Source organism: Candidatus Polarisedimenticolaceae bacterium, from assembly GCA_036376135.1.
Classification (GTDB): Bacteria; Acidobacteriota; Polarisedimenticolia; order Polarisedimenticolales; family DASRJG01; genus DASVAW01.
In genome coordinates this window covers 1-49977 of record DASVAW010000132.1, presented here as the reverse complement: position 1 = coordinate 49977, position 49977 = coordinate 1, and the positions used below count along the sequence as shown (strand labels likewise).

Below are 49977 nucleotides of genomic sequence, written 5' to 3'. Positions count from 1 at the left end.
GGGACCTCCTGACGGACTAACGAGCTTCGCGGGCTTGAGGGGTCAAACCACGGCGCGTGCGCGTCGCCGCCGTGCGAGGAGCGTCGAGCCGTGCGAGATCGACCCGGCACCCGTCCCCCTCTCGATGCGGGTCGTGAACCCGATGTCCTCGAAGTCCCTCAGGATGAAAGCGTCCGAAGTGACGTACCCGTACGCTTCGCCGGTGGAGATATTGAGCCCCAAGTTCGTCGCAGGCCCCCCGCCGCCGAGCACGGCGGAGCCGGACCCGCGCCACGCAAGCGAGCCGCCGGACCATTGCGTCGTCGAGTCGCCGGTGCCGAATTGGCAGAACGACTGCGGCGAGCAGTAGTCGACGGCCACGTTGAGCTGCGTGCGGACCTCGAAGGTCTTGCCGCCCGAGGTGATCGAACCGACCGTCGGAAGCGACCAGTACTGGTAGGCAGACCCCCAGTCATCACGGCGTGCGGGGGCTCTGGAGAGGAACCCACGGCGCGGCGGACTCGGCCGCCGCGCCGTGGGCGAGGGGGGACTCAGTCCGGGCAGACCGTCCGGTCTTCCGAGGTCGGGTCGACGAAGTCGATGACCGCGCAGCCGTTCTGCACCGAGATGTTGGCGACCACGACGCCGCCGACCGTGGCGGTTCCGGTCATGGTTTCGCGGTTGAAGGCGACGCCGACGAGGACGCCGCCGTTCGACGCCGAGAACGACATCCCGTTCGGCGTGAGGAGGAAGGTCCCGCTCACCGCCGACCGGCCGGTCTGGTCGACCGTCACCTGCACCGTCAGCGCCACCGTTCCGAGGCCGCCGCCGGAACCGGGGGTGATCGTGCCGTTCACCGCCACGGTGGCGGAGCCGCCGGACCACGTGGCGGTGGCGTCGAGGTCGATCGTGACCCCGGTCGCTCCCGACGTCGCCACCATCGTGCCGTCGACCGTCGTGCTGCGGCCGCCGACGTTCGTGGTGCCGGAGAAGGCGAAGTTGAAGGTCCCCTCCGGGGACTCGGAACAGGTCCCGGTGATCCCGTTCCCGAGGTCGAACGTCGCCTCGCAGGTCCCGAGGCCCGCACCGCCCTGGAGGATGAGGCCGGCAGCAAGGTCGCCGCCGAGGTCGGCCACCGGAGCCCCGGCCGCTGCCCGGGCCGCGGAGACCTCCACGGCCGTCGTGGACTGGCCGGCGGAGGGGTCCGTCACGTTGTCGGATGAGCTGCACCCGGAAAGAGTGAGCATCGCGGCGACGGCGAAAGTGACTGCGATCGAGAATTTCTTACTCATGGTGTTGCGGTCCCCCATGTTTCTGGTGACTTCCGCGGTCGTAGCATGCGAAAGCCGCGCCGCGCGGGATTGTCGAGAATTCGACGTTTTCTAGTGCCGGATTCGCGCGATGGGTACATCCCCATTACGGATCGGCGCCGCCGCTCACGAGACTCAGACCGAGAAGCGCTCCGCCTCCCAGGACAACCCGAGCTCGCTCGGGGGGGCCATGTAGCCCAGGATCGCGCTGGCGGCCACGACCGAGGGGCTCGCGAGGTACCCCTCGCCGCCCACTCCCATGCGGTTCTGCCAATTCCGGTTGAATGACGTGATCGCGCGTTGGCCCGGCCTGAGGGCGTCGGGTCCCTGGCCGAAACACGGGCCGCACCAGCTCTGGCGGATCGCCCCTCCCACCGACCGGAAGACCTCGGCGATGCTCTCGCCGCCCAGGCGCGCGTCGGGGCGCTCGATCTGATGCTTCACCCCGCCGGAGCCGGGGAAAACCACGAGCTCCGTCGCCGTCTTCTTCGCTCCCGACTGCCGCGCGGCGCGGATCACCAGCGCCGCGGACAGCAGGTCGTCGTACCCGCCGTTCGTGCACGAGCCGATCATCGCCTTGTCGAAGGTGAGCTTCTCCCTCGCGACCTCCTCCGCGGGGAAGGCGTTCCCCGGGCTGAACGGCTTCGCGATCATCGTGACGACGCCGTCGAGCGCGAGTGTCTCGTCGATCGCCCACGCGACGTCCGCTCCCGGGGCGATCGGCGGGTAAGGGAGGTCGGCCATCCCCTTCGCGCGGAACCACGAGTACGTGATCTCGTCGGGGGCGAAGATCCCGTTCCAGCTCTCCGCCTCGGCCATCATGTTGCAGATGGTGTTGCGGTAGGCGATCGGGAGCTGTCCCTTCGCGTCCACGAATTCGACGCTCATCCCCTCGGACTGCTTCGCCCCCCAGCGGCGCAGCAGCTCGAGGACGAGGTCCTTCCCGGTGACCCAGGGCTGCAGCGCGCCGGTGAAAACCACGCGCCGCGGCTTGGCGACCGTCGTGTAGATGTGCCCGGTCGACCAGCCGAATCCCAGCGTCGTCGAGCCGACGCCGATGCCGATCGCGCCGTAGGCGCCGTAGGCGCGCGAATGCGAGTCGGCGCCGGGGATCATCATCCCCGGGACGACGAGCCCCTGCTCGGGGAAATAGAAGTGGAAGATGCCGTCCCCGGGGGTCGCGTAATACGGTTTCTCCATCCCCTGCGCGGCCGCGAACGCGCGACCGATCGAGGTCTGCTTCTCGTCGGAGTCGACGCCGGTGAAGACGAAGTGATCGTTCGCGATCGCCGCCTGCCTCGGGAAGATCGAGGTCCCTCCGGTGATCTGGTTGAAGGTGTGGATCGCGAACGGGGCGGTGCCGTCGCTGGCGGGCAGGAGGTCCGCGTACACGCGTACGGTGGTTCCCGCCTTGACCTCGGCGTCCTTGTCCACGCGGTGCGCCCAGAGGATCTGCTCCGAGGTGGTGAGGCGCCGGGCGATTTCGGGGTCGGGCCACACGATCCGCGGCGCGTGCTTCACCGAGTCGCGGAACTCGCGGCGGCCGATCGCGAAGATCCCGCCGGAGCGGCGGATCTCGTCCTCCTTCGGCGTGAGCGGCACGGGGAGGTAACGTTTCCCCTGCGTCTCGTTGGCCAGCTCGCGGGAGGCGGTGTCGAAGGTCAGGACGTCGCCGTCGCGGGCGTCCTCGACCGCCTCGGGGCATTGCACGACGTGCAGGCCGAGGTTGAAGCTGTTGCGCCGAAAGATGTCTCCCATGTTGTGGGAGCAGACGATCACCAGTTCGAGGCCGGCCTCCTCGGCGACCCCCTTGAGCCCCGCGGGGCTCATCTCGCGCGAGGAGCCGATGGCGAAGCGCTCCCCCGCGATCACGAACGTCTGGCCGGCGTGCACGCGCTTGCGGAAGTCGGGCATGAGGTGCCGGAACGATCCGGCCTTCCAGCGTTCGTCGAGAGTCTCGAGGCTCTCCGACACGCAGTCGGCGGCCGGAGTGATCTGGTCGGTGTCGATCGCGTCGAGCTTTCTCCCGGGGCGCTTCGGGTCCCAGAAGATGAGCGCCGTCCCGCGGAGGACGTGGCCCGCCTGCGTGCCGGCGAGGTCGGAAGGGCGCGGCGCGGGGAGCGTGTCGCGCGTGGTCCCCGGGCGAAGGCGGGCGGGCTGGATCGTGTGGAGCGGTTTCGGCACCGTGGTTCCCCCTGAGCGCGGCGGCCCCGGATCGAGCTTCGGGTGGGGCCGGCCGAGCAGTATAAGAGAGCCCCGCGCGGCGGTCCCGGAACCCGACCTTCGACCACTTTTCGACTTCCCCGGAGCCGTTCCTCCGTGTACGTTCCGGCGTCATGCCGGAACCGGCCCCGAACCCGCTGTCCGGATTCGCCGAAGCCGTCGGGCGATGTCTCGACGCCGGCGATCCCGCCGCCATCGCCTCCGCGGTGCGCGAGGCGCTCGCCGCCCGCATCGCCGGTGCGCGGGTCACCCTGCCGCCGTCCGCCTCGCGCGCCTTCCCCGATCGCTACGCGCGCCGCCTCATCCACCGGGATCCCGAGGGCCGGTTCTCGATCGTGGCGATGGCATGGGGGCCGGGGCAGTTCGCGCCCGTGCACGACCACGACGGCTCCTGGTGCGTCGAGGGGGTGCTCTCGGGGGCGACGTTCTCCGAGCCGTATCGCGTGCTCGACTCGCGCGACGGCTCGTGGCGATTCGAGCCGCAGGCGCGCGAGCTGACGCGCATCGGGGACACCGGCGCGATCTTCCCTCCGTTCGAGCACCACGTCTACGGGAACGCGTCCGCCGACGCGCCCGCGCTCACGCTGCACGTGTACGGTCCCGAGCTGCTCAAGTGCGCGTGTTACACGCGCGAAGCCGACGGCACGTGGTCCCGACGGGAACGGACCCTGTGCTACGACCCCTGGTGAGCGCTTGAGGTTCGGAAAACACCCGCGGTTCGTGGTGCGCTCCGAGGCTCCGTTCAACGGCGGCGCGCCGCTCGATCTCCTCGGTGCGCAGGCCGTCACGCCGACGCCGCTTTTCTACGTGCGCAACCACGCCGACGTTCCCGACATCGATCGCGCCGCGTTCCGACTCGTCGTGGAGGGGCTCGTCGACCGCGAGCTCGTGCTCTCGCTCGACGACCTCGCGCGACTTCCTCGACGCGACGTCGAGGCGGTGTTGCCTTGCGCGGGAAACCGACGCCTCGAGCTGATGGCCGTCGCGCCGACCCCCGGCGAGCTCCCGTGGGGCCCGGAGGCGGCGAGCAATGCGGCCTGGAGCGGTTTCGCGCTCGCGGACGTGCTCGCGGTCGCGGGGTTGCGCGACGGCGCCGCGCACGTCGCCTTCGAAGGGCTCGACCTCTGCGAGCGGCACGGGGACACCTTCGGCTTCGGAGGGTCGATCCCCCTCGAGAAGGCGGTCGGGGGCGAGGTGCTCCTCGCCGACCGGATGAACGGCGCGCCCCTGGAGGCGGTGCACGGCGCTCCGCTGCGGGCCCTCGTGCCGGGGTACATCGGCGCGCGCAGCGTCAAGTGGCTCTCGCGGATCCGCGTTCAGGCGCAGCCGAGCGACAACTACTTCCAGCGCAGGGCCTACCGGCTGCTGCCTGCGGACGCGGCACCGGGCGCGGAGGCGGGGCCGATGCTCGGCGCGTTCCCCGTCAACGCGATCGTGACGTCGCCGTCGCCCGACGCGGAACTCGCTGCGGGGCGCGTCGAAGTTTCGGGGGTCGCGCTCGTGGGCGGAGGACGCACGATCGCGCGCGTCGAGATCTCCGGCGACGCGGGCGGAAGCTGGGTGGAGGCGACGCTGGAGCGTCGCGCCTCGAGGTGGTCGTGGACGCGCTTCCGCGCCGGCGTGCGCCTCGCGCCGGGTGCGGGGACGATCGTCGCCCGCGCGTGGGACGACGCAGGGTCCGGGCAGCCGGAGCATCCCGCGGGAATCTGGAACGCGAAGGGGTACCAGAACAACGCGTGGTACCGGGTCGCGGTCCTCGCAACCTAGCGCGAGGCCGCGTCCAGCAGTCGCCAGATCGAACGCCACGGCCATCCGGTCGCGCGCTCGAGGCCGATCTCGCACGTTCGGCTGGTCGCGTAGTAGCCGTCGAACTCGCGGTGGGCGAGCTCGCGCGCTTCCTCCGCGGTCGCGGAGGCGGTCAACTCGGGGTGCAGGTACCCGCGATCCCCGGCGAAGCCGCAGCAACCGGCGCTGGGCGGAACGAACACGTTCCTCGCACACGCGCTCGCGATCGCGCGGAACTTCGCGTCGAGCCCGAGCTTTTGCGCCGAGCAGACGGCGTGCAGCGCCACCGACGGCAGGCGGCGCCGGATCGGCAGTCGCGGCAGGACCACGTCGTGCGCGAAGGCGATGCCGTCGAGGACCGAGCCGCCCCATTGGTGGGCGCAGGGGCTCGTGTCGGTGAAGGCCGGGAGCTTCCCCCCTTGGGTCCAGCGATCGATCCGTGCGTGGGACGCGCGTTCGAGCGCCGCCGCCTCGCGGGGGAATCCCTTCGATGCGAACGGCATCCCGCAACAGCTCCCGGCGACGTCGCCGGGGATCCAGACCGCGATCCCAGCGCGCGCGGCGACGGCCACGATCGTCGCCGCGAGGGACTCCTGCTCGCCGTCCCCGGCGATGCGGCTGACGCACGACGGGACGTACACGGCGGCCGCCCCCTCGCGCGTGGTCCGCGGGAGCGGCGGCGCCGGTGGGGGCGAATCGGGAAGCCACTCCGGAAATCCCAGCGCGGAGGTCGCCCCGGAGATCGCGGCGTCGCCGAAGGTGGAGGCGGCGGAACGCCCGAGTCGCAAGGCCATTCGCGCCGCGGGCTCGACCACGCGGAAGCCCGACGCCAGCGCGGCTGCGGTCGTCCGCGCGATCGGGCCGTGCCCCTCGGCTCGAAGCCGTTTCACGAGCTTGCCGGTGTCGATCGCGACCGGGCAGGCGGTCGCGCACAACCCGTCGGTCGCGCAGGTGTCGAGCACGTCGTACGCCGACTCCGACTCGAGCGCGACGGCCTGGTCCTCGAGGCCGTCCTCGAGCAGGCGCGCGCGTTCGCGCCGCACGAGGATCCGGTGCCGCGGCGAGAGGGTGAGGTCTCGGCTCGGGCAGCGCGGCTCGCAGAACCCGCACTCGATGCATGCGTCGGCCTCCTCCTCGATCGGGGGAAGCGTCTTGAGCGAGGAGACGTGCACGCGGCGGTCGTCGTTGAGGAGCACGCCCGGGTTGAGGATCCCGTCCGGGTCGATCAGCCGCTTCACCTCGCGCATGACCGCGTAGGCGTCGGCTCCCCATTCGGTCTCGACGAACGGGGCCATGTTCCGCCCGGTCCCGTGCTCGGCCTTCAGCGCGCCCGCGTGACGCACGATCACGAGGTCGGCGAGGTCGGCCGTGAAGGACTCCAGCTGACGGGCGCCGTCGGCATCCATTCCCTGCGCGAGCAGGAAGTGGAGGTTCCCGTCCTTCGCGTGGCCGAAGACGACGGCGTCCTCGTAGCGGTGCTTCCGGAAGAGCTCCTGCAGCCCGAGCACGCCGTCGGCGAGATGCTCGGGAGGGAACACGACGTCCTCGGTCACGAGCGTGGTGCCGCGGCGCCGGCGCGCGCCGACGGAGGGGATGATCCCCTTCCGGACCGTCCACAACGCGCCCTGCTCGGCGGCGTCGCGTGTGAGCGAGGCCGACACCGAATCCAGCTCCGCGGCGTCCGCCGCCTGGTATTCGACCAGGATCGCCGCGGCGTCGTTCCCGAGCTGCGAGACGGACGCCGGAACGCCCGGCCTCCCCTCGACCGCGCGGAGGGAGGCGCGGTCCATCAGCTCGAGCGCCGCGGCCCCGGACTCCCGGAGCGGCTCGATCGCGCGGCAGGCCGCGTGGACGGTTTCGTAGAACTGGAGCCCCGTCGCCTTGTGGGGGAGGTCGGGAACGGTCCGGAAGGTCGCCTCCGCGACGAACGCGAGCGTGCCTTCCGAGCCGACGACCAGGTGCCAGAGGATGTCGAGCGGGTCGTGGAAGTCCACGAACGCGTTGAGCTGGTACCCCATCGTGTTCTTGAGGCGGTATTTTCTCGCGATCTTCGCGGCGAGGGGGGCGTCGCCGCGCACCCGATCGCGCAGCCGGGCGAGCCCGTTCCAGATCGCCGGCTCCGACTCCCGCAGGCGCTCGCCGGCGTGGGGGAGGCCGCTGTCCACCACGGACCCCGAGGGGAGCACGAATTGCAGCGACTCGAGGGTGCGATAGGCGTTGCGCTCGATCCCGCAGCACATCCCCGACGAGTTGTTTGCGACGATGCCGCCGATCATGCACGCGTCGATGGAAGCGGGATCGGGTCCGAGCTTGGTTCCGTACCGGGCGAGCGCCCGGTTCGCGAACCCGCCGATCACCCCCGGCGCCACGCGGATCCGCCGGCCGTCGTCGAGGACGTCCAGGCGGCGCCAGTGACGCGAGACGTCGACGACGATTCCCGTGCCGAGCGCCTGCCCCGAGAGGCTCGTGCCGGCGGCGCGAAAGGTGAGCGGGATCTTCTGCCGGCGCGCGAAGGCGAACAGGCCGCGGATCTCCTCCACGTCCTTCGGGCGCACGACGGCCGAGGGCGGGATGCGGTAGAGGCTCGCATCGGTGGCGTAGACCGCGAGGTCGAGCGGGCGCGTGAGGACGCGATCGGGGGCGAGGAGCGCTTCGAGGCTCAGTCGGAGTTCCACGCGCGACAGCGTAGCGTTCGCTGCCACATGCGGTACAGTCCTTTCCATGGACACGCTCCTGAGCGTTTGCGTCGGGATCGGTCTCTCCGCCGCGTGCGGATTCCGCGTCTTTCTGCCGCTGCTCGGTCTCGGGCTGGCCGCCCGCGGCGGCTACCTCGAGATCGCGCCGACGTTCGGCTGGGTCGCGAACGACGCCGCGCTCCTCGCGCTCGCCGTCGCGACGATCCTCGAGATCGGCGCCTATTACGTCCCGTGGCTCGACCACCTGCTCGACGCGGCCGCGAGCCCGATGGCGGTCGCGGCGGGCGTGATCGCCTCGGCGTCGGTCCTCACCGACGTCGATCCGTGGCTGCGCTGGACCCTCGCGGCGATCGCCGGGGGCGGCACGGCGGGGGCGGTCCAGGCCCTGACGGTCGGAACGCGCAAGCTCTCGTTGTTCACGACCGCGGGGATCGCGAACCCGCTGGTCTCCACGCTCGAACTGGGAGGGTCCCTACTCATGACGCTGCTCGCCGTTCTCGTCCCCCTGCTCGCCTTGTTCGTGATCGGCATCTTCGCCGGGATCTTCCTGCTCGTGTTCCGCGCCAGGCGAGCGAGGAGCCGCGCTTGAGCCGTCCCCTCCTCATGATCCCGGGACCGATCGAGATCTCCCCCGCGGTTCTCGAGGCGTTCTCGCAGCCTCCGCCGGGGCACCTCGAGGCGCGCGTCGTCGAGGCGTTCGGGAGCGCGCTCGAGCGGATGCGCCGCGTGTGGCTCGCCGGCGGCTCCGCGCAGCCGTTCGTGGTCGCCGGGTCGGGGACGACGGCGATGGACATGGCCGCCGCCAACCTCGTCGGCCGCGGCGATCGCGTGGTCGTCGTGAAGACCGGGTACTTCTCGGACCGGATGGAGGAGATGCTCCGGCGACTCGGGGCGACGATCGACGCGATCGACGCGGAGCCGGGCGACGCGCCGTCCCCCGAGGCGGTCGCGGAGCGCCTCGACGCCGGGCCGAAGGCGAAGGCCCTGTTCGCGACCCACGTCGACACGTCGACCGGGGTGCGCGTCGACCCCGCGCCGCTCGCCGCCCTCGCCCGCGCGCGCGAGGTGCTGTCGGTCTTCGACGGCGTGTGCGCGACCGGGGCGGAGCGGTTCGAGATGGAGGCCTGGGGGGCGGACGTCTACCTCACCGCCTCCCAGAAGGCGATCGGGCTTCCGCCGGGGCTCGCGCTGCTCGTCGCATCCGAGCGGGCGCTCGCCGCCCGGGAGGGGCTCGCGGCGGCGCCGCCGATGAGCCTCGACTGGCTCCAGTGGCGGCCGATCATGCAGGCCTACGAGGCACGCAGGCCGTCGTATTTCGCCACCCCGGCGACGAATCTCGTGATGGCGCTGGACACCGGCCTCGGCGAAATGCTCGCCGGGGGGATCGAGGAGCGGTTCGCGGCGCACGAGCGGGCGGCCGAGCGCATGCGGCGTGCATGGGACGACCTGGGTCTCCGGCCGGTCCCGGTCCGGCGGGAGCTTCTGGCCTGGACGCTGAGCGCGTTGTGGTTCCCCGACGGCGTCGACGCCGCGCTCGTCGGGCGCATCCTTCGGGAGGGGGTGATCGTGGCGGGCGGGCTGCACCCCGCGATCCGCACCCGGTACTTCCGGGTCGGGCACATGGGGTACGCGGCGACGCGGCCGGAGATGCTCGATCGAACGGTGGACGCCGTCCGGCGCGGGCTGGCCGCGAAGCCGTAACCCTCGGATTCGCTTGGGGTTGTAGCGGTCTGCTAGGATGCTTCGTTCGTCCGGCAGCATCGCCTTATCGAGGGTTTTCCCGTGATCAGCGACCTCCGACACGTACGCAACATCGGCATCAGCGCGCACATCGACTCGGGGAAGACGACGCTCACCGAGCGCATCCTCTTCTACACCCAGCGCATCCGCGTCATCCACGACGTCAAGGGCAAGGACGGCGTGGGCGCGAAGATGGACTCGATGGACCTCGAGCGCGAGCGCGGCATCACGATCCAGTCCGCCGCGACCCACGTGACGTGGAAGAGCCACCACATCAACATCATCGACACTCCGGGTCACGTCGACTTCACGATCGAGGTCGAGCGCTCCCTGAGGGTGCTCGACGGCGCGATCCTCGTCCTCGACTCCGTCGCGGGCGTGCAGTCGCAGACGATGACCGTCGACCGCCAGATGCGCCGGTACAACGTGCCGCGCCTGGCGTTCGTGAACAAGATGGACCGCTCGGGGGCGAACCCCTTCAAGGTGACCGAGCAGCTCCGCGAGAAACTCAAGCAGAACGCGGTGATGCTCCAGATCCCGATCGGCGCCGAGGCCGCCTTCCAGGGCGTCGTCGACCTGATCGAGATGAAGGCCCTGTACTTCGACGGGGACAACGGCGAGAGGATCCGCGCCGAGGAGATCCCCGCGGAGCTGCGCGACGAGGCCGAGTCCCGCCGCGCCGAGCTGCTCGACGCGGTGTCGCTTTTCTCGGACGAGCTGATGGAGGCCGCCCTCGAGGACAAGGCCACCCCCGAGATGATCCGCGACGCCGTGCGCAAGGCGACGATCGCCCGCGAGATCGTGCCGGTCTTCTGCGGCTCCGCCTACAAGAACAAGGGCGTGCAGCCGCTGCTCGACGCCGTGACCCACTTCCTCCCGGACCCGACCGAGGTCGTGAACGAGGCCCTCGACCTCGAGAAGAACGAGGAGCGGGTCGTCCTGAAGTCCGATCCGGGGCTGCCTTTCGTCGGCCTCGCGTTCAAGCTGGACGAGACGCGTTTCGGCCAGCTGACGTACATCCGCGTGTACCAGGGCGTGCTCAAGCGCGGCGACTCGATCCTCAACGCGCGCACCGACAAGGAAGTCCGCGTCGGCCGGCTGATCCGCATGCACTCCGACGAGATGGAGGACATCGAGTCCTCGCACTCGGGGGACATCGTCGCGTTGTTCGGGATCGACTGCGCCTCGGGCGACACCTTCTGCGACCCGAAGATCCGCTTCGCGATGACCTCGATGCACGTCCCCGCGCCGGTCATCCACCTCACGATCAAGCCCAAGGACAAGAAGGCCCAGGCCAACGTCGCGAAGGCGCTCAACCGCTTCGTGAAGGAGGACCCGACTTTCCACTCGCGCGTCGACGAGGAGTCCGGCGAGACGGTCATCTCGGGAATGGGCGAGCTGCACCTCGACGTCTACGTCGAGCGCATGAAGCGCGAATACGGCGCCGAGGTCGAGACCGGCGCGCCGCAGGTCGCCTACCGCGAGGCCGCGACCCGCAGGGCGGAATTCAACTACACCCACAAGAAACAGACGGGTGGCTCCGGCCAGTACGGCCGCGTCGCCGGGTACGTCGAGCCGATGGCCGAGGGGGACTTCGAGTTCGTCGACGAGATCTTCGGCGGCTCGATTCCCCGCGAGTACATCCCTTCGGTCGAGAAGGGCTTCAAGTCGATGATGAAGAAGGGCCGCCTGATCGGCTTTCCCGTCACCGGCTTCCGCGTCGTCATCAACGACGGCGCCGCCCACGCGGTCGACTCCTCGGACAACGCCTTCCAGGCCGCCGCGCGCGGCGCCTTCCGCGAGGTCTACGATCGTGCGAAGCCGACGATCCTCGAGCCGATCATGAAGGTCGCGATCGAGGGCCCGACGGAGTTCCAGGGCGCTTTCGTCCGCACCGTGATGCAGCGGCGCGGGGTGATCGTCGGGACGACCGAGGCCGAGGGCTTCGTGCGCGTCGAGGCGGACGTTCCCCTCGCCGAGATGTTCGGCTACTCGACCGACCTGCGGTCGTCCTCGCAGGGGAAGGCGGAGTACACGATGGAGTTCGCGCGGTACTCCCCGGTCCCGAAGGAAGTCGAGGCGGAACTGATCAAGAAGTACGGCACCGGCAAGGTCGAAGACGAAGAGTAGGCAGGAGAGAACGACGATGCATCTCAACGAGCTGGCCGAGCGCAGCGCCCTGCGCATCTTCGAGCAGTCGATCCACGGCGGCCTCGGACCCGGGAACCTCGGGGTGGTGGTCGCCCGCCACGGCATCGGGAAGTCGGCGTTCCTGGTCGGGGTCGCCCTCGACGACCTGTTCCGCGGCCGGAAGGTCCTGCACGTCGCGATCGGCAAGACGATCGACCACGTGCGCGAGTTCTACGACGAGGTCTTCATGGATCTCGCCAACTCCGCGAAGCTCGAGGACGCTCCGCGCGTGCGTCGCGAGATGGAGCGGCAGCGCCACATCAAGTGCTACCTCGCGGGGACCTACACGACCGACAAGCTCCGCGACCACATCAAGATGCTCCGCGACGTCCTCGACTTCGTCCCCGCGGCGCTGATCGTCGAGGGGTTCGACTTCGACAACGCGACGCCGGCGACGCTCGGCGAGATCCGCTCGATCGCGAAGGACCTCAAGGCCGAGTGCTGGATGTCGGCGACGACGCACCGCGAGTCGCCGCGCGACGAGAAGGGCGTTCCGGCGCCGGTCGCCGCGGTCAAGGACGAGTTCGACGTCATCGTGACGATGGCGCACGACGGCAAGGCCGTGCACCTCAAGCTCCTCAAGGATCACGACAATCCCGAGGTCTCGGACGTGCACCTCGCGCTCGACCCGACCACGATGCTGCTCGTGAAGGAATAGCCCGCAGCACCGACCCACGGGAGGCCACCCGATGAGCAAGACCCGGTCGAGCTTCCTCAAGCGGCAGAAGGAAGTCGCCCGCCAGGCGCGGCAGAAGGAAAAGCAGGCCCGCCGCCTCGAGGCGAAGGCGAAGAAGGCCGAGGACGGGACCGAACCGGACGCGGAGGTCGAGGTCGAGGACCCCGATCTCGCCGGGATCGTGCTCGGCCCGCAGCCCACCCCCGCCGACGAGGACGAAGTCGAGGACGAAACCGAGCCCGAGGCCTGACGCGACGGCGCGACGCCGGTCCCGTCACGGGCAGGCGAGCGGAGACGCGGCGATCTCCGCATCGCGCGAGGCCGCCTGGCCGAACGCGCCGTCCTCGTCGTACGTCCCCTGACCACCGCAGCCCACGCCGCGGACGAGATACCAGAGCCCCCCGCCCACCGGGGTCGCGGTGGCGTCCTGCGTCGACGTCGTGACGAGGTCGTTCGCGACACACGCCTCCACCGCCGCCGTGAAGTTCCCCGAGGAGCTCCGCAACTCGGAGAGGTCGCCGCGCACCGCGTCGTAGGCGCTCGCGCAGCCGACGCCCGACCACGAGAGGTTCGCGGTGTCGGCCGCGGCCTTCGCCAGCTGCAAGGTCGGGGTTTGCTCGTCGCCGTCCGCGCAGGACGAGGACGACGTCGCGATCTCCGCGTCCCGCGAGCCGGATTGGGAGTCGACCCCGTACTCGTCGTAGGTCCCCGCGCCCAGGCAGCCGACGCCGCGGACGAGGTACCAGGAGCCGCCGCTCGTCGGCACCGCCGATTCCTCGACGGCCACCGCCTTCAGGTCGTTGGCCACGCACCGCTCGACCGCCGCGCCGAAGCTCCCACCGCCGCCCCGCAGCGTGGCGAGGGAGCCCTGAACGAGATCGTGTGAAACGGCGCACGCGAGACCGTCCCAATGCCAGCGCACATCGCTCCCGACGAGACGCGTCACCGTCAGCTGCGGCGTGAAGTCGCAGCCGGAGAGGCAGCGATAGGAGGCGACGTAGGCGGTGGGCTCGGCGGGCGCGGGAACGGTGTGCTCCGCCGCGCCGCCGTCCGACCACGACTCGAACTCCCACGACGCACCGGCCGCCGACTGGAGCGACGGGGCCGTCAGGGTCCGGGGGAAGTTCACGACCGACGACTTCACGAAGGGGGCGGGCTGGAAGCGCTGGTCGATCCCGAGATCCAGACCCGCCCCCGCGGGGACCGTCTCCGCGGTCAGGGTCGTGAGATTCGGGTGGAGGTCGACCCGGGATTCGTGCGAGAGCGCGCCCGGGCTCCCGAGGGGCGCGCCGGAGTCGGTCACCCGGAGCAGGATCCGGAAGAAGACGTCGTCGGCGTCCTCGCCGGACGTGGGGATCTCGAAGCTGCCGGAGGTGGCGCCGGTGACGGGCCCCAGGAACGGGTGCGTGTGTCCGCCGTGGTGGAACACCACGGTCCATGCGTATGCCGACGGAGGCAGGGCACCGTCCTCGGGGTCGGTGGCCGAGCCCGAATAGGAGATGGTGTCCCCCGCGTCGTAACGTGCGCCGTCGGGCGGGGTGACGATCGTTCCGGCCGGAGCGCGATTCCCCACCACGATGCGCACCGGCGGCGCCTGGTCCGCCGAGTTCGCCGTGCCGCGTCCGTCGTCCACGGTCAGCACCACCTGCCGGACCCCGTTGGTCGTGTAGGTCTTCTGCGGGGCCGCTTCGGAGCTCGACGTGGAGTCGCCGAACTCCCAGGCGTACGCGAGCGGATCCTGGTCCGGGTCGTTCGACGCCGTGCCGTCGAACTGCACCGTGAGCGGGGCCAATCCGGAGTTCGGCGCGGCGAAGGCCACCGCGTGCGGCTGGCCGTTCGAGCCGCCGACGTGGCAGACCTCGCGGACGCCCTCGACGATGCTCACCCAGGTGAGGCAGCCCGCCGGCGAGACGGCGAGGTCGACCACGGCGGTCGCGTCGGGAAGGAAGGTCTCGATCTCGGTCAGCGTCCCGTCCGCCGCGATGCGAGCGCGGCGTACCCAGTTCCCGCCGTAGTCTCCGAAGAAGTACTTCCCGTGGTAGTCGGGGGGGAAAGCGGTCGCTCGGTAGACCGGGCCGCTGATGACCGAGTCCCCCTCCACCGGCGGCGTCTGCCCGTTGTGGCCGTACGCGTAGATCGGCTTCACATCGGCGGTCGGGGGAGGATCGCACGAGGCGAACGTGCTCGTCGCCTCGAGACACGGCCAGCCGTAGTCGCTTCCTGGGATTCCGGCGTTGATCTCCTCCCAGCGCGCCTCGCCGACGTCGCCGATGTAGAAGGTGCCCGTATCCGGATCGACCGAGGTGCGGAACGGGTTGCGCAGGCCGTACGCCCAGATCTCGGGGCGCACGCCCGCCTGCCCGACGAACGGATTGTCCGCGGGGATCGTTCCGTCCCGGTGGATGCGGAGGATCTTGCCCCGGAGGTCGGACAGGTCGCGCGCGGCGGGTACGGGATAAGCGTCCGTGTCGTTGTCCCCCATGGCGATCAAGAGGGTCCCGTCGTTCCCGAAGCGGAGCGCGCCGCCCTGGTGGTTGTTCGCGCCGAGTCGGGGACCCTGCAGGAGCGTCTGCTCTTCGACGAGCACTCCACCGGTCTCGCGGTAGCGCGCCACGCGGTTGTAGGCGCCGGCCTGCGTCTCCGGAATGTGGCACGCCGAGCCCGACTGCCCGGCGACGCGCGTGTAATAGAGGTACACGTATCGGGACGCACCGCCCGGCTCGTCGTAGTCGGGGTCCACCGCGATGCCCAGCACGCCGCGTTCGCCGGTGCTGTCGACGCAGGGGATCGTCAGCGCGGTCGACACGCCGCCGGTCGCCGCGTGCCAGCGCCGCACGCGTGCCTGGCCGACGGCGGTCCCGTCCCCCTTCTCGATGACGAACATCACGCCGCCGTCGGGCTCGAAGGCGATGCCGACGGGGGACGGAGCGCCGCCTTCAGCGTCCACGCCCACCAGTGCGCGGTCTTCGAATCCGGGCGGGGGGGTGGCTGCGCGGGCTCCCGACGGCAGGAGGTCCTCCGCGAGGGTCGCGAGCACGAGGAACGCGGAGTACGGGGCGCGGGACAAAGGGTCATCCTCCGGGGCGGCCGGCTGTCCTATACGGGCAAGGACCGGGACGGCGCTACCGGAACGGGTGATAATCGCGTGACAAGGGCCGGAACAGCCGGCGAGATTACAGCGCCCGACCCACCGTCCCCCCGGCCGCCGACGCCGACCCGAAGGACGGCGCCGACGACGAAGGGCCCGAGGCCTAGGGCTTCACCTTGAGGTCATTGTTGACGGAGCGGATCCCGGGGCTCGAGCGGACCGTCACCGCGGCCATGAGCCAGTCGGCCTGATTCGCCACGGTTCCCGTGAGCCTCGCCGCGCCGTTCTTGACGTCGACGGAGACGTCCTTGAACGCGGCCTTCTCCGCGAGGGCCGCCTTCGCGTCCGTCACGGCGTCGGCATCCCGCACCTCGACGGCCTTCTGGTCCTTCGAGGGAACCACCTGCAGGGCGTTGTCCACCTTCTTCACGCCCGACACCTTCCACACCTCGGCCTCCGCCGCCGCTTTGGAACCTTCCGTCGGGACGACGCCGAAAAGCGTCACCACGCCGTCGTCGGTGTCCACGTTGATGTCCATCGCCGGCGTGTCGCCGTCGGCGAGCAGCCGCGCCTTGGACGAGGTGGTGATCCACATGTCCAAGAAGGTCGAGCCCGTGCCGGTGCTCGGGGCGGGGGCCTTCTGCGCGGCCTCCTCTTCCATCCGGATCTCCCGATCCGACAACACCTCGGGGCTCTTCACCTCGCTGGCGACGCGGTTCACGCCCTCGACGCGGGTCGCGACCCGGACGGCGCGCAGATGGGCCGACAGGCTCGAGGCCTTCCCGTCGAGCAGGACGACGCCGTTGTTCACCGACGCGACGCGGACCTGACTGTCCTTCAGGGCCGCATCGGAGTCCAGCGCGAGCTTCACGCGATCGGCGACGACCGCATCCTCGAACTTCACGGACTTCTTCTTCGTGCCGGGAACGACCTGCACCAGGTTGCGCACCCCCAGGACGCCTTCGATTCGCTTTGCGATTTCCTCCGCGCGCGTCCGCTCGGCGGCCGTTTCGACCTTGCCGTGCAGGGTCACCCGCCCGTTGAAGGTGTCCACGTTGATGCTGGTTCCCGAGACGTCCTCGGCGGTGTAGAGAGCGAGCTTGGTCTTCGTCGTGATCCACGGGTCGGGGCGGTACGGTTGTTTCGTATCCGCGGCGACCGCCAGGGTCCCGGTCATCACAGCGATCGTTCCGAGTTTCAAGAACACGTTCATGGCCGCACCTCATGGGAAATGGCAATCGCGGGGGGCGCACGGAGACCCCGAAGACGAGTGCCGGCCGGTGGGCATGATCGGCGGGGCGGTTCGGCCCGGCCATGGGGCGAATCCCTACCGCGGAGGCCTCAGGAGCGCGTCGCCAGCGCGCGCCTCAACGCCCGGACCTCGTCGAGGACCTCCCGCGCCGCCGCGACGTCGTCGACGGCGCTGGACTCGGCGACCGGGTCTTCGGGATCCCCGAGCCCCGCGTCCTTGAGACGCCGCAGCCGCTCGAGGATCGCGTCGCGCACGGCCTCCGCGTTGTCGACGCCGCGCAGGTACCCCTCGTGGAGCGACGGCCCGGCCTCGTGCGAGTCCGCCGACCGCGATCCGCCGCCCCCCGCCGTCTCGACGACCACGTCGGCGAGGCCGAGCAGGCGCTGCAGCGGCCCCTGGCGCACCGACACGTTCTGGACGTTGCCGAAGGTGAGGGTCATCTCGCGCACGGTGACGATCCCCTCGCGGATGCGCAGGCTCCGGTCGGTCGTCACGTACCAGCGCATCTCGTAGTCCAGGCGCACCGCGGCGAACGTGAACGGCATCTGCACGAGGAGGAAGCCGACGCCGGCGATCTCGAAGATCTCGAACAGGGTCTGCGCCGTGTCGAAGTGGCGGGCGATGAAGGCCCGGTCCGGTTCCGCCTCGAGCTTCGCCTTCGCCTTGGCCGCGCCCCTTTCCATCGCCTCGCCGACGGAGACGAGCACGACGACCGCGCCGACCACGGCGCCGAGCTGGCGGATCGCCCACAACACGAGCTTGTACCGATAGTAGTTGCGCCCCGCGCGAAAGACCTTGACGCTCCCCGGCGAGCCCGAGGGGGCGTGCGGCTCCGGCGGCACCTTCAGCAGGCGGAGGAGAACCGCCTTCAGGCTCTCATACACGGTCGGCGCCTCCTTCGAGGCGCGCGCGGATGGCGCGCAGCTCGGAGGCGATCTCCTTCAGGATCGGCGCGATGGCTTCGGCGTGCGATGTGTCCGGGTGGGCCGGCGCGGACACCCCGCCGGACCTGAACCCGCGCATCTTCGAGTAGATGAAGTCGCGGACCCGCTCGTACTGCAGGATCCCCTCCAGCGTCATCTCGGCCTTCGAGCTTCCCGACGCCGTCTGGATCTGGATCCTGGCCAGGCCCAGCCACCGCTCCACGAAGTTGCTGACGAGGTGGATGTCCTGGATGCGCGCGTAGGTCAGGTGGATCTCGCGGCGGAAGAGGATCCCCCAGCGCATGGAGATCCCCTCGTCGTCGAACCGGAATCGCATCGTGTGGTACCGGAAGTAGTTCGGGACGATCAGGATGAAGAACAGCGGCCCGGTCAGCAGGCACGAGAGCACGTAATACGTCAGCAGCTTCGGATCGGGACGCTCGATGTCGAAGATCACGGTCGCCTCCGGACCCACGAGAATACCGCCCAAACGTTCACGCCGATCGCGCCGAGCTGACCGAGCACCGACGTCCAGAGAATCGCCGGCGTCGGGTCGAGGCCCATGCCGGAGGAAGGAACGAGGAGCACGTGCCCGGCGACGACGACCGTGACGGCGAGCCACCCGAAGCGTCGTGCCGCCGTGGTCCCCCCGGCGACGAGCAGGCTGAGCAGCCACGTCGTCCCGACGTTCCCGTACCCGCCGCCGACGAACGGTCCGGCGAACGAGGCGAGGTTGAGGATCGCCAGCCACATCGCGGCGAGGCGCAGGCGCCCGGCGCCCTGCGTGGGGAGCCCGACCGCCCGGCCGACCCATCCGGCCCATGCCGCGAGCCCCGCGAGGAGCAGCGCGTAGAGCTGCGCGACGCGTTTCGCGGCCTGGACGTCGATCGCTTCGACCCCGAGCAGGTTGAGTTTCTTCGCGAGGCCGTAGATCGAGAAATTCAACGGGATCGTGCGCAGCTTCTCCGTCATCGGGAACGCCGAGCCGTCGGCGAGCTGCGGCATCTCGTCGCGGACGAACTGGACGAAGAGGTCGGGGCCGTAGACCGCGGCGGTGAACGCCGCGATCGCGATCCCCGCTCCGGCGATCCACGCGACGAGCCTCCATCGGCGCGTCGCGACGACGTGCACGACGAGCATCGCCGGGAACATCTTCGCCCCCGTCGCCCACGCGAGCATCGCCGATCCGGGGAGCGGGCGGGACTGCGCCCAGGCGAGCCCGAGCAGGGCGGCCGGGATCGCGGTGATCTGGAAGTTCCCCATCTGCAGCGCCCACGCGGTCTGCGGGGATGCGCCCACGAGCGCCGCGGCGAGCGCCACGTCGCGTCCGGTCTCCCCGCCGATCCAGCGCGCGAGCAGGAGCAGCGCCGCGAGCAGCACCAGCGCCTGGATCGCGAACCACACCCGCCGGAACTCGAAGAAATCGGTCGCCACCAGACGCACCGCGCCCGGGAGCAGGAGGAAGGGCGGCGGGTAGTGGTACATGTCGACCGTGAGCGGGCCGATCCGCCGGGGGACGCCGCCGGGGCGGTAGAGGTTCGCGTCATACAGGTCCGGGCGCCCTTCGGCGGCCAGACGCGCCGCCTCCGCGTAGGCGGTGAGGCAGCAGTGCTCCACGCGGAACGGGTCCCCGGGGTGGGCCGAGAACTCCGGACGCGCGACGTCGTCCATGTAGACGCTGACACGGCCCACCTGGACCACCGCCAAGGCGAAGGCGATCGCCCACACCGCTCCCGCCAGCGGGTGGCGCGCGACGCGCGACCAGGGAATCTCGAGGAGCTCGCGCCGCCGCCAGCCGATCAGGGCCGAGAGAAGGAGCGTCGACGCGATCCCGACGGGGACCGGAACGCCGACGCCGTGCAGGCCGACGACGAGCGGAGGGGCGAGGCAGAGGAAGAGGGCCGGAAGCATGAGGACCGGATCATACGCGGCCCGAGCGGCCTACAATCCACGCGATTGCCGGGAGGTCCCATGTACGCCCTCGTCGTCCTGCTTGCCGCCGCCGCGTCCACCGCGGCTCCCGCCCTCGCTCCCCTCGACTTCCTCGCGGGGTCCTGCTTCCTTGGGACCTTCGCCGACGGGAAGACGAAGGACCTCGTCTGTTACGAGCCGATGCTGGGCGGGAAGTTCCTCCGCAGCCGCCACCGCGTCATCGACGGCGCGGGGCCGTACTCCGGCGAGACGATCCTCGGCCACGACAAGGCCTCCGGGAAACTCGAGTTCACCTACTTCAACAGCCTCGGGAGCACGATGCGCGGAACGATCGAGCCGACGGCCGACGGGCTGCGGTTCCCCGACGAGAAAGCGGGCGACAGGGTGCTGCGGAGCACGTGGACCCGGACGGCCGACGGCTACGTCGCCACCACGGAGAAGCGCGAGGGCGACGCGTGGCAACCGTTCATGAAGATCGAGTTCGTCCGGCAGGGGCCGGCGTCGGGCTGGACGGAATGAGGGTGCGCACCGTTTCGGCTCGCCGATAATCCGCCGATGGCCCACGTTCTTCCCTCCATCCTCTTCGTCCTCGCCGTGATCGCCGCGGTCGCCTGGGCCGGGCGCCGCCTCGAGTTCCCCGTCCCCGTCCTTCTCGCGGTCGCGGGGTTCGCCTGGTCGCTGTTCCCGGGACTGGCCGCGCCGGAGATCGAGCCCGGGATCGTGCTGGCGGTGTTCCTCCCGCCCCTGCTGTACGCCGACGCGTGGAACGCCTCGTGGATCGACTTCCGTCGCTGGCTGCGGCCGATCCTCCAGCTCGCGATCGGGCTCGTCGCGTTCACGATCGTCACCGTCGGCGTCGTCGCCAAGATGCTGATGCCGGAGCTCCCCTGGGCGGCCTGTTTCCTCCTCGGCGCGATCGTGTCGCCGACCGACACCGTCGCGGTGCACGCGGTGCTCGAGCGCCTGAGGATCACACGGCGCGCGACGGCGATCCTCGGCGGCGAGAGCCTCGTCAACGACGCGACCGGCCTGCTCGGGGTGAGCCTCGCCACCGTCGTCGTCGCCTCCGGGATGTTCGAGGCGGGGGAGATCGGGATCCGCTTCGCAAGCATCGCGGGGCTGGGCGTCGCCGTCGGCGTCGCCGTCGGTCTCGGGGCGGCGTGGCTCAACTGCAGGGCCCGCGGAACCGAGATCCTGGTCACCCTCTCGCTCCTCGCGCCCTACGTCGCCTACTTCGTCGCCGAGACGGTCGGGGCGTCGGGGGTGCTCGCGGTCGTGATCGCGGGGTTCGTCGCGTCCTGGCGGGAACACGTGATCGCGCCGGAGAGCCGCGTCGAGTTGTACGCCGTCTGGGGCCAGCTCGTTTTCCTGCTCAACGCCCTGATGTTCCTCTTCGTCGGCCTCGAGACCCCCCACCGCCTGAGCGACGCCCTGACGACGATGCCGGGGCTGATCGGCAGCGCCCTCATCGTGGCGCTCGTCGTGATCGCGTCGCGGTTCGCGTGGGTGTTCCCGGGCGCCTACGTGCCCCTGATCCTCTCCGAACGGCTGCGGCGCCTGGAGCAGGGTTATCCGCCGCCGCGCTACGTCCTCATCGCCGCTTGGTGCGGGGTGCGCGGCGCGGTCTCGCTGGCGGCGGCGCTGTCCATCCCGCCGCTGCTCGCGGACGGGACGCCGTTCCCCGGGCGGGAGCAGATCGTGGCGTGCACGCTCGTGGTGATCCTGGTGACCCTCGTCGGGCAGGGGCTGACCCTGGGGCCGCTGGTGCGCGCGCTCGGGGTCTCGGCCGAGGATCCGTCGGACGCCGAGGTGCGGGCCGCGCGCGAAGCGATGCTCGCCGCGGGAATCGCCCGCCTCGACGCCTACTGCACGGAGGAAAGCTGTCCGATCGCGGTGTATCGCCTCCGCGACGCGATGAGCGACGAGCTGGCGACGCTGAAGGACACCGACGCGACCGAAAGGACGCGCGCGGAACGGCGCCTCGCGGTCGCCGCCGACGTGCGCCGCGAGGTCTACCGGGCCCAGGCCGCCGAGCTGTTGCGTCTTCGCGACGGCGGGGCGCTCAACGACCGGGCCCACCAGCAGCTCCAGATGGAGCTGGATCGCGCGAATCACGGCTGAGTCGGGCGCTGCGGACGAGGTCCGCGCTGAAGAGGGCGAGCGCCGTCCAGATGCACGCGAACGCGACGCCGTGGGCCGCGGTGAACGGTTCGTCGTAGACGAACACGCCGAGGAGGAACGTCAGGCTCGGCGCGAGGTACTGGCACAGTCCCACCCACGAGAACGGCAGGCGTCTGGCGGCTCCCGCGAACCAGATCAGCGGGATCGCCGTGACGAAGCCCGCGCAGGCGAGGAGGATGGAGGTGGAGGGGCCGGCCGCGACGAATGCCCCTCTCCCCGCCAGACCGAGCCAGACCAGGAACCCGCACGCGACCGGGAAGAGCAGCGTCGTCTCGACGAACAACGCGCCCATCGAGTCGACGGCGACGCCCCGGCGAAGGAGTCCGTAGACGCCGAAGGACAACGCGAGGGTGAGCGCGATCCAGGGGAAGCGGCCCAGCGAAACGGTCAACCAGAACGTCCCGGCGGCGGCGAGCAGCACCGCGATCGCCTGGGGGCGGGTCAGCCGCTCGCGGAGGAACACGAGACCGAGCAGCACGTTGACGAGCGGGTTGATGTAGTAGCCGAGACTCGTGTCGAGGATGCGGCCGCTCGTCACGCCGTAGATGAAGGTCAGCCAGTTGACCGAGACGAGGACCGCGGTGACGGCGAGGGTGCCGAGCGTGCGCCTCGAGACGATCGCGGCGCGCACCCCGGTCCAGGTCCCCACGCTGGACAGCAGCGCCGCGAGGAACGGCACCGACCACACGACGCGATGGGCGAGGATGTCGAGGGGGGCGACATGGCGGATCGCCTTGAAGTAGAGGGGCGCGAACCCCCAGAACCCGAATGCCGCGAGCGCGAGCGCCAGACCCCGCCGCCGCTCCGCGTCCATGGTGGGCACGCCGGCAGTGTGGCGGCGGGGGTGGCGTCAGGCAAGTGGCTCGAGCGTTTCGTCCTCCGGGCGGCGGAACGGGACGACGCGACCCGCCTGCGCGTCGTCGGGGCCCTCGAGGAGCCGGAGGAGTCGCCGCGCCTCGACCGACCACCCGGAAAGCGTATCGGGGTCGGGGCGCGGCTCCTCCACGGGGCGTTTCATCGCGCGGACGCGGCGAGCGCGACCACCGCCCCCGCGGCCGATCCGCGACGCGCGACCGCCGCCGGGGGGGTCGCCAACCGGAAGGACGTGCTCGCGCTCGACGACGAGACGACGTAACCCACGAGCGCCAGCGTTCCCGAGTCGTCGTCGACGAAGAGGACCGTCGGCGCCGAATCGGCGGCCGCTTCGCTCGCGCCGCGACGGCTCACGAACATCCCCACCGCCCGCCCGTCGATCGAGATCCGATGGAAGCTCGCGACCGGGGAGAGCGCGCGGACGTCGCACACCGTGAGCTCGCCCCCTTCGTGCAGGGAGCCGTCCGGGAGTCGGATCGGGGCCGCGACGGCCGCCGTCACGCACGGCGTCTCGGCCGCAGTGGCCAGCGACGCGAAGGCGACGGCGCCGGCGGTGACGAGGAAAACGATCCACAGGAGACGACGCATCGTGTTCATGTTGACCTCCAGCCCACGCCCTTCCTCCGCAAAGACGATTCCCGAGCCCCGATCGTCGACCGATTGCGGCGAAAAGGACTGGAGGTGCGCGCGGATCGGCCGCGGGCGCGGTTCAACCCGGGACAAGAGGCCATGTCTCGATAACGAGACAAACGAACCGGTATTGCAAAACAAGATTAGTGTTGTCAGACAGTTAAGCGACAGACGCGCGTCTCTTCCCGATTTCGCAAAAACGAGACATATCGGACTCGGGGCGGAGTAGCATCGCCGCGTGGATCGGTACCAACCCCGTCGGATCCTCGGAGAAGGAGGGGCGGGAAAGGTCTGGCTCGTCGAGGACTCGCGTCGCGCGGGCGCCTGGGTTGCGCTCAAGGAGCCGGGCGGCGTGGGCGAGGACCGCGTCCGCCACGAGCAGGCGCTGCGGAAGGAGTTCGCGACCCTCGCGACCCTCCGTCACCCCGGCATCGTCGAGGTGCACGAGTTCCACGACGCCCCGGACGGGACCCCGCGATTCACCCTCGAGTTCGTGCGCGGCTGCGAATTCGTCGAGGCCGTGCGCCGCGAGGGACCGTCGATCCTCCCGCGACTGCTCGTCGAGGCGCTGAGAGCCCTCGCGTTCCTTCACGACTTCGGACTGGTCCACCGCGATCTGAAGCCCGCGAACCTGCTCGTGCGCGATCGTCCCAGGCTCGGGTTCCGCCTCGTCGTGGTCGATTTCGGCCTCGCTCTGGCGGAAGAGGACGAGGCGGCGGAGGCGTACCGCGCGCGAGGCACCCTTCCCTATCTGGCTCCCGAGCTCTTCGAGGGAGGGCGCGCCGACGCGCGCAGCGATCTCTACGCGCTCGGCGTCGTCGCGCACGAGGCGGTGTTCGGCGCACCTCCGTTCCTTCCCGGGGAGGACGGGATCGGGGCTTTCGCGCGTGCGGTGCGGTCGGCGCCGCGCAAGCTCGCGGAGCTCCCGCCGGGATTCGATCCGCGACTCTCCCCGTGGCTGGCCGGGCTGCTCGCCGCCGATCCCCGCCAACGGCCGGGGAGTGCCGCGCAGGCGCTCGCCGCGCTGGACGGGGCCCTCGGCCTGCGCGAGCCGAAGGAAACCGCGGTCACCCGGGCGGCGCGGATGGCCTCGGGAGCGCCCGCGGGGCGCGAGCCGGAGATCGAGCGACTGCGCGCCTGGCTCGATCCCGCCCCGGGTCCGCGCGTCGCGCTCGTGACCGGCGGCGCCGGGGCCGGGAAGACGCGCGTGCTGCGGTGGCTCGAAGCCGCGGCGATCCAGCGCGGCGTCGCGGTGCGCACCACGGTCGACGACGTGCGGACTCCGGGCCTGCTGCTCCTCGACGACACCGAAGCCTCCGCGGCGGCGGCCGCCGCGCGCATCGACCGGATCGCCCGCGATCCCGGCGAGCCCGCGGTTCGCGTCGTCGCGGCGCTGCGCCCCCGCGAGGTGCGTGCCTCCTCCCTGCGCCGCCTGCTCGCCGACGCGGGGACGATCGGCGGCGTCGAGCGGCTCGACCTCGTTCCTCTGGACGAGTCCGGGGTGCGCGCCCTCGCGGAGCGGGCTCTCGGCGGAGAGGTCGCGGACGAGCGCGTCGCGTGGCTCCTCGATGCGTCGGAGGGAAACGCGGCCGCGGCCGTCGAGCTGCTCGTCGACGCCGCGTGGGAGCGCGGGGCGTCGCGGGAGACGGTCGCGCGGATCGCCGAGGGGCGCCTGTCGCCGCTGACCCCGGCGGCGCGAGCCTGGCTCGAAGCGCTCGCGGTCCTCGGGGGCGAGGCGGAGTTCGACGCCGTGGCGACCCTCGCGCGCCTCGATCGGCCCGCCGCCCGTCAGGCGGCGGAGGAGGTCGTCGCGTCGGGGCTGGTGTCGGGCTCGGGCGGGGGCTGGCGCGCCACCTCGCGCGGGCTCGTGGAGCGGGTGCTCGGAACCATGGACCCGGATACCCGTGCCTCGCGACACCGGGAGGCGGTGACGCTCGCCGGCGACGGGGCCGACCCGTGGCTGCTCTACCGGCTGTGGAACGGCGCGGGGGAGCCGACGAAGGCCGCCGGGTTCGCGACGCGGGCCGCGCAGGCCGCCGAGGCGGGAGGCGATCCGGGGGAGGCCGCGGTCCGCTACGGGCGGGCGCTCGTCGCGATGCGCCGGGCGCGGGAGGGGCGCTCGGAGCTCTGGATCCGGCGCGCCGGAGCGCTCGCGTCGGCGGGGCAACACGATCGGGCCGCGACGGCGTACGCCCACGCCGCGCGTCACGCGCGCGAGGCGTCCCTCCGCGATCGCGCGCTCGCACGGAGGGCCTGCGCGCTCGCGCAGGCCGGTCGATTCGACGCCGCGCTCGCCCTCGCGGGGGCCCTCGCCGCGGGGGGGGACGCGCTCGCCGCCGCCCACGCCCTCCGCGCCCGCGGGATCGCGCTCGGTCGCCTGGGTCGGGAGGCCGAGGCGATCCCCGTGCTGCGCGAGGCGGGAGAACGGATGCGAGAGCTGGGGGAGGCCGACGCCGCGGCCGAGGTCGCGCATGCGCTCGCGACGTGCCGCCTGCGCGCGGGGGATCCCGAGGCGCAGCGCGATCTCGAGGCGGCGATCGCGGCGTGCCTGCGCGCGGGCGGGCGCGAGCGGGAGTCCGACGCGCTCAAGGCGCGCATCGGACTCGCGGTGCTCGACTGGCGGGAAGGCCGGCTCGATCCCGCGCGACGCACCCTCGAGGAGGTGCGGGATCAGGCGACGGCGCAGGGGCACCTCGACCTGGTCGAAGCGTGCCTGTCGCGCCTCTCCGCGATCGCGATCGACGACGGCCGCCTCGACGTCGCGATGCGCCTGGCGGGCCGGGCGGTCGACCTCGCCGCGCGCCTGGGCGATCCGAATCTCGCGCTGGTGGGCCGGTGCAACCTCGCCGACGCGAAGATCCGCTGCGGTCGGGCGGCGGAAGCGGCCGCCGACCTTCGCGACGCGTTGTCCCTACCCCTCGGCCGCGTCGAGCCGGAGAACGTCGACTACGCGCGGATGCTCCTCGTCGATGCGTCCATCGAGACGGGTGCCGCGGCTCCCGCGGTGCTCGAGGCGGCGCTCGAGGACGTCCTCGCCCGCTGTCGCGAGCGGCGCAAACCGCGCCCGTGGCTGATGGCGCTGACGATCGAGATGGAGCGGCGGGCGGCGACGACCGCCGAGGACGCGGCCGGGATGGAGGCGGAGTTCCTGGCGGTCGAAGCCCACGGCGGCACCCCCACGCGCGAGATCCGCATCCGCGCCGCGCTGGCGCTCGCGCGCTCGGCGGCGTCGCGCGGCGACGCGGCCGGCGCTCGCGCCAAGGCCGCGGCGGCGCGCGCGATCGCCGCGGAAGCGGGATACCCCGCGTTCGAGGCGCGGGCGTGCGCGGCGCTGGGCGCCGTCGTCGAGGGGCGCGAGCTCCTCGCCCGCGCGGCCGCGCGCATCCAGGACCCGGCCGTGCGCGCCACCTTCGAGGCACGACCCGTGTACGCGGGGCTGCGTCCGGAAGCCGAGGCCGGCGCCCCGGGCGGACGTCTCGAAACGCTCTATTCGATGATCCGCGTCCTCAACTCCGAGAACGATCCCGACGCGCTGCTCGAGTCGATCCTCGACATGGCGCTGCGCACGGTCGAGGCCGAGCGGGGTCTCGTGCTCCTGCGGGAGGACCGCGAGGGGCCGGAGGCGGGGACGTTCGTCGTCCACGCGTCGCGCGATCTGGACGCCGAGACGGCCCGCGACGCCGAGAGCTACAGCCTCGGAATCGTCTCGCAGGCGGGGCAGGGTCGGTCGATCGTGGCCCTCGACGCGGGGCGCGACGAGCGTTTCCGCGACCTTCGCAGCGTGAGCCTCTACGGCATCCGCTCCCTGATGTGCGTGCCCCTGCGCGCGCGCGGCCGGATCCTGGGCACCGTCTACCTCGACAGCCGCCGAGGAGGCCGCGCGTTCACGCCGGAGGATCTCCGCTTCGTCGAGGCGTTCGCCGATCACGCGGGGCTCGCGGTCGAGAACGCGCGGATGCGCCAGCGACTCGAGTGGCACAACCGCCAGCTCCAGGCGGCCGCGGAGGCGGCGACCGGCCACGGGAGCCTCGTGGGGCGCTCGCCCGCGATGCGCGCGGTGTTCTCCCTGGTCGAGAAGATCGCGGCGAGCGAGCTGCCGGTGCTGATCCGCGGGGAGAGCGGCACGGGCAAGGACCTCGTCGCCCGGGCGATCCACTTCCAGGGGCCGCGCCGGCGCCGGCCGTTCCTCTCGGAGAACTGCGCGGCGATTCCCGAGTCGCTGCTCGAGAGCGAGTTGTTCGGTCACGTGCGTGGGGCGTTCACGGGCGCCGACCGCGCGCGCGAAGGGCTGTTCGAGCGGGCCGACGGCGGGACGTTGTTCCTCGACGAGGTCGGCGACATGCCCCCGCCGATGCAGGCGAAGCTGCTGCGCGTGCTCGAGGACGGACTCGTCCGCCCCGTCGGCGGCGAGAAGGCGATCCCCGTGAACGTCCGGGTGGTCACCGCCACGCACCGCGATCTCGGCGGCGAGATCCGCGCGGGGCGCTTCCGACAGGACCTCCTCTACCGCCTGCAGGTCCTGACGATCGAGCTGCCGCCGCTTCGCGATCGGCCCGGGGACGTGGCGCTGCTCGTCGCGTCCTTCCTCGAGCGGATCGCGCGGGAGCGCGGGCGGAAGGCCACGCCGATCGACGACGCGGCGCTCGCGATCCTGGAGCGGCACTCCTGGCCGGGGAACGTGCGCGAGCTTCAGAACGTGCTCCAGCGGCTCGATCTTCTCGCGGGCAACCGCGCGATCACGGCGGAGCTCGTCGCCTCGGATCCCTCGATCGGCGGGCGCGGCGAAGCGCCGTCGCGGCGCGCGGTCTTCTCCCTGCGCGCCGGGGAGAAGGCCGAGCTCGAGCGCGCGCTGCGCGCGGCCGACGGGAACCGGGTGAAAGCGGCGCGTCTTCTGGGGATCTCCCGCGCGACGCTTTACCGGAAGCTCGAGCGGCACGGCCTATAGGCTTCAATCCCTACTAACACAGTGGCAATTCATGAGGCGGGAGACACTTGCATTCCCGTTTTGTGGATACATGTTTCTTGCAGACAGCATAGTCAGTGTTTTCCGGAGGCCTAGGGATGTTGTAGCGGCGGGATCGACGCAGGAGGGCACGACGATGACGACGCAGACGGAACCCAGGGCGGCGATCGCCACCGCGATCGCGTGGCTTCTCGCAGGGACGATCGGTCTGGGCGGCGCGATCGCGGCCGCGACCTGGATCACCGCCGCGAACGACCCCGAGCCGACGCCGCTCGGCGCGGTCGTCGACGACGGAAGCCCGTTCTAGCGATCACGGGCAGGGGGTCGCGTTCGGACGCGGGCTGCCGTTGCTGCGCATCCCGAGCGTTCCCTCGCCGCCGGCGTTCTCGCCGGTGACGAGGTAGAAGGCCGTCGCGCCGCCGACCGGGAGCGTCGCGTCGGACAGCGAAGTCGCGGCGAGATCGCACCACCGCGCGGCGAGCGGGTTCGACCCCGGCGCCTGCGTGTAGACGTCGGTCCCCTTCAGGACCGCGAGATCGCCGCGGTAGACGTTCCAGGCCGCGAACCCGGTCTCGGCCTGCCAGTCGAGCCCGTCGTCGCGATGCGCCGTGAACGTGACGATCCCGTCGTCGAGGTCGCAAACATCCCCCTCGAGGTCGGCGTCGACGTCGCTCTGCGCGGGGTTGAAGGCGCCGGCGCAGTTGTCCCCGGGGAGCGGAGCGGGTCCGCGTGCGAGCGTCGCCATCGTGTCCTCGAGCCAGGTCGAGCCGTCGTCGGCGACGAACAGCCATCCTTGCCAGCCCGCGGGACGGTCCGGCAGGAGCGCGACGATCGTCCCGGTGTCGGTGTCGACGGCCAGCGTGTCCCCCTCGCGCAGGTCGATGCAGCCGCAGGCGCCGGGATCGACGTAGATCGCCATCGGCTTGCGATAGGCGGCGACGCCTCCGTCGATCCAGTCCCGGTTCGTCGCGTCCCACCAGCCGAGACCGTTCGTGCCCGCGCCGTCCCAGACGACGACCTGGAGGTACGCGTTCGCGGGCTGCGTCGGCAGCGTGCTCGAGGCACCCGTCGCGTCCTTCGCCGCGAAGGGCAGGCGCGAGGCCGACGCGTGCGACTCGTCGACGCGATCGCCGTCGGCGTCGGGGTCGCAGGCATCACCCTTCCCGTCGAGGTCGAGGTCCGCCTGCGCGGGGTTGGCGTCGAAGGCGCAGTTGTCGAGCGCGTCGGTCACGCCGTCGGCATCGTCGTCGGCGTCGACGTCGTCGAGCACCCCGTCGTCGTCGCGGTCCCGCGGGCATTCGCAGGCACCGACGTCGACGATCGCGGTTCCGTCGTAGTTCCCGTCGACGATGCGGGGGTGGCCCTCGACGTCGGCCTCCCGGCGCAGCAACGCCGCGTTCACGCCGGCGTCGACGCAGCGGGAGTCCGGTTCGAGGTGGTAGACCGCCCCCGCGACGTCGTGCAGCTGGGGATCCATCACCCTGTCGGTGGGGCCGGGCTGCAGGTTCACGAAGTTCGCCCCGCCGTTCCAGAGGACGTTCGAGAGGAGCGTGGGCGTCCAGGCTTCGGACCCGATCGTGCGGTAGATGCCCGAGGTGTTCGACGCGAAGACGTTGTTGGCGATCGTCAGCCGGTTGGAGAGCGGGGAGATCGCGAGCGCGCCCTGCTCCCCCGCGTAGACGTTCGTGGCCTCGTTTCCGACGAAGGTGTTGTTGACGATCGCCTGGTCGTCGTTCGGGGTCGCCGGCACGATCATGTAGATCGCGCCGCCGATGCCTCCCTGCCCGAATCCCGAGTAGTCCCAGGCGCGGTTGCTCTCGAAGAGGTTGTTCTCGACGCGCCCGGCGAAGCTCGAGCCCACGTACATCGCGCCGCCGGAGGCTCCGACGTTCGCGCGGAAGACGTTCGCATCGACGAGGTAGTCGAGGCATTCGAACAACTCGACCGCCCCCGTCGTCGGCCCGTTCACGAGGCCGCTCCAGTTGTACATCGTGTTGGACTCGATCACGTTGCCGGTCAGGCGCGGCGCGGAGGCGAAGGCGTAGAAGGCGGCGCCGTATTTCCCGTAGTTGTGGTGGATGCGGTTGTTCTCGACGAGCGGCCACGAGAGGTTGAACCACATCGCGCCGCCGGTGCCGGCGATCCCCAGGATCTCGTTGTCGGTGATCTCGTTGTTGCGGACCACGACGGTGCTCAGGAAGCCCGCGATCCCGCCCCCCGCCGGCGTGGGCGACATCGGATCGAACGGGGACCCCGTCGAGTTCCGGCGGATGACGTTGTTCTCGAGGAGCGGGCCCGAGACGAGGCTGTACACCCCGGCGCCCCGAGCGGTCGTGGCGACGACGTCCCAGAGATTCCCGCCGCTCCAGTGCCCGCCGTTCTGGATCGTGAACCCGTCGATCGTGCTCGCGAGGTAGCCGGCGTTTTCGCTGGTCACGACGGTCGGGGTGCCGCCGCCGTCGAGGATCGTCACGTTCGTCGCGGGATCACGCTGCACGAATGCGGTCTCGTTCCCCGCGAACCCGCCGTACAGCCAGGCGAAGGCGCCGACGGTGACGTGCTCGAGGTAGGTCCCCGCGGCGACCCAGACCTCCCCGGGCGCGTCCCTGGTCGCGGTGAGCGCGGCCTGCACCGTCCGCTTCGCGGTCGCCCAGCCGAGCCCGTCGAACGCGTCGTTTCCCGTAGGCTTCACGTGAAACCGGGCCCCCGTCACGTTCCACGGCGTTCCGTCCGACTCGTCGGCGCCGATGTCGACCGCGGCGCCGAGCGTGCGGGCCTGGCCGTCGAGGTCGGGCCAGCTCCCCTGGATCCACGTCGACGAGCCGGCGTTCACGCAGGGGGAGGACGGCTGGAGGCGCATCCCGCGCATCTTCCAGTTCGCGAGCTGGGGGTCGGCCGAGAGATTCCCGTTGCTCCCGGTCGCATCGTCCAGGCGGACGTAGTCCATGTCGAGCCCGTGGAGCTGGTTCCCCCACACGTCGTTCGCGACGATCGTCGCCTCCGTGTTCCCGACCGGGTTGCGCGAGAGACCCATGGTGTTGAACGCGACGACGTTGTTGGCGAGCTTCGGCGCGGTGTTCTCCCAGAAGACCCCGGCGCCGCTGTTGCCGACGATCGTGTTGTTGACCACGGTCGCGGAGGAGTGGATCGAGTTCATCAGCGCGATCCCGCCGCCGCGCCAGGCGCCGTTCGCGGCGATCACGTTGTTCACGATCGTGGGCTCGCTGTCCGCGCCGATCGGCTCGCCCGTCATGTCCGTCGCCGAGGCGAAGATGGCGCCGCCGCCCCAGTTCTGGTCCGAGCCTCCGTCGAGGATGTTGGCCGAGTTCGCGACGATCCAGTTGTTCGCGATCGTGGGGGAGGAGGACAGGGGCGCGGCTTCGTCCCCCGCGGCCCAGCAGACGATGCCGCCGCCGTTCTGGTTCGCGCGGTTGCGCGCGATGAAGTTCCAGCTGATCTCGGGGCTGGACCCGACGCACCCGATGCCGCCGCCGTCCCCCTCCGCTTCGTAGGAGAAGTTGTCGGTGATGACGTTGTGGGTGATCACGGGCTGGAGGTTTCGCACCGGGTCGAAGGCGTAGCTGAGGATCCCCGCGCCGGGGCCGCTCGTCAGGTTGAACTTGATCACGTTGTTCGCGATCACCGGCGCCGAGGCGGTCATCGCGATCCCGCCTCCGCCGTTGGAGTTCCCCCCGGTGATCACGAACCCGTCGATGCGCGTCTCGGGCCCCGCCCCACCGGTGATCGACACGACGACGCCCGCGTTGTCGCCGTGGAGCACCGTGGGGTTCGTCACGTAGTCGCGCTGGTCGCGCGACGTCTCGGTCCCGGCGAACCCGCCGTACAAGGCGACGTCGATCGCGTTCCCCGCGACGAGACGGTTGTGGATGCGCTGGTGGTAGAAGCCGGTCGCGACCCAGATCTCGTCGCCCGCCTGCGCGACGTCGATCGCGGCCTGGACCGTGGCCTTGGCTTGCTCCCAGTCGGCGCCGGAGTTTGCGTCGCTGCCGCCGGTTCGCACGTGGACGATCGCCGCGTGCGCGGAGGTGAAGAGCGCCAGCGCCAGCGCGCCGGCTGCCCCGCGGAACTTCCTGGACATGGCGTTCGCCCCCGTCGCGAGCGTCCATCGGGGCGAACGTCGCGCGACGCCGTGGGGCCGGGAGGGGCCGCTACGGCGCTCGTCGGGACCTCGCGTCGCTCACGCTAGCACTCCGGCCCCGCATGCGAAAGATGCTGCTGCACGATGGGCGCTATGTCATAACTTCATACAAACAAAGAACTTATGGCCGTGGTCGGGGGGCGTGGGTACGTTCTGCGCGCCGAACTCCGGAGGGAGTGGGGGTTCGATGCCCGCACGCGGACAGGACGTCGTCATCACGGGACTCGGTCCGATCACCTCGATCGGGTGCGGCGTGGCCGCGTTCTGGGACGGCATCCGACGCGGTGCATCCGGCGTGCGGCGGCTGGAGTTCCCATGGTTCCGGAGCCGGGGGTTCCGCTCGCGCCTCGGGGCTCCGGTCGACGACCCCGATCCGGCGGCACTGGGGCTGAGCCCGCGCGAGGCGGATCTGCTCGACCCGGCGTCGCGGTTCGCCCTCGCGGCGGCGGCGCTCGCCCTCGAGGATGCCGGGCTCTCGCCGCGATCGTCCGAGGCGCTCGAAGGCGTCGACGCCGATCGCGTCGGCGTGGTGCTCGGCACCGGGATCGGCGGGTTGTGCACCCTCGAGGAGTCCCACCGCGCGTGGGTCCTGGGCGAACGGTTCTCGGGGACCCTGCGCTACGCCCTTCCGATGCTGATCCCCAACGCCCTCCCCGCGCAGGTGGCGATCCGTTTCGGATTCCGCGGCGAGAACAAGACGGTCTCGACCGCGTGCGCCGCCGGGACGATGGCGATCGGAGACGCGTATCGCCTCGTCCGCGACGGCGTGCTCGACGTGGCGCTCGCCGGGGGCGTGGAAAAGACGCTCTCCGACGTGGACGGCTACGGCCTGCTGGGGTTCGACCTGCTCCGGACGTTGTCCACGCGCAACGACGAGCCCGAGCGCGCGTCGCGCCCGTTCGACGTGGACCGGGACGGCTTCGTGCTCGGGGAAGGTGCGGGCCTGCTCGTGCTCGAGCGGGAGGAGCACGCCCGCGCGCGCGGGGCGAGGGCCTACGCGCGAATCGCCGGGTACGCGGCGACCTGCGACGCGCACTCCATGATGCAGCCGGAGCCCGGCGGCGGGCAGATCGTGCGCGCGATGCGCGGGGCTCTCGCCGACGCCGATCTCGCCCCGGGGGACGTCGGCTACCTCAATGCCCACGGCACGGCGACCCGGCGCAACGATCCCCAGGAGGCCGAGGCGATCCACCGGGTCTTCGGTCGCAAGTCGGCGGACCTGCTCGTCAACTCGACGAAGGCGATGACCGGCCACGCGATCGGCGCCGCGGGCGGCATCGAGGCGATCACGACCGCGCTTTCGCTGGCGCGCGGGCTGGTCCACCGCTGCGTCAACCTCGACCGCCCCGACCCGGCGTGCGATCTGAACCTCCCGCGGGAGAATCGCGACGTCTCGCCGCTCGCGGCGATGTCGAATTCGTTCGCCTTCGGCGGGCACAACGCGTGCCTCGTGCTGGTGCGCGCGTGAGGCGCGACGCATCGTTCGTGCTCGCCGCGACGGCCGCCGGGGGGCTCGCGGGGCTGTGCTGGCTTCCGCTCGGCCTGGCGCCGCTGTTCCCGGTCGCGATGCTCCTGGCGATGCGCGGGTTGCGTCGGGTCCGGACGCCGCGCGGAGCGGTGGCCTTCGGGCTCGCCTTCGGCGCCGCGAGGTACGTCGTCGCGGCGCACTTCCTCCTCGCGCTCCTGAGCTACTCGCCGCTGGCGATCGCGATCTACGCGTTGGCCATCGTCTTCATCCTGCCGTTCGGCGTGCTCGAGTGCTGGGGTGCCTTCGTGCTCGAGCGGCGTCTTCGGATTCCTCGCGGCGTCGGGTTCGGCGCGCTGTACGTCCTGGGGGGCTGGTTGCGCACGCTGGGGGACCTCTCGTTCCCCGCGGATCGGCTGGCGCACGCCTTCGGCACCGACCCCGCGTGGCTCGCCGCGAGCCCGTGGATCGGGCCGACCGGGCTCGAGGTCCTCGTGTTCGCGAGCGCCGCGCTCCTGGATCGCGCGATCGAGACGAGGGGCAGCCGGCCCCGGGCGGCGGTCTGGGCGTCGTCGGCGCTCGCGGTCTGGCTGAGCCCCGTGCTCCTCGACGCCGTCGGTCCGTCCGTTCCCGCGCCTCACCCCCTGCGCGTCGGGGTCGTGCAGCCGGCGGTGGAGCTCGCCGACAAGATGCGGAAGGACCGCTGGCCGGCGCTCTGGGCCCGGCTCGAGGGGCTGACCGTCGATGCCGCCCGCGACGCCGACCTCGTGGTCTGGCCGGAAACGGCGCGTCCATCGCCTCTCCTCTGGGACGGTGCCGCGGCGTTCCGGGACCCGGAGATGGAGGCGCTCGCCCGCCGTGTCGGAGTGCCGATCCTCTACGGCTGCGAGATCGCGAGACGCGACGCGGGGGTCGTGACCGCCCTTTACAACGGGGCGGCGATCGCCTATCCGGACGGCCGACCGGCCGTCTGGTACGGAAAGCAGCATCTGCTCCCGTTCGTCGAAGGGGTTCCGTTCGTGCGGGCGTTCGGTTGGGATCCGCACCGGCGCACCGCCGGGGAGCGTCGGTCGTTGCTGACCCTGCTCGGGCCGTTCACTCCCGGGCCGCCCCCGCCGCTTTTCGAGGTGGGCGGGGCCCGGATCGGCGTGCTGATCTGCTTCGAGGGGATGTACGACGCGCTCGCGCGTCGATACCGCGACGCCGGGGCCGACCTCCTCGTCGTGCTGACGAACGACGCGTGGTGGGACGGGAGCGTCTTTCCCGAATGGCACGCGAGGATGGTCGCGGCGAGGGCCAGGGAAACGCACCTCCCCGTCGTGCGCGCCGCGAACAACGGAATCTCCGCGGCGATCGACCCGGCAGGCAGGTTACGGAACTCCACGCGCTGGGGGGAGGCGACGGCGATGCGCCCGACGGACGCCGCCGACCGGAGCCCCACCTCGCTCGCACGTCGCTGAGCGCGGTCGATGTGGCTCTACCGCGTCAATCTGCTCGTCGCGCCGGCGACGCGATGGTTCTGGCGCGTGGAGGTCCACGGCGCCGAGCACGCGGGGGTCTCCGGCCCGCTGATCGTTGCGGCGAACCACGCCTCGTACATGGATCCTTGGTTCGTGGGTGGGTTCTTCCCGAGGAGGCCCGTCCGATTTCTGATCAACGAGCCGTGGTTCCGGCGCTCGCCGCTCTGGACCGCGGCGTTCCGGAGCCTGGGGGTGGTCCCGGCCGACGCGAAGGACCCTCTCGCGACGGTCCAGCGCGTGGTGGCGGCGCTGCGCGAGGGGGCGACCGTCGCGATCTTCCCGGAAGGGAGGATCTCCCGCGACGGATCGGTCGGGTCGGGACGTCCGGGGATCGGCCGCATCGCCGCCGAGTCCGGCGCGCCGGTCGTGCCGTGCGGGATCCGCGGTACCTACGAGAGCCTTCCGCGCCATCGGTGGGTTCCGCGGCGCTCGACCGTCGAGTTGCACCTCGGCAGGCCGCTGTTCTTCCCCGGAGCTCCGACGCCCTTCCCGTCGCGGGGGGAAGTCGGCGCGTTCGTCGACCGCGTCATGGCGTCGATCGCCGACCTCGCGGCCAGGCCGTCGGTGTGGAACACTTCCCGGGCCCTCACCGCCAAGGAGGCCCCATGATCCTCGACGCGTTCCTCGCCGTCGCGCTCGCGGCGACCGGCGCCCCCCCGGAGAAGCCGATGTCGTTCTTCGATCTCAACGTCAGGACCCTGAGCGGCGACGCCAAGAGCCTCGCCGACTACAAGGGCAAGGTCGTGCTCGTCGTGAACACCGCGTCCGAATGCGGCTTCACCCCCCAGTACGCGGGGCTCGAGAAGCTCTGGAAGGAGTACAGGGACAAAGGCGTCGTCGTCCTGGGGTTCCCGTCGAACGACTTCGGAGGGCAGGAGCCCGGCACCGCCGAAGAGATCAGGACGTTCTGCGAGAAGAAATACGCCGTGACGTTCCCGATGTTCGAGAAGGTCGTCACGAAGGGGGCCGGCCAGTCGCCCGTCTACGCGTTCCTCACGGCAAGCCAAGGGGAGCCGAAGTGGAACTTCCACAAGTACCTGGTCGGCAGGGACGGCCGGGTACGCGCCTCGTTCGGCAGCCGCACGACGCCGGAGAGCGACGAGCTGCGCGCCGCGATCGAGTCGGCGCTCAAGTAGCGGCTCGCCCGCCGCGGAGGGCGAGCGCGAGCTTGCGGAGCGCCCGGGCCTTCCGGGCTCGAACCAGATCGCCACGCAGGTGGAGCGCCCGCGCGATCGCCGGCCCCGAGCGCCCGCACCAGTAGGACAACGCGAGGATCGCGCGGTCGGTGGTCCTCAGCCCCGCGACCCCGCGCATGGCCTTCGCGATCGTGCTGCCGCGGGTGATGCGCGAACGCGTCCGCCGCGCGCGCAGGTCCTCGGGAAGCGTGACCTCCGCGGGGTGTCGCGCGCGGGTCCGCGCGAAGCCCGCGACCACGTTGCGGCCGATCCCGTGGACGAACGCCGCGAGGTGTTCGGGGGAGTCGATCCGTCCCGCGCGCAGCGCCTGCAGGGCGGCGAGCAGCGCCTCCTGGGCGAGATCCTCCGCGTCGGCGGGGTTGCGGGTGCGGGCGAGCATCATCGCGCGCAGCCGCCGCCCGTACCTCCGTCCGAACTCCTCCTCCGCCGCGAGGTCCCCATCCCGAATCCGCCGGGCCAGATCCGCGTCGTCGAGAAGGCCGGTTCCGGGCTCCATGACGTTCCCTCCGGGAAGGGTACGGGGCCCGGGAGGCCGGCGTTGGGCGGGATTTCTCGCGAGTTGCGTCACGCCCGGCCCAGGCCGACCACCAGGGGGTGGAAAGGAAGGAGGCAGCCATGAAAACCCGCTGGTTCGTGACCGTCGCGGTGGCTTCGGGGTTCGTGCTCGGGGCCGCCCAGGCGCAGCGCATCGAGTTGATCCAGGGATCGGCTCCGCCGCCGACCGCGGGGGCCGCGATGTACGCGACGTACTGCGCGCGTTGCCACGGCGAGGACGGAAGGGGCGACGGCGGGGTGTCTCCCGTGCTGGCCAACAAACCCGCCGACCTGACCGCGCTCACGCTCACCCACTCGCCGGAATTCCCGCGCCGGCACGTGCTCGCGACGATCAGGTCGGGGCACGCGGAAAGCCCCACGACGACCCCGATGCCGGATTGGGGAACGATCTTCCGGTTGCGGGTCGGGGACGACCCCGCGGTGCTCGAGATGCGGGCCCGCGCCCTCGCCGACCACCTCGAGTCGATGCAGCAGCGCTGAAGGCCTACATCCCCGGCTTCGCCACCGCCGCCCACGCCGCGATCGCGCCGAGCAGGGCGCAGAGCAGCAGCACGGCGGTGGCGTTGCGTCCCGCGGACTTGACGAACGCGAGCGCCGCGCCGAGCGCGAGCCAGACCCCGAGCTTCACGTAGACCCAAACCCCCCAGGAGGAGGGGCCCCCCATGCCGAGCTTGGCGAGCAGGCCGAACCCCGCGAGGAAGATCACGAACAACGCGACGCCGTGGAGGACCTTGAACGGTTTCGACGCCTCGGGGCGTCCGACGAGCGAAAGCGCCGCGAGCCCGCCCAGCGAGGAGAACAGCGCGATGACGCCGATCAGGTGGACGACTTTCCAGAGCTCATAGGGCATCGGGGAACCTCCGACCGGTCATTCTAGTGGGAAGGCGCTCAGGCGCGCTCGGACAATGCGATCTCGGCCCCGAGCGCCAACACGAACCTCCCCCGTCCCGCCGGGTCGATCCGGATCTCGGGGCAGCGCTGCTCGAGGCGGCGCCGCAGCAGGATGAGGCGGCTTTCGAGGTTGTCCTTGTACTCGGGAAGGCTGAGCGTCTTGTCGAGACGAAGCTCGCGATTGGTGAACTCGGTGCGCCCCGTCGTCGCGTGCTCCCGGAGCAGCCTCCACAGGATCTTCGCGGGGAGACTTCGCACGAGGTACTCGCCGTCCACGAGGACCGTCTCGTCGGCGGCGTAATACGTCGCCTCGAGGCGCTTCGTCGACTTCGCCGGCGCGGGGGCGGCCGGAGGCGCGGGCTCCTCCGCGTCCTCCGACCGCTCGCGCAGGAGCGTGTTCTGGATCGCGATCGCGAGGTAGTTCCCGAGCAGCTCGAAGAAGGCCTTGTCCTGCTCGTGAAAGCGGTAGGGAGTCTCGCTCTCGATGCACAACACCCCGATCAGCTCGCCGTGGGCGAGGAGCGGGATGCCGAGCTGGCTCTCCGGTTGCCGGAGTCCGGGGAGGGGGATCGCGCACTCCGCGCGGATGCCCTGTTCCTGCGCGCGCATCGCGACGGCGTGGGCGTAGAGCATTTCGCGGAGCATCCCGGAGATGCGGATCGGCTTTCGCGCCTCGGCGACCATGCCGATGATTCCCTCGCCGATCCCGACCTCGGAGCCGACGCCGCTTTCGGGGTAGCCGCGGCTGGCGATCGTCACGAGGCGGCCGGGGTGCTCCCCCGTGAGGACGATGATCGAATTCGCGAAGCCGAACTGATGCTCGAGGGTTTCGAGCACCGCGTCGAGCAGCGCCTCGAGGCTGCACGTACGATGGATGCGTTCCGAGAACTCCTGCAACGCGCGCATCGTGAACAACGCGTCCGCCGTCGCGGCCGCGCGGCGCGGGCAATCCTCGGGGACGGGGATCCCGGGCTCGTCCGGCGCGGACTCGATCGACAGGACCTCGTAGATGTCCGCGGCGCGGAGTCGGAAGATCCCCTTGAGCCCCTCGTGCGAGGCGATCGCCTCGATGCGCAGCGCCATCGCGTCGAAGACCGGTCCTTCGGTCTCCGATCGGACGAAGCGCAGCCGGAGGCTCCAGCAGCGCAGGGTGTCGGGATCGTAGACGCGCACGAGCGCGCGCGGGTTCTCCGCCACGTTGCGCCGGCTCTTGTTGAAGAACTGGAACGACAGGGCGACGTGGTTCCGGTCGACGTAATCGACGTGGCTCAACAACGCCACGTTCGGTTCCGCCGACCGCGAGCAGGTGTAGAACGTCGCGGGGATCAGTCCCTGGAAACAGGGGGTCAGGCTCTCGAGGGTGACGCTCATCGCAGCGGCTCGCCGGCACCGGGGCCGGGGGTCTGCTCGTAGCTCTCCGTCGCGCGGAACCGAAGCGCCACCGCGGGCCAGGGGCTCCACCCCGCCATCAGGTCGCGCGAGATGCCGATCGTCTCGAGACTCCGGGCGAACCCTTCCGCCTGCCGCGCGACCTCCTCGACGTCGTCGGCCGTCGCTTCGCGGCTCCCGACGAACGTGCCCTTGATCTGGCAGGTGCGGTGATCGACCGGCCTCCCGAAGGTCAGGGCGATCCGTGGATTCTCGGCGAGGTCCCGGACCAGTGCCGGCGCGACGCTCGCGTGCACGAAGACGACCACGTGCGCGAGGTCGGGCTCGACGACGGCGGCGAAGGCACGCGTGCCGTTGGGTTCGAGCTCCCGGGAGGCGGTGGCGACGTTCAGCGACAGCCCGGAAGTCAGAAAACTTGCAACTTCTTCACTCAGCATGGGGCGCTCGACCCCACGGTACCAACTTAGGAAACAGTTAGGAAGAGTTTAGGGATTCGTGATGGCGGCGTCCTCCGGTTTCGGGCGTCTCATGAGGCGGAACGACGAAGGAGGACCTCATGAAAACGACCTGGATCGCGATCGCCGCCCTCGCCGCCGCCCTTCCCGCGACGGCATCCGAGGAGCTCAAGCCCGTGAGGGGGAGCGCGGAGCGCGGCGCCTACATCGTGCGGACGCGTGGGTGCAACGACTGCCACACCCCCTGGAAGATGGGACCGAAGGGTCCGGAGATGGACATGAGCCGCGCCCTGACCGGTCACCCGCAGGACCTCGTGATGCCTCCGGCACCCAAGCTCCCCGAAGGTCCGTGGGTGTGGGTCGGGGGCGCAACCAACACCGCCTTCGCCGGCCCGTGGGGGACGAGCTTCGCCGCGAACCTGACCCCGGACATGGAGACCGGCCTCGGCAAGTGGACGTTCGAGACCTTCAAGCAGACGATGCGCACCGGCCGTCACGAAGGGCAGGGGCGACCGATCCTCCCGCCGATGCCGTACTTCATGCTCGGCGCCGCCACCGACGAGGACCTCGCCGACCTGTGGGCCTACCTCCGGTCGCTCGAGCCCGTCCGCAACAAGGTTCCGCAGCCGATCGAGCCGGCGGAATAGGCCGATGCGCGCGCGCTCCATCCTCGCGGCGCTCGCGGGGGTCGCCGCGCTCGGCGCGGCGACGACGCAGCCGCCGCAGCGGCTCACCGAGACCGGCCTTTACGCCGGTCGCGGGACCGCGGTGGTCGACGCGCGCAACCGCCCCTTCTCGCCCCAGTACCCGCTCTGGACCGACGGCGCGGTGAAGTCGCGGTGGATCTTCATTCCCGACGGGACGACGATCGACACGACCGACCCCTTCCGCTGGTCCTTTCCGGTCGGGACGAAGCTCTGGAAGGAGTTCGCGTTCGGCGGGAAGAAGGTCGAGACGCGTCTGGTCTGGAAGACCGGACAGGACGCGTGGCTGTTCGCATCGTACGTCTGGAACGACGAGCAGTCGGAGGCGTACCTCGCCCCGGAGGAGGGGGTCCCGAACGTCGCCGAAGTCGCGCCGGGGAGATTCCACTCGATCCCCGCCCGCACCGATTGCGTGGCCTGTCACCGCGGCGGGAAGGGGGAGTCGCTCGGGTTCGACGCGCTCCAGCTTTCCGACGACCGCGACCCCGCAGCTCCGCACGCCGAGCCGCTCCGGCCGGGGATGGTGACCCTGCGCTCCCTCGTCGACGAGGGGCGCCTGGTCCCCGATCGTCGCGAGTGGGTCGAACACCCGCCCAGGATCGAGGCGGCGACGCCTCGCGAGCGCGCGGCGCTCGGTTACCTCGCGGCGAACTGCGGCGCCTGCCACAACTCCCACGGTCCGCTCGCGCGCCTGGGCCTGGTGCTCGCGCACGAGCCGGGGTCGGCGGTGTTTCGGAGCACCGTCGACGTCGCGGGAATCTACGCCGTTCCGGGGATCGCTCCCGAGCGCTCGCGCCGCATCGCCCCCGGGGCCCCCGAGAACAGCGCGCTCCTCCACCGGATGAAGTCGCGCCGCCCCATGTCCCAGATGCCGCCCCTCGGGACGGTCGTCGCCGACGCCGAGGCGATCGAGCTCATCCGCGGGTGGATCGCCGACGACCTTCCCGCGAGCGGCGCGGCGCGGTAACCTCCGCGCCATGACGGGCTCGGTGCTCGTGGTGGGCGGCGTTTCCTGGGACACGATCGTCCGACTCGATCGTCTGCCGGAAGGACGGCCGCAAACCGTCTTCGCGAAGGGCGCGCGCGAAACCGTCGGGTCGACCGGCGCGGGGAAGGCGATGAACCTCGCGCGCCTCGGCCTCCCCACGACGCTGCACGCGCTGCTCGGCGAGGACGACCCCGGGAGCCGCGCGCAGGCCGCGTTGCGCGAGGCGGGCGTGCGTCTGGTGACGGAGAGGGACCCGGCGGGAACCGAGCGCCACGTCAATCTCATGGACGACGCGGGCGGACGGCTGTCGATCTACGCCCAACCCGCGACCTTCGAGCCCGCGATCGACCTGCCCGCGCTCGAATCGCTCGCGGCGTCGCACGACCACGTCGTCGTCAACATCATGAACTACGCGCGGCGCCTGCTTCCCGCGCTGCGCGCCGCCGGGCGCGAGGTCTGGTGCGACCTGCACGACTGGGACGGGAGGAACGCCTACCACTCCGACTTCGTGGAGGCGGCCGACCGGATCTTCCTCAGCGCCGACGCTCTGGAGGATCCGCGGGCGGCGATGGAGCGGATCGTCGCCGCCGGGAAACGACTCGTCGTCTGCACCTTCGGCAGGGACGGGGCGCTCGCGCTCACCGGCGAGGGGAGGTGGATTCGGATCCCGGCGGTGCCGGGGGTCGCCGCGGTGGACACCAACGGCGCGGGCGACGCCTTCTTCGCCGGCGCGTTGTTCGGCCACGTCCGCGGATACCCCGTCGAGCGCCAGCTTCGCGCCGGAGCGGTCGTGGCCGCGTGGTGCGTGCGCTCGACCGAGCTGGCCCACCCGGAGCTTTCGGCCTCGCGCGTCGAGGCCGACCTCGAGGCGCTCGATGAGTGACGGCACCCCCGCCTGGGCGCGGGGCGCGGTCTTCTACGCGATCTTCCTGGACCGGTTCGCGCGGAGCGGCAGCGCTCCCGCCACGCTCGACGCGTCGGCTCTCGCCCCGTGGGACTCGGGCCCCGAGGTGCGTGGTTATCGCGGCGGCGACCTCGACGGTGCCGCGTCCCGGCTCGACCACATCGCGAGCCTCGGGGCGGACGCGATTCTCCTCTCCCCGGTGTGGCCCTCCCCCGCGTACCACCGATACAAGCCGGTCGATCCCTTTGCCGTCGACCCGATGCTCGGCGGCGATGCCGCGTTCGACCGGTTCGTCGCCGTGGCCCTCTCCCGCGGCCTTCGCGTCGTCCTCGACGCGGTCCTCAACCATGTCGGCAGCGGATACCGGGGATTCCAGGACGTGCTCACCTACGGCGAGCGATCGCCCTGGCGGCGTTGGTTCGTGCGGGAAGGGGCCGGATTCCGCGGCTGGAACGGGAACGCGTCGATGCCCGTCCTGAACCACCACGAGCCCGCGGTGCGCGAGCACGCCGCGAAGGTCCTCGAGTTCTGGCTGCGTCGCGGCGTCTCCGGGTTCCGGCTCGACGCGGCGGGGGAGATCGAGGTTCCCGAACTGTGGGCCGAGCTGCGGGAACGCGCGCGCGAGGTTTGCCCGGAGGCGCTCCTCGTCGGCGAGGCGTGGCCACCCGCTCCGGACCGGGTCGGAGGTTCCGCCTGGCACGGCGTGACCCATTATCCGTGGCACGGCGCGGTCACCTCGTTCGTCGTGGGCGCCTCGGGGGCGGAGCGATTCGCCGCGGAACTGGAGCGTTTGCACGCGCTCTACCCGTGGGAGAACACGCTGACGTCCTGGACGTTCCTCTCGACCCACGACACGGCGCGGTTCCTCACCTCCGCAGGGGGCGATCGGAAGGCGCTCGATCTGGGGGTCGCCCTGCTCGCGACCCTTCCGGGCGCGCCGGTCCTGTACTACGGCGACGAGGTGGGGATGGAGGGCGGGGCACCCCCCGCGTCCCGCGCTGGATTCGCGGCCGACGACCGCTGGGACCGCGATCGGCTGCAGGCGGTCCGGACGTGGATGGGGCTTCGGCGGATCCACCCCGTGCTGCGAACCGGCTCGTTCCAGGTGGTCGAGGCCGTCGGATCGCGGCTGCGGTTCGTCCGCGGCGAAGGGGAGGCGGTCTGCCGCATCACGGTCGACGCCGACCTCCGATCGGCGTACATGGAAACGGGGGTCCGCCATGCGCGTTGACATCGTCCGTCCCGCCGTTCTGTTCGTCCTTTTCGCCGTTTCCGCCGCGGCCGCGGCTCCTCCCGTGGTCACCGAGGTCCGTCCGGTCCCGGGGGCACCCGACCTCTTCGGCCCGGGGATCGGAGTCACGAACCTCGACGCGGGCGACCTCGTCGCGGGCTCGAGCCGATGGGACCACGACGGCGACGGGATCTACTTCAACGAGACCTACGTCGCGTTCCTCGCGTCGCCGGCGACGCCGACGCGGGTCTTCGCGATCCCGGAGGACCTCTACTACGGGTCGGTGATCGACACCGTCTCGGAGATCGCGGACAACGGGATCTGCGTGGGCACGAACCTCTGGCGCCGCGAGTTCCGCAACAAGCCGTTCGTCTGGACGCCGAACGCGGGGCTCCACTTCCTCCCGTGCTCCACGCGCGGAAGCGCCGCGTGCATGGGGAGTGCCGCCGCGGTGAGCGCGGACGGCCGGATCTCCGTCGGCTACGTCTCTCCCCAGGCCCAGGGGGCCTCGCCGCGCGCGGCCCGGTGGTCGATCGTCGACGGACGGCGGTTGCGCCTGACGCTGCGCGAGCTCGAGACGGCCGATGCGTGGTCGAACGCCTGGGACGTCAGCGTCGACGGAGGCACCGCCGTCGGCGAGTCGGGGGCCGACGAGGCGTCGATCGTCGCCGCACGCTGGGTCGGGCTGAAGCGGCAGCCGATGGAGGCGGTCGGCACCGCCTCGAGCGCCCTCTTCGTCGCGGACGACGCGAGCGGCTCGATCGGGTGGGCGGATCTCGGCGGCGTACGGGTGCTGGTGCGTTGGGACGCCTCGGGGGCGGCGACGATCGCGGCTCCTCCGGGTGGCGGCTCCGTCGAGTCGGTCCGCGCCGTGAACCGCGCCGCGACCGCCGCGGTAGGGGCATATTCGATCGGCGGCAACTGGGCGCCGTTCGTCTGGACGGTCGGAGGCGGTTTCGTGACGATCCCCGAGAACGGGCGGGAGACGGACTACGACCGCAGCGAGGCCTTCGACGTCTCCGACGACGGCTCGACCGTGGTCGGTTATCTCGGCGCGCAGGTGATCTCCAACGGCGAGCCCCCCCAACGCGCCTTCCTCTGGAATACCTCCGTCGGGTTCGTCCTCGTCAACGACCTCATGGCGGCGCACGGCGAGACCGACCCCGACTACTTCTTCGCCGACGCGATCTCGGGGGACGCCTCCAGGATCGTCGTGACGGGGAACGTGTCGGCGTCGATCCACGACACGAACTCCGTGATCGTGAGCCTCGCGTACCCCTGAGCTTGCCCTCGGCGCGGCGACGGTCGTACCGTGCCCGGGTGACCCTCGACGAACACGCCACGCGCTACCGCCGCCTCGCGCGGCGGATCCTCTCCGCGGCGGAGGAAGGGCGGCCGCGGGAGTCGTTCGTCGGTCGGGCCCTGCGGCTGCTCCTCGAGGATGCCGGGGCGTCCCGAATCGTGCTGCGCATTCGGGAGCACGGGGAGGAGGTCTCGCGGACGCTCGTCGCCGGGGCGGCGCAGGTGCGCACGGAGCGCGCACCCGCGGTCCCGGCTCCCGACGAGGACGGCCTGCTTCGGCGCCTCGATCCCGAGGGCCGGTTCACCACGCGCCTGGGAAGCGTCTTCGCCGACCGCGAAACGCTTTCCCGCCTGCGCGCGCTTCCCGAGGATCGCCGGCCGGCACACGTTCGCGGGGTCCCGCTCGACGGGGCGACGACCGCGGCCTGGCTGCCGCTGGCCGTGAGCGCCGACCCGCGGGCGGTGCTCGCGCTCGCCCGGGACGGCGCCGTTCCCCTCGATCGGATGGAAACGCGACTGTACGAGGCCCTCGCCCAGATCCTGGTGGTCGCCCTCGACCAGCAGAGCGCGCGATGGGCGCTGGCCGAGCGGATCAAGGAGCTGACCTGCCTGTTCGAGGTCGCGCGCGTCGCGGCCGATCGGGAGCTTCCGTTCGACGAGGCGCTGCGCCGTGTGGCCGCGTCGCTGCCTCCGGCCTTCCAGCACCCCGCAGGCGCGTCCGCGCGGATCGTGGTCGACGGCGAGGCGCACGCGACGTCGGGGTTCCTGGAAGGGCCCTGCCGTCTCGTGGCCGACGTCGTCGCGCACGGAGTGAAGCGCGGGACGGTCGAAGTCCACTACGACGGCGACCTCGACGCGGGGGAGGATCCGTTCCTGCGGGAGGAGCGCGCATTGCTCGCGGCGGTTGCGGGCGAGGCGGGGCGGCTGATCGAGCGCGAGAAGGCGACCCGCGATCGGGCCCGACTCGAGGAGCAGCTGCGGCATGCCGACCGGTTGGCCACGATCGGCACGCTCGCGGCGGGCGTCGCGCACGAGCTGAACGAGCCGCTCGGGAGCGTGCTGGGCTTCGCGCAGCTGGCCGGGAAGACGGAGGACCTTCCCCGCGGGACGGCGCAGGATCTCGACAAGATCGTCAAGGCAACCCTTCACGCCCGGGAGATCGTGCGCAAGCTGATGCTTTTCGCGCGGCACGAGCCGCCGCGCCCCGCTCCGCTGCGCGTCGACGCGGTCGTCGGCGAGGCGCTCGACCTGCTCGCGTTGCGTTGCGCGCGCGCGGGCGTCGCCGTCGAGCGGGCGCTCGACGCCGCGCTTCCCGCGATCGTCGCCGACGCGGCGCAGATCCGGCAGGTGGTGGTGAACCTCGCGGTCAACGCGATTCAGGCGATGCCGAAAGGGGGGCGGTTGACGGCGACGGCGGCCGCGGACGGCGCGGGGGTCGCGATCGAGATCGCCGACGACGGCGTCGGGATGGACGAGGCCACCCGCCGGCGGATCTTCACGCCGTTCTTCACCACGAAAGACGTCGGCGAGGGGACCGGGCTCGGCCTCGCGGTGGCGCACGGCATCGTGACCGCGCACGGCGGCACGATCGAGGTCGAGAGCGCGCCGGGCAAGGGGAGCCGTTTCCGGGTCCGGCTGCCGGCCGGGGGGGTGTGAGGCGTGAGAGGCTCGACGATCCTCGTCGTGGACGACGCCGCGGACACGCTGGAGGTCCTCGAGCGCAATCTCGGCGCACGCGGCCACCGGGTGCTCACCGCACGGGACGTCGACGCGGCGCTGCGCGCTCTCGAGGAGGTCCCGATCGACCTCGTGGTCACCGATCTCAAGATGCCGCGTACGACGGGGCTCGACCTCGTCCGGCACGTCCGCGAGAACCTCCCCGACGTCGAGATCATGATGATGACCGGGTACGCCTCGATCGGAGGCGCCGTCGAGGCGGTGAAGGCCGGGGCGGCCGACTACCTCGCGAAGCCGTTCACCGACGACGAGCTGTTCGCCGCGGTGGACCGGGCGCTCGAGCGGCTCCGCGCGCGCCGGGCCGCGCGCGCCGCCTCCGAGGCGCCGCGTCCGTCCGGGCTGCTCGGCGAGTCGCCGGCGATGCTCGAGGTGCACCGCGCGATCGCGAAGGCCGCGACCGTCCGGGCGACGGTCCTCGTCACGGGGGAGAGCGGCACCGGCAAGGAGCTCGTCGCGCGCGCGATCCACTACGCGAGCCCGCGGGCCTCGGCGCCGTTCGTCCCGGTCAACTGCGGCGCGATCCCGGACGGCCTGATCGAGAGCGAGCTGTTCGGCCACGTTCGAGGCGCCTTCACCGGGGCCCACGAGGCGCGCGCGGGGTTCTTTCTCACCGCCGACGGCGGCTCGATCTTCCTCGACGAGATCGCGGAGCTGTCGCCGGGGCTGCAGGTCAAGCTGCTTCGGGTCCTGCAGGACAAGGAAGTCGTCATGGTCGGCGCGACGCGCCCGCGCGCCGTCGACGTGCGCATCCTCGCCGCGACCAACAAGAACCTCCAGGCGCTCGTCGGCAAGGGGGCGTTTCGAGAGGACCTGTTCTTCCGGCTGAACGTGCTCACGATCGACCTCCCGCCGCTGCGGGACCGGGGCGACGACGTGTTGGCCCTCGCCACCCACTTCGCGAGGAAGTTCTCCGTGGAGGTCGGGCGCGCCCCGTCCCGCTTCAGCGACCCCGCGATCGCGGTGCTGCGCGCCTACCACTGGCCCGGAAACGTGCGCGAGCTCGAGAACCTCGTCCAGAGGCTCGCGGTGATGGTCGAGCGGGAGGTCGTCGAGGTCGCGGACCTCCCCCCGCACATGCGGTTCAGCGCCGCGGGGAGCGGCCTCGACCTTCGCACGCTCGCGGAGGTCGAGGCCGAGCACATCCGCCGCGTGCTCGCCGCGGCGGGCGGCAACAAGACCCGGGCCGCGGAGATCCTCGGGCTCGACCGCAAGACGCTGCGGGAGAAGCTCAAGGACTGAGGCGCTTCGCCCCGGCGGGGTGATACGCCCCGCGGCGGCGCCCGGTCCGGGACGGATCCCCGCGCTTTTCTCCGGGCATGCGCGTTGCCCTTCCTTCCTCGCGGAGGGTGACGACGATGACCCCGACGATGGAGCTTCCGGTTCTCGAGACGACCGCCACGGGTTTGTGCGCGACGTGTTCGCACGCCCCCGCGTGCACCCACCACCGCATCCCCGGCGTACCGGTCGCGTTCTGCGACGACCTGTCGCCGCTCGTACTCGAGACTCCCGACCCGTGCGGCGTGGAGGCGCTCACGGTCCCCGAGGCGCCGCGCACGACGGCGCTCAAGGGACTCTGCGCGACGTGCGAGCGGCGCGTCACCTGCACCTATCCCAAGCCCGAATCCGGGGTTTGGCGCTGCGAAGAGTTCGAGTAGGAGGAGCCACGATGAGCGGCGTGATGGAGAGACCGCCGGTCGCTGCGAAGCGATCGGTCTACGAGGACGTGAAGCGGCAGTTCGACCGGGCCGCCGACGTCATGGGGCTCGACCCGGACGTCCGGAAGATCCTCGCCACGACCACCAACGAGATCGTCGTGAACTTCCCGGTGCGCATGGACGACGGCCGCATCGAGACCTTCACGGGGTACCGGGTGCAACACAACAACGTGCTGGGACCGTACAAGGGCGGGCTGCGCTTCCACCCTTCGGTCGACCTCGACGAGGTGCGCGCGCTGGCGTCCTGGATGACCTGGAAGACCGCGATCGCCGGCATCCCGTTCGGCGGAGGAAAGGGCGGGATCCAGATCGACCCCGCGAAGTACTCCGCGAACGAGATCGAGCACATCACGCGACGATTCACGTTCGCCCTGGGCTCGAACATCGGGCCCGACTACGACATTCCCGCCCCCGACGTGAACACGAACGCCCAGATCATGGCGTGGATCCTCGATACCTACCTCCAGATGATGCCCGCCCAGGAGCGGCAGCGCTCCACGCACGTCGTGACGGGCAAGCCCGTCGAGGCGGGAGGTTCCCTCGGCCGCGAAAAGGCGACGGGGCAGGGCGTCGTCTACTGCATCGAGGCGTGGGCGCGCGACCACGGACTGGATCTCTCCCTCGCCACCTTCGCCGTCCAGGGGTACGGGAACGTCGGGTCCTGGGCGGCGCGCCTTCTCGCCGGCCACGGCGCGACGCTCGTCGCGGTGCAGGACGCGACGGGCACGATCGCCCGCCGCGACGGCATCGATCCGGAGGCGCTCGCGGCCCACGTCCGCCGTCGCGGCGGCGTGGAGGGGTTCCCGGGTGCCTCGCCCGTCCCCGAGGACGCGTTCCTCGACACGGAGTGCGACATCCTGATTCCCGCGGCACTCGAGGGGCAGATCACGGCGGAGACCGCCGCGACCCTTCGCTGCCGGCTCGTCGCGGAGGGGGCCAACGGCCCGACGACCCCCGACGGCGACGAGGTCCTGCGCGATCGCGGGATCGCCGTCATCCCGGACATCCTCTGCAACGGCGGCGGCGTGATCGTGAGCTACTTCGAGTGGCTGCAGAACAAGCGGAGCGAGTTCTGGGACCTGGAGGAGGTCGACCGCAAGCTCCATCGCCGCGTGCTCTCCGCCTACGAGCGGGTCCGCGACATCGCGCGCGAGCGCGGCGTCGATTGGCGCACCGCGGCGTACGTCGTGGCCCTCCAGCGCCTCGAGACGGTCTACAAGGAACGCGGGATCTTCCCGTGATCCGAGGCGGCGCCGTCCCGTACCGCCATGCGGGACGGCGCCGCAGTTGACGCTCCCGGGGGCTTCCGGCTAGCGTGCCCGCCG

At 71.4% G+C, this 49977-nt stretch carries 42 protein-coding genes; 25 read left to right on the top strand and 17 right to left on the bottom strand.

The features are described 5' to 3' along the window. Nucleotides 1–42: 42 nt before the first annotated feature. The 3 genes from VF139_13815 to VF139_13805 form a co-directional block, all read right to left on the bottom strand. Nucleotides 43–360 carry a hypothetical protein gene (locus tag VF139_13815; GenBank protein HEX6852469.1) on the bottom strand — a complete coding sequence of 106 codons (318 nt, stop codon included), beginning with the start codon at nucleotides 358–360 and terminating at the stop codon, nucleotides 43–45. A 170-nt stretch (nucleotides 361–530) separates the two neighbouring features. Then, nucleotides 531–1190: a hypothetical protein gene (locus VF139_13810; protein ID HEX6852468.1), complete on the bottom strand. Its 660-nt coding sequence runs from the start codon at nucleotides 1188–1190 to the stop codon at nucleotides 531–533. A 234-nt stretch (nucleotides 1191–1424) separates the two neighbouring features. Continuing rightward, entirely contained in the window at nucleotides 1425–3473 is a 2049-nt protein-coding gene (locus VF139_13805) for an aconitase family protein (protein HEX6852467.1), read from the bottom strand. Nucleotides 3474–3625: 152 nt separating this feature from the next. Between VF139_13805 and VF139_13800 the strand changes: the two genes are divergently transcribed. Both VF139_13800 and VF139_13795 read left to right on the top strand, forming a co-directional pair. Next, complete coding sequence (locus VF139_13800; protein ID HEX6852466.1) at nucleotides 3626–4201, top strand: cysteine dioxygenase family protein; 576 nt, start codon at nucleotides 3626–3628, stop codon at nucleotides 4199–4201. Between the two features lie 4 nt (nucleotides 4202–4205). Beyond that, nucleotides 4206–5279, top strand: coding sequence for a sulfite oxidase (locus tag VF139_13795; GenBank protein HEX6852465.1), 1074 nt, complete (start codon nucleotides 4206–4208; stop codon nucleotides 5277–5279). Here VF139_13795 and VF139_13790 read toward each other — a convergent pair. Continuing rightward, nucleotides 5276–7972: an FAD-binding and (Fe-S)-binding domain-containing protein gene (locus VF139_13790; protein HEX6852464.1), complete on the bottom strand. Its 2697-nt coding sequence runs from the start codon at nucleotides 7970–7972 to the stop codon at nucleotides 5276–5278. The genes VF139_13795 and VF139_13790 overlap by 4 nt on opposite strands. Before the next feature lie 46 nt (nucleotides 7973–8018). Between VF139_13790 and VF139_13785 the strand changes: the two genes are divergently transcribed. From VF139_13785 to VF139_13765, 5 genes are all read left to right on the top strand, one after another. Continuing rightward, nucleotides 8019–8582: a DUF4126 domain-containing protein gene (locus tag VF139_13785; protein HEX6852463.1), complete on the top strand. Its 564-nt coding sequence runs from the start codon at nucleotides 8019–8021 to the stop codon at nucleotides 8580–8582. Further along, nucleotides 8579–9694, top strand: a complete 1116-nt coding sequence (locus VF139_13780) for an aminotransferase class V-fold PLP-dependent enzyme (protein ID HEX6852462.1) — start codon at nucleotides 8579–8581, stop codon at nucleotides 9692–9694. Before VF139_13785 ends, VF139_13780 begins: the two co-directional genes overlap by 4 nt. A gap of 81 nt (nucleotides 9695–9775) precedes the next feature. Next, complete coding sequence (gene fusA, locus VF139_13775; GenBank protein HEX6852461.1) at nucleotides 9776–11863, top strand: elongation factor G; 2088 nt, start codon at nucleotides 9776–9778, stop codon at nucleotides 11861–11863. 16 nt (nucleotides 11864–11879) lie between these two features. Then, on the top strand, nucleotides 11880–12581 hold the full coding sequence (locus tag VF139_13770) for a hypothetical protein (protein ID HEX6852460.1): 702 nt from the start codon (nucleotides 11880–11882) through the stop codon (nucleotides 12579–12581). Nucleotides 12582–12612: 31 nt separating this feature from the next. Next, nucleotides 12613–12849, top strand: coding sequence for a hypothetical protein (locus tag VF139_13765; protein HEX6852459.1), 237 nt, complete (start codon nucleotides 12613–12615; stop codon nucleotides 12847–12849). Between the two features lie 24 nt (nucleotides 12850–12873). On the opposite strand, the gene VF139_13760 is transcribed toward VF139_13765, so the two are convergent. From VF139_13760 to VF139_13740, 5 genes are all read right to left on the bottom strand, one after another. Beyond that, a complete protein-coding gene (locus tag VF139_13760; protein ID HEX6852458.1) occupies nucleotides 12874–15666 on the bottom strand; it encodes a PQQ-dependent sugar dehydrogenase in 2793 nt (930 codons plus the stop codon). Between the two features lie 184 nt (nucleotides 15667–15850). Beyond that, nucleotides 15851–16900: a BON domain-containing protein gene (locus VF139_13755; protein ID HEX6852457.1), complete on the bottom strand. Its 1050-nt coding sequence runs from the start codon at nucleotides 16898–16900 to the stop codon at nucleotides 15851–15853. Between the two features lie 128 nt (nucleotides 16901–17028). Continuing rightward, nucleotides 17029–17823: a PH domain-containing protein gene (locus VF139_13750; GenBank protein ID HEX6852456.1), complete on the bottom strand. Its 795-nt coding sequence runs from the start codon at nucleotides 17821–17823 to the stop codon at nucleotides 17029–17031. Next, entirely contained in the window at nucleotides 17816–18319 is a 504-nt protein-coding gene (locus VF139_13745) for a PH domain-containing protein (GenBank protein ID HEX6852455.1), read from the bottom strand. Before VF139_13745 ends, VF139_13750 begins: the two co-directional genes overlap by 8 nt. After that, nucleotides 18316–19773: a glycosyltransferase 87 family protein gene (locus tag VF139_13740; protein HEX6852454.1), complete on the bottom strand. Its 1458-nt coding sequence runs from the start codon at nucleotides 19771–19773 to the stop codon at nucleotides 18316–18318. The genes VF139_13745 and VF139_13740 overlap by 4 nt, the downstream gene beginning before the upstream one ends. 60 nt (nucleotides 19774–19833) lie before the next feature. Here VF139_13740 and VF139_13735 point away from each other — a divergent pair, with 60 nt between their 5' ends. Together VF139_13735 and VF139_13730 are read left to right on the top strand one after the other, a co-directional pair. Then, nucleotides 19834–20313, top strand: a complete 480-nt coding sequence (locus tag VF139_13735) for a hypothetical protein (GenBank protein ID HEX6852453.1) — start codon at nucleotides 19834–19836, stop codon at nucleotides 20311–20313. Nucleotides 20314–20349: 36 nt separating this feature from the next. Then, nucleotides 20350–21915 (top strand): Na+/H+ antiporter, encoded by a 1566-nt coding sequence (locus VF139_13730; GenBank protein ID HEX6852452.1) that lies wholly within the window; start codon nucleotides 20350–20352, stop codon nucleotides 21913–21915. On the opposite strand, the gene rarD is transcribed toward VF139_13730, so the two are convergent. Genes rarD through VF139_13715 form a run of 3 tightly spaced genes read right to left on the bottom strand, consistent with a single transcriptional unit; the run spans nucleotide 21857 to nucleotide 23445 of the window. Further along, complete coding sequence (gene rarD / locus VF139_13725) at nucleotides 21857–22789, bottom strand: EamA family transporter RarD (protein ID HEX6852451.1); 933 nt, start codon at nucleotides 22787–22789, stop codon at nucleotides 21857–21859. The genes VF139_13730 and rarD overlap by 59 nt on opposite strands. A 36-nt stretch (nucleotides 22790–22825) precedes the next feature. Further along, nucleotides 22826–22993: a hypothetical protein gene (locus VF139_13720; GenBank protein ID HEX6852450.1), complete on the bottom strand. Its 168-nt coding sequence runs from the start codon at nucleotides 22991–22993 to the stop codon at nucleotides 22826–22828. After that, a complete protein-coding gene (locus VF139_13715) occupies nucleotides 22990–23445 on the bottom strand; it encodes a hypothetical protein (protein HEX6852449.1) in 456 nt (151 codons plus the stop codon). Before VF139_13715 ends, VF139_13720 begins: the two co-directional genes overlap by 4 nt. A 271-nt stretch (nucleotides 23446–23716) precedes the next feature. Between VF139_13715 and VF139_13710 the strand changes: the two genes are divergently transcribed. Both VF139_13710 and VF139_13705 read left to right on the top strand, forming a co-directional pair. Then, nucleotides 23717–28423 carry a sigma 54-interacting transcriptional regulator gene (locus tag VF139_13710; protein HEX6852448.1) on the top strand — a complete coding sequence of 1569 codons (4707 nt, stop codon included), beginning with the start codon at nucleotides 23717–23719 and terminating at the stop codon, nucleotides 28421–28423. A gap of 154 nt (nucleotides 28424–28577) precedes the next feature. Further along, nucleotides 28578–28748 carry a hypothetical protein gene (locus VF139_13705; GenBank protein ID HEX6852447.1) on the top strand — a complete coding sequence of 57 codons (171 nt, stop codon included), beginning with the start codon at nucleotides 28578–28580 and terminating at the stop codon, nucleotides 28746–28748. Between the two features lie 3 nt (nucleotides 28749–28751). Here the strand turns inward: VF139_13705 and VF139_13700 are convergent, their stop codons facing one another. After that, nucleotides 28752–32540 carry a right-handed parallel beta-helix repeat-containing protein gene (locus tag VF139_13700; GenBank protein HEX6852446.1) on the bottom strand — a complete coding sequence of 1263 codons (3789 nt, stop codon included), beginning with the start codon at nucleotides 32538–32540 and terminating at the stop codon, nucleotides 28752–28754. 247 nt (nucleotides 32541–32787) lie between these two features. Here VF139_13700 and VF139_13695 point away from each other — a divergent pair, with 247 nt between their 5' ends. Genes VF139_13695 through VF139_13680 form a run of 4 tightly spaced genes read left to right on the top strand, consistent with a single transcriptional unit; the run spans nucleotide 32788 to nucleotide 36721 of the window. Next, nucleotides 32788–34068 (top strand): beta-ketoacyl-[acyl-carrier-protein] synthase family protein, encoded by a 1281-nt coding sequence (locus VF139_13695; protein HEX6852445.1) that lies wholly within the window; start codon nucleotides 32788–32790, stop codon nucleotides 34066–34068. Beyond that, nucleotides 34065–35525, top strand: coding sequence for an apolipoprotein N-acyltransferase (gene lnt, locus VF139_13690; GenBank protein HEX6852444.1), 1461 nt, complete (start codon nucleotides 34065–34067; stop codon nucleotides 35523–35525). The genes VF139_13695 and lnt overlap by 4 nt, the downstream gene beginning before the upstream one ends. A gap of 9 nt (nucleotides 35526–35534) precedes the next feature. Continuing rightward, nucleotides 35535–36194, top strand: coding sequence for a lysophospholipid acyltransferase family protein (locus tag VF139_13685; GenBank protein ID HEX6852443.1), 660 nt, complete (start codon nucleotides 35535–35537; stop codon nucleotides 36192–36194). Then, a complete protein-coding gene (locus VF139_13680; GenBank protein HEX6852442.1) occupies nucleotides 36191–36721 on the top strand; it encodes a glutathione peroxidase in 531 nt (176 codons plus the stop codon). The genes VF139_13685 and VF139_13680 overlap by 4 nt, the downstream gene beginning before the upstream one ends. Here the strand turns inward: VF139_13680 and VF139_13675 are convergent. Then, a complete protein-coding gene (locus VF139_13675) occupies nucleotides 36714–37277 on the bottom strand; it encodes a sigma factor (GenBank protein HEX6852441.1) in 564 nt (187 codons plus the stop codon). The two genes, VF139_13680 and VF139_13675, sit on opposite strands and share 8 nt — an antisense overlap. Nucleotides 37278–37396: 119 nt before the next feature. Here VF139_13675 and VF139_13670 point away from each other — a divergent pair, with 119 nt between their 5' ends. After that, a complete protein-coding gene (locus VF139_13670) occupies nucleotides 37397–37816 on the top strand; it encodes a cytochrome c (GenBank protein HEX6852440.1) in 420 nt (139 codons plus the stop codon). A 4-nt stretch (nucleotides 37817–37820) separates the two neighbouring features. Here the strand turns inward: VF139_13670 and VF139_13665 are convergent, their stop codons facing one another. Genes VF139_13665 through VF139_13655 form a run of 3 tightly spaced genes read right to left on the bottom strand, consistent with a single transcriptional unit; the run spans nucleotide 37821 to nucleotide 40053 of the window. Beyond that, nucleotides 37821–38186: a hypothetical protein gene (locus tag VF139_13665; GenBank protein HEX6852439.1), complete on the bottom strand. Its 366-nt coding sequence runs from the start codon at nucleotides 38184–38186 to the stop codon at nucleotides 37821–37823. A 38-nt stretch (nucleotides 38187–38224) separates the two neighbouring features. Further along, nucleotides 38225–39598: a GAF domain-containing protein gene (locus tag VF139_13660; protein HEX6852438.1), complete on the bottom strand. Its 1374-nt coding sequence runs from the start codon at nucleotides 39596–39598 to the stop codon at nucleotides 38225–38227. Then, nucleotides 39595–40053, bottom strand: coding sequence for a pyridoxamine 5'-phosphate oxidase family protein (locus tag VF139_13655; protein HEX6852437.1), 459 nt, complete (start codon nucleotides 40051–40053; stop codon nucleotides 39595–39597). The genes VF139_13660 and VF139_13655 overlap by 4 nt, the downstream gene beginning before the upstream one ends. 119 nt (nucleotides 40054–40172) lie before the next feature. Between VF139_13655 and VF139_13650 the strand changes: the two genes are divergently transcribed. The 9 genes from VF139_13650 (at nucleotide 40173) to VF139_13610 (ending at nucleotide 49893) form a co-directional block, all read left to right on the top strand. Next, the gene (locus tag VF139_13650) at nucleotides 40173–40718 is read left to right on the top strand and encodes a c-type cytochrome (protein HEX6852436.1); all 546 of its coding nucleotides are present in this window, start codon (nucleotides 40173–40175) and stop codon (nucleotides 40716–40718) included. Between the two features lie 4 nt (nucleotides 40719–40722). Next, the gene (locus VF139_13645) at nucleotides 40723–41742 is read left to right on the top strand and encodes a hypothetical protein (GenBank protein HEX6852435.1); all 1020 of its coding nucleotides are present in this window, start codon (nucleotides 40723–40725) and stop codon (nucleotides 41740–41742) included. 10 nt (nucleotides 41743–41752) lie between these two features. After that, nucleotides 41753–42646 (top strand): PfkB family carbohydrate kinase, encoded by an 894-nt coding sequence (locus VF139_13640; GenBank protein ID HEX6852434.1) that lies wholly within the window; start codon nucleotides 41753–41755, stop codon nucleotides 42644–42646. After that, complete coding sequence (locus VF139_13635) at nucleotides 42639–43898, top strand: glycoside hydrolase family 13 protein (GenBank protein ID HEX6852433.1); 1260 nt, start codon at nucleotides 42639–42641, stop codon at nucleotides 43896–43898. Before VF139_13640 ends, VF139_13635 begins: the two co-directional genes overlap by 8 nt. Continuing rightward, on the top strand, nucleotides 43888–45180 hold the full coding sequence (locus VF139_13630) for a hypothetical protein (protein ID HEX6852432.1): 1293 nt from the start codon (nucleotides 43888–43890) through the stop codon (nucleotides 45178–45180). The genes VF139_13635 and VF139_13630 overlap by 11 nt, the downstream gene beginning before the upstream one ends. 38 nt (nucleotides 45181–45218) lie before the next feature. Next, complete coding sequence (locus VF139_13625) at nucleotides 45219–46856, top strand: ATP-binding protein (GenBank protein HEX6852431.1); 1638 nt, start codon at nucleotides 45219–45221, stop codon at nucleotides 46854–46856. A 3-nt stretch (nucleotides 46857–46859) separates the two neighbouring features. Beyond that, nucleotides 46860–48176, top strand: coding sequence for a sigma-54 dependent transcriptional regulator (locus VF139_13620; protein ID HEX6852430.1), 1317 nt, complete (start codon nucleotides 46860–46862; stop codon nucleotides 48174–48176). Between the two features lie 116 nt (nucleotides 48177–48292). Continuing rightward, entirely contained in the window at nucleotides 48293–48592 is a 300-nt protein-coding gene (locus VF139_13615; GenBank protein ID HEX6852429.1) for a hypothetical protein, read from the top strand. Nucleotides 48593–48603: 11 nt separating this feature from the next. After that, nucleotides 48604–49893 carry a Glu/Leu/Phe/Val dehydrogenase gene (locus VF139_13610; GenBank protein HEX6852428.1) on the top strand — a complete coding sequence of 430 codons (1290 nt, stop codon included), beginning with the start codon at nucleotides 48604–48606 and terminating at the stop codon, nucleotides 49891–49893. Nucleotides 49894–49977: the final 84 nt, after the last annotated feature.

Excerpts from the sequence above, each read along its gene's own strand:
- VF139_13655 (HEX6852437.1), bottom strand. The coding sequence starts at position 40,053 with ATGCTGAGTGAAGAAGTTGCAAGTTTTCTGACTTCCGGGCTGTCGCTG.
- VF139_13735 (HEX6852453.1), top strand. The coding sequence starts at position 19,834 with ATGTACGCCCTCGTCGTCCTGCTTGCCGCCGCCGCGTCCACCGCGGCT.
- VF139_13675 (HEX6852441.1), bottom strand. The coding sequence starts at position 37,277 with ATGGAGCCCGGAACCGGCCTTCTCGACGACGCGGATCTGGCCCGGCGG.
- rarD (HEX6852451.1), bottom strand. The coding sequence starts at position 22,789 with ATGGACGCGGAGCGGCGGCGGGGTCTGGCGCTCGCGCTCGCGGCATTC.
- VF139_13685 (HEX6852443.1), top strand. The coding sequence starts at position 35,535 with ATGTGGCTCTACCGCGTCAATCTGCTCGTCGCGCCGGCGACGCGATGG.
- VF139_13630 (HEX6852432.1), top strand. The coding sequence starts at position 43,888 with ATGCGCGTTGACATCGTCCGTCCCGCCGTTCTGTTCGTCCTTTTCGCC.
- VF139_13635 (HEX6852433.1), top strand. The coding sequence starts at position 42,639 with ATGAGTGACGGCACCCCCGCCTGGGCGCGGGGCGCGGTCTTCTACGCG.
- VF139_13680 (HEX6852442.1), top strand. The coding sequence starts at position 36,191 with ATGATCCTCGACGCGTTCCTCGCCGTCGCGCTCGCGGCGACCGGCGCC.
- VF139_13785 (HEX6852463.1), top strand. The coding sequence starts at position 8,019 with ATGGACACGCTCCTGAGCGTTTGCGTCGGGATCGGTCTCTCCGCCGCG.
- VF139_13755 (HEX6852457.1), bottom strand. The coding sequence starts at position 16,900 with ATGAACGTGTTCTTGAAACTCGGAACGATCGCTGTGATGACCGGGACC.
- VF139_13705 (HEX6852447.1), top strand. The coding sequence starts at position 28,578 with ATGACGACGCAGACGGAACCCAGGGCGGCGATCGCCACCGCGATCGCG.
- VF139_13665 (HEX6852439.1), bottom strand. The coding sequence starts at position 38,186 with ATGCCCTATGAGCTCTGGAAAGTCGTCCACCTGATCGGCGTCATCGCG.
- VF139_13720 (HEX6852450.1), bottom strand. The coding sequence starts at position 22,993 with ATGAAACGCCCCGTGGAGGAGCCGCGCCCCGACCCCGATACGCTTTCC.
- VF139_13770 (HEX6852460.1), top strand. The coding sequence starts at position 11,880 with ATGCATCTCAACGAGCTGGCCGAGCGCAGCGCCCTGCGCATCTTCGAG.
- VF139_13700 (HEX6852446.1), bottom strand. The coding sequence starts at position 32,540 with ATGTCCAGGAAGTTCCGCGGGGCAGCCGGCGCGCTGGCGCTGGCGCTC.
- VF139_13640 (HEX6852434.1), top strand. The coding sequence starts at position 41,753 with ATGACGGGCTCGGTGCTCGTGGTGGGCGGCGTTTCCTGGGACACGATC.
- VF139_13660 (HEX6852438.1), bottom strand. The coding sequence starts at position 39,598 with ATGAGCGTCACCCTCGAGAGCCTGACCCCCTGTTTCCAGGGACTGATC.
- VF139_13645 (HEX6852435.1), top strand. The coding sequence starts at position 40,723 with ATGCGCGCGCGCTCCATCCTCGCGGCGCTCGCGGGGGTCGCCGCGCTC.
- VF139_13800 (HEX6852466.1), top strand. The coding sequence starts at position 3,626 with ATGCCGGAACCGGCCCCGAACCCGCTGTCCGGATTCGCCGAAGCCGTC.
- VF139_13610 (HEX6852428.1), top strand. The coding sequence starts at position 48,604 with ATGAGCGGCGTGATGGAGAGACCGCCGGTCGCTGCGAAGCGATCGGTC.
- VF139_13740 (HEX6852454.1), bottom strand. The coding sequence starts at position 19,773 with ATGCTTCCGGCCCTCTTCCTCTGCCTCGCCCCTCCGCTCGTCGTCGGC.
- VF139_13715 (HEX6852449.1), bottom strand. The coding sequence starts at position 23,445 with ATGAACACGATGCGTCGTCTCCTGTGGATCGTTTTCCTCGTCACCGCC.
- VF139_13765 (HEX6852459.1), top strand. The coding sequence starts at position 12,613 with ATGAGCAAGACCCGGTCGAGCTTCCTCAAGCGGCAGAAGGAAGTCGCC.
- VF139_13730 (HEX6852452.1), top strand. The coding sequence starts at position 20,350 with ATGGCCCACGTTCTTCCCTCCATCCTCTTCGTCCTCGCCGTGATCGCC.
- VF139_13695 (HEX6852445.1), top strand. The coding sequence starts at position 32,788 with ATGCCCGCACGCGGACAGGACGTCGTCATCACGGGACTCGGTCCGATC.
- VF139_13650 (HEX6852436.1), top strand. The coding sequence starts at position 40,173 with ATGAAAACGACCTGGATCGCGATCGCCGCCCTCGCCGCCGCCCTTCCC.
- VF139_13615 (HEX6852429.1), top strand. The coding sequence starts at position 48,293 with ATGACCCCGACGATGGAGCTTCCGGTTCTCGAGACGACCGCCACGGGT.
- VF139_13670 (HEX6852440.1), top strand. The coding sequence starts at position 37,397 with ATGAAAACCCGCTGGTTCGTGACCGTCGCGGTGGCTTCGGGGTTCGTG.